Here is a 57,671-nt window from a genome sequence, read left to right as displayed (position 1 = left end):
TCGTCCTTCTGGGCGGCGTACGCGTCGTCGAGCCGGGCCTGGACGGTGGCCGCGGGCGTCGACGGGTCGAAGACCGTGACGTTGGGGCCGAAGTCCGGCGCGGCCGCGTCGGCGCTCCGGGCGGGGAGGACGGTGAGGGCGCCGGTGAGGAGGGCCACCGCGGTGAGCGTGCCTGTCAGCCGCAGGGCGTGGCGGCGGTGGCCGCCGGGTGGCCGGAGCGGGTGTCTCCGGGCGTCGATGGACATGATGCGATCTCCGATCTCGGGGGGTGTGGGCATGGCGGACGGAACGCCGATCGGGGAGGGGAACGCGTGCGCGGGAGCCGCCGGGCCGCGGTGCGGCGGTGCGGGTCCAGGGTCGGGGAGGGGGGCGGGAGGTGGGAGCCGTCCCGGTGGGAACGGCGGGGCCGGGCCCGGCGTGCGGCGGGGAGCGTCCACGACGCCGCCCCGGAATGTTAAATCGTTTTAGAAGATCCCGGGTTCCGTTAACGTACGTGTAATGCGGAAGACCGTCAAGACTCGTTCCGGTCAACGATGCCCGACCCGGTCCGAGGTCCAGGAGGGTGTTCGCGTGCTTCGGTGGGCCGAAGTGGGGAACGTTGCCCACGAGGGTCCCGCCTGTACGATTCGGGTGTGACGTCGTCCGGAGGGGGAGACATGGATTCGGGCGCCCGGCGGCGGCGGGTGACGATCGTCGACGTGGCCAGCCGCGCCGAGGTCTCCACCACGGCGGTGTCGAAGGTCCTTCGCAACGCCTACGGGGTCAGCCCCGCGATGCGCGAGCGCGTCAGGGCGGCGATCGACGAGCTCGACTACCGGCCCCAGGCCGCGGCGCGCGCCATGCGGGGCCGGACGTTCACCATCGGCGTCCTGCTGCCCCACATCAGGAACCCCTTCTTCGCCGACATCCTCGACGGGCTCCAGGAGCAGGCCGGCAAGGCCGACTACCAGGCGATCATGATCCAGGGCGGGGAGAACCCGCAGGCCGAGGAGCGGGCGATCAACGCGCTGGTCGACCGGCAGGTGGACGGGATCCTCATGGTCGTCCCCCTCACCTCCCGGCCGCGCCTGGAGGAGATCGCCAAGGACGTGCCGACCGTCGTGCTGGGCCGCCACGAGCGGTCCCCGGTCTTCGACTCGGTCTTCGACGACGACGAGCTCGGCGCCGAGCTGGCGGTGGAGCACCTGATCGCCCTGGGGCACCGCAGGATCGCGCACATAGGGCAGAAGGACAAGAGCCGCGCCCGGCCGGTGGACCTGCTGCACACGATCAGGGCGGAGACCTACCGGCGCGTCATGCGCGACCACGGGCTCGACGGCGAGATCGACGTCGTCGCCACCTCGTACACCGAGGAGGGCGGCTACGTGGGCGCCCGTGAGCTGCTGGGCCGTCCGGAGCGGCCCACGGCCATCTTCGCCGGCGCCGACCTGGCCGCCCTGGGCGCGATGGCGGCGGCGCACGAGGCCGGGCTGTCGGTGCCCGGGGACATCTCCATCGCCGGCTACGACAACACCAGGATGGCGGCCCTTCCCAACATCTCCCTGACCACCGTCGAGCAGGACGGCGTGGTCATGGGACGGACCTCCGGGCGCCTCCTGCTGGAGCGGATCGAGGGGCGGACGTCGTCGGTGCGCTTCTCGGTGACGCCGTCGCTGGTGGTCCGCGACTCCACCGGCGCCCCGCCCCGGCCCTGAGCCGCCGGGACCGGGTAGGACGATCGAGATGGGACGGGCCGATGAGCTGGGAAAACAGTGGGTAACGTTATCCGTAATGACGCGATATCGTGTGCGTGTGCAGGATGATCTCCCAGCGTTTCAGCGGGTAACGGTTGAGAATCGTTGCCCGCTGGCGACCTTGACGGGCTGTCGTGTGACGCCTACGTTAACTCGCAATCGGGCCTTAAAACGATTTCATAGGACCTTGGAGAGCGTCATGAACACCTCTCACCGCGCGCTGGGAGCGGCCCTCGCCGTCCTCACCATGGCGGCCCTGACCTCCTGCGGCTCTGACCCCGGACCGGCGGCCGAGGGCGGGGGCCCCGTGACCCTGACGTTCCTGGTGGACAACAGCCAGGCCACCATGGACACGGCCAAGGCCCTCGCGGCCGCGTTCACGCGGGCCAACCCCACCGTCAAGGTCGAGACGGAGACCCGCCCCGGCGGGACCGAGGGCGACAACATCGTCAAGACGCGTCTGTCCACCGGCGACATGGCCGACGTGTTCTGGTACAACTCCGGCTCGCTGCTCCAGGCGCTCAACCCGGCCCAGACCATGGTCGACCTCACCGGGGACCCGGTGCTCGCCAAGGTGCAGAAGGACTACCTGCCCGTCGTCACCCAGGGCGGCAAGGTGTACGGCATCCCGGCCGGCACCGCCATGGGCGGCGGCATCCTCTACAACCGCAAGGTCTACGAGAAGCTCTCCCTGAAGGTGCCCACGACCTGGGCCGACTTCATGGCCAACAACGAGAAGATCAAGGCCGGCGGCCTCACCCCGGTGATCTCCACGTTCAAGGACACCTGGACCTCCCAGCTCCTCGTGCTGGGCGACTACTACAACGTCCAGGCCGCGGTGCCGACGTTCGCGCAGGACTTCACCGCCAACAAGGCCAAGTTCGCGACCACGCCGGCCGCGGTGGCGGGATTCCAGCACCTGGCCGACCTGCACGCCAAGGACATGCTCAACTCCGGCTTCGGCTCGGCCACCAACGAGCAGGGCATGAAGATGCTGGTCGAGGGCAAGGGTGCGCACTACCCCATGCTCAGCGCCCAGCTCCCGCCGCTGGTCGCCACCACCCCGGCCGCGGCCACCGACATCGGCTTCTTCGCCATCCCGGGCGACGACCCGGCCGTCAACGGCGCCACCATCTGGGAGCCGCCGGGCATCTACCTCGCCAAGACCGGCGAGCACCAGGCCGAGGCCAAGAGGTTCCTGGCCTTCATCGCCTCCCCGGAGGGCGCCGACGCCGCCAACAAGGCCGTCCAGCCGGCCGGTCCCTACCGCATCGAGGGCGCCGAGCTCCCCGACGACGCCATCCAGGTGGCCAAGGACCTCCAGGTCTACATCGACAGGAAGGCCACCGCGCCCGCCCTGGAGTTCGTCTCCCCGGTCAAGGGCCCGGCCCTGGAGCAGATCACCTCCGCGGTCGGCTCGGGCCTGACGCCTCCGGCCGAGGGTGCCGCCCAGTACGACAAGGATGTGGAGAAGCAGGCCAAGCAGCTGGGCCTGGCGGGGTGGTGACCATCCCCCAGCGCACCACCGGACCCCGCGCGGGCGCGGGGTCCGGCACCCGCCGCCGGCCGGCCCGCCGCGCCGCGAAGAGCCCGTACCCCTACGCCCTCTACATCCCGGCGGCCGTGGTCTACGTCGTGATCTTCCTGATCCCGACCGTGATGGCCTTCTACTTCTCGCTGACCCGCTGGACGCTCTTCGACAGCACGTTCGTCGGGTTCGAGAACTTCGTCGACTTCTTCTCCGAGCAGAACCTGCGCATCGGATTCCAGAACACCATCGTCTACGCGGTGCTGACCAGCGGGCTCAAGGTCGTGCTGGGCATGGCGCTGGGAGTCCTGCTGACCTCGAAGCTGCGGCTCCGCGGATTCCTGCGCTCGGTGGTGTTCTTCCCGGTGCTGGTGTCCACCGTCGCGGTCGGCATCACGTTCAGCGCGCTGCTGCGGCCCGACACCGGCCTGGTCAACAAGGCACTGGCCCTGGTGGGCGTCTCGGGACCCGACTGGCTGGGCGACGCGAGCACCGCCCTGCTGTCGGTGGTGATCGTCGACGTCTGGAAGGGCGTCGGCCTGGCGGTCGTCATCTACATCGCGGGCATCCTGTCCATCCCGCAGGACTACTACCAGGCGGTCGCCGCCGACGGCGGGACGGCCTGGCACAGATTCCGTCACGTCACGCTCCCGCTGAGCTGGCCCGCGACGTACTCGGTGATCATTCTGTCGTTCATCGGGGGCCTGCGGTCGTTCGACCTGATCTGGACGATGACGCGCGGCGGGCCCGGGTTCACCAGCGACGTCATCGCCTCGATCATCTACAAGCAGTACCAGGCCGGGTTCTTCGGCCTGTCCACGGCGGGCAACGTCATCCTCTTCGTGGTGGTCACGGCCATCGTCGTGCCGCTCTCGTACGTCCTCGGAAAGCGGGAGGTCTACTCATGAGGACGCTGCGCAGGTCCGCGGGCGAGATCGCCGTCCTGCTCGTCGCGACCGTCGTCTTCCTCGTCCCGTTCTCCTTCATGGTGCTGACCGCGGTCAAGGACGAGGCCGAGTCGGCCGACCTGAGCTTCGCGCTCCCGACGAACTGGCCCGTCGTCGAGAACCTCGTCGCGGTGATCTCCGCACGGGACCACGTGCTGCTGCGGGCCTACCTGAACAGCACGATCATCACCGTCGCGTCGGTGGCGCTGGTCGTCGTCTTCGCGGCCATGGCCGCCTTCGTCCTGCAGCGCCGGGGCGGCGTCGTCGCCACCGTCGCGAACGTCCTCGTGCTCTCCGGGCTGATCATCCCACCGGCGATCGTGCCGACGATCTGGCTGCTGCAGGCCATCGGCCTGTTCAAGACCCTGCCGGGCATCATCCTGGTCGAGGTCGCCTTCCAGGTGTCGTACGCGATGCTGCTGTTCCGGGCGTTCATCGCCGCGATCCCGCGCGAGCTCGACGAGGCCGCGCAGCTCGACGGGTGCAGCGGGCTCCGGCTGTTCTTCAAGGTGATCTTCCCGCTGCTGCGGCCGGTGACGATCACGGTCATCCTCACCAGCTCGGTGACGATCTTCAACGACTTCGTCAACCCGCTGTACTTCCTGCCGGGCGACGAGAACGCCACCGTGCAGGTCACCCTCTACAACTTCCAGAGCCAGTACAGCACCCAGTGGAACCTGCTGTTCATGGACATCGTGCTGATCACGATCCCGCCGCTGCTGGCATTCGTCTTCTTCAACCGCAAGATCGTCGCCGGCATGACCGCCGGGGCCGTCAAGGGTTGACCCCGAAGGAGCATCACGTCCCGTGACCACCGAACCCGTCCTCCGCGTCGAACCGCCCGTCTTCGAGCACCACCGGGAACCGCTCGGCATCGGCCAGGAGGCTCCCCGGCTGTCCTGGAGGACCGTCACCGAACTGCCGGACTGGCTGCAGCGCGCGTACGAGATCGAGATCCGCGACGCCGACGCCGATTCCGGCACCGAGGGCGACGGCGCGTCCGTCCACACCACCGGGATCGTCGAGAGCGACGCCTGCGTGCTGGTGCCCTGGCCCGGCGAGCCCCTCGTCTCCCGCGGGAGCCGGCGGGTGCGGGTCCGCGTCCACGGCCGCGACGGGTCGGCGAGCGACTGGAGCCCGTGGGCCCGGGTCGAGGCCGGGCTGCTGGAGCCGGGGGACTGGCACGCCCGCGCGGCCGCCCCGCCGGTGGAGCTGCTCGGGGAGCCCGACGGGCCCGCCGTCCACCTGCGCCGGGAGTTCACCGTGCGCTCGCCCGTCGTGCGGGCGCGGCTGTACGTCACCGCCCACGGGCTCCACGAGGTCGAGATCAACGGCTCCGTCGTCGGTGACGACGTCCTGGCCCCCGGATGGACCAGCTACTCCCACCGGCTGCGCTACCGCACGCACGACGTGACCGCCCTGCTGCGCCAGGGGGACAACGCCGTCGGCGCCACCCTGGCGGACGGCTGGTTCCGGGGACGGGTGGGGTTCGAGGGCGGGCGCACCGGCGTCTACGGCGACCGGACCGCGCTGGTGGCCCAGCTGGAGGTCGTCCACGAGGACGGCACCGTCTCGCGGGTGGTCACCGGCGAGGGGTGGCGGTGCGCGCGGGGCGCCGTCACGGCCGCCTCGCTCTACGACGGCGAGCGCTTCGACGCCCGCCTGGTCCCGGACGGCTGGTCGCGGCCGGGGTTCGACGACACCGGATGGGTCCCCGCGGACGTCGTGCCGTTCGACCACGCCCGGCTGGTCGCGCCGACGGGCGCCGCCGTGCGCCGCGTCGAGACGCTCGCCCCGGTGGCGGTGCTGACCGGCCCGTCCGGCGAGACCGTCCTGGACTTCGGCCAGAACATCTCCGGCCGCCTGCGCATCCGCGTCCAGGGCCCCGCCGGTCACACCGTCACGCTGCGGCACGCCGAGGTGCTGGAGAACGGGGCCTTGTCCCTGCGTCCCCTGCGGCACGCCGCCGCGCGCGACGAGTACACGCTGCGCGGGGACGGGGGCGCCGAGGAGTGGGAGCCCACGTTCACCGTGCACGGCTTCCGGTACGCGCAGGTGGACGGCTGGCCCGGCGCGTTCGACCCGGAGGCGGTACGGGCGGTGGTCTGCCACACCGACATGCGCCGGACCGGGCACTTCACCTGCTCCGACGCCGAGCTGACCAGGCTGCACGAGAACACCCTGTGGAGCATGCGGGGCAACTTCGTCGACATCCCCACCGACTGCCCGCAGCGCGACGAGCGCCTCGGCTGGACGGGCGACATCCAGGTGTTCGCGCCCACCGCGTCCTTCCTGTACGACTGCGCGGGCCCGCTGACGTCCTGGCTGGAGGACCTCGCGGCCGAGCAGGAGGAGTACGGCACCGTCCCGCACTACGTGCCCTGGATCCCCCTGGTGTTCGAGGTCGGCCCGGCCGCGGCCTGGGGCGACGCCGCGGTGATCGTGCCCTGGACGCTGTACCGGCGCTTCGGCGACCTCGGCCTGCTGGCCGCCCGCTACCCGAGCATGACCGCCTGGGTCGACCAGGTCGCGGGACTGGCCGGGGACCGTCACCTGTGGGACACCGGCTTCCAGTTCGGCGACTGGCTCGACCCGGCGGCGCCCCCGGACCGGCCCGAGAAGGCCAGGACCGACAGCGCTCTGGTGGCCACGGCCTACCACGCGTGGACCGCGCACCTGGTGGCCGAGACCGCGGCGCTGCTCGGGCACGAGGAGGACGCGGCCCGCTACGCCGCGCTCGCCTCGGCGGTCCGCGAGGCGTTCCGCGGCGAGTACGTCACCCCGGCGGGCCGCCTGAGCAGCGACAGCCAGACGGCGTACGCCCTCGCGCTGAGCATGGACCTGCTGGACAAGCCCGAGCAGCGGGAGCGGGCGGGCCGCAGGCTGGCCGAGCTGGTCGCCTTCGACGACCACCGGATCGCGACGGGCTTCGTGGGAACGCCCCTGGTCTGCGACGCGCTGGCCGACGCCGGGCAGCTGGAGACGGCCTACCGGCTGCTGCTGCAGCGCGAGTGCCCGTCCTGGCTGTACCCGGTGACGATGGGGGCCACCACCATCTGGGAGCGGTGGGACAGCATGCTGCCCGACGGGACCGTCAACCCGGGCGAGATGACCTCGTTCAACCACTACGCCCTGGGCGCGGTGGCCGACTTCCTGCACCGGGTGGTCGCCGGCCTGGCACCGGCCGAGCCCGGCTACCGGCGGATGCGCATCGCCCCGCGCCCCGGCGGAGGCCTCACCTCGGCCTCGGCCGGCCTCGACACCCCCTACGGGCACGCCGCGGTCTCCTGGCGGCTGGCCGGCGGCACCCTCACGGTGACGGCCGTCGTCCCGCCCAACACGGTCGCCGAGGTGGACCTGCCCGGATCGGCCCCCGCCGAGGTCGGCTCGGGGACGCACACGTTCACCCTCCCGCTCTGACGAGGAGGGCTCGCGGGCATACTGGGGACGTGTCCCGACGTGATCCGCGGCCCCGAGGCCGTTCCGTGCCCGCCGCCCCGTGCCCGTGCGGGCTGCCCGCCTCGTACGCGGACTGCTGCGGGCGGCTGCACGGCGGGGAGACGTCCGCGGCCACGGCCGAGGCGCTGATGCGGTCGAGGTTCAGCGCCTTCGGCGTCGGCGACGGCGCGTACCTGCTGAGCACCTGGCATCCGTCGACGCGCCCGCCGGGCGTCGACCTCGACGACCGGATCCGGTGGACGCGTCTGGAGGTGCTGGAGACGACCGGCGGCAGCGCCGTGCACACCGAGGGCACCGTCCGGTTCCGCGCCCACTACGTCGAGGGCGGCCGGGCGGGACACCTGGACGAGCACAGCCGTTTCACCCGGCACGCGGGCCGATGGGTGTACGTCGGGGCGATCTAGGAACCGCGTTCCTCCGCCCCGTCCCGCGGTCTCGCGACGCGGAAGCCGTGCCGATCCGTGATCGCACGGCGTCCTGCCCCGCGGTCTCGTGGCCCGGGAGCCGTGCCGGTCCGTGATCGGCACGGAGCCGTCCGGCGGGCGCGCGAGGCCCGTGGCGTCCCGCACGGCGGACCCGGTCCGGGACGTGCCTCCCGGACCGGGTCCGCGCGTGCGGCCCGCGCCTACCGGTAGACGCCGAACTCCCAGAGCGAGTAGCCGTAGGCCGTGCCGCGCCTGGCCAGGTTCACCCGCACGTACCGGGCCGACGCGGTGACGTCGATCCCGTCGAACCCGCCGTCACCGGAGGTGGTCGAGTAGACGTCGGCCCAGGTGGAGCCGTCGACCGAGGTCTGAATCCGGTACTCCCTGCCGTACGCGCCCTCCCAACCGAGCTGGACGTGCCGGATCGGGGTGGTCGCGCCGAGGTCCACCTGGATCCACTGCGGGTCGGCCCACTCGCTGGCCCAGCGGGAGGTGAAGCTGCCGTCGGTGGCCCGGCCCGGGGTGAACGGGCCGCCGTCACCGGTCGCCTGGTGGCTGGACGCGGTGGTCGGCTTTCCGAGCGCCACGTTGGTCCCGGAGACCGTCGGCGGAACCACGCGGAACGAGCGCTGCTCGATGCCGGCGTTGCCGTGCCCGTCGAAGGCGTACACGTACACCTTCCAGACGCCCATCTGCTCCGGCGCGGTCGCGGTGAACCTGCCGGGGCCGGTCTGGGTGAACCTGACGTGCTTGAAGCCGCGGTCGCCGGTGACGTGCTTGTCGCTGTACATCAGGTTGTAGCGGATCGGGTCGCCGTTCGGGTCGGACGCGGCGACCTCGACGGTGAAGGGCTTCCCGGCCTGGACGGCGGTCTGCGAGCCGACCGTCATCGAGGTGATCTCCGGCGGGGTGTTCGCCGAGGGCCGCCCGGTGTAGGCCTCCTTGAGCGCGTGGTAGCCGTGCCGCCGCCAGCCGCCGGTGGTGGTGTTCAGCCACACGCCGCCGAAGTCGTTCTCCAGGCCGTAGTGGAACATGGTCGCGCCGAGCGCGACGCCCGTGTGGCCCTTGATCGCGTTCCAGCTCGCGGTGTACTGCGCCCGCTTCTCCAGGTCGGTCGGCTCGTCCGGGACGCCGTTGACGTCGCTGCGCACCTCCCACTCCCCGTCGGGGCCGGCCTCGGTGACGATGTAGGGCTTGGTGTAGCCGCCGCTGACCCAGTCCTGGCGCACGGTGCCGATCGCGCCGTAGGAGTTGACCGCGAGCAGGTCGAGGGCGGGGGAGTGGGCCCGGTAGTAGGTCCAGGCGTGGGTGTAGGCGTCGGTGGAGGTGACCGGGTGGTTCGGGTCGGCGGCGTGGATCGCCTCCGCCACCTCGTTGACGAACTTCGCGTACGCCACCCGGCGCTGCTCGACCACGTCGACGGGCAGGCCGTGGTCCTGCATGGTCAGCACGACCTCGTTGCCGACGTCCCACATGAGCACGCCCTGACGGTTCTTCAGAGCGTTGACCCGGGCGACGATCTCGTTCTTCACGCTGGTCTTGTACGCGGTGTCGTTGACGTAGTCGGCGCCCTGGTTGAGCCAGTGCCCGACGATGACCTTGATCCCGTGCCGGGCGGCCACGTCGAGCAGGGCCGGGGTCTGGGCGTCGTCGACGCCCCAGGTGCGGATCGTGTTGACGCCCATGGCCGCCAGGTCGCGCATGTAGCCGTCGGCCGCGGCCTGCGGCGGGCCGTAGGTGATCCCCTTGATCTGGTACGGGGAGCCGTTGACCTGGAGCTGCCAGTTGCCCTGCGTGCCGGTCACCCGGACCGTGCTCGGCCCGGCCGGGACCGGCGGGTCGGTCATGGCGGCGGGGACGGTGCCGCTCTGGCGGGAGACCGTGACCCGGTCGACGCTCAGCACGCCCCCGGAGGTGGTGGCGGGGGTCGGTGTGGTGACGCCCGCGAGCGCGTTGGGCAGCGAGCCGCCGACGGCGAGGTCGAGGCGGAGGTAGAAGCCGTGGTGCACGGCGGCCTTCCAGGCGGCGACGCCGACCTGGCTCTCGCGCACGACCCAGGTCTGCCGGCCGTCGAGGTAGAAGCGGATCTCCTCGTCGGTCCTGGTGCGGTCGATGACCTGGGTGTACTCGTGGTAGCCGCTCTGGCAGCCCTCGCAGGTGGCGAAGCCGCTGGTGCGGCCGTCGTACTCGTTGCACACCCCGCCGGGGGCGGTGCCGCAGTGCAGGGTGTTGGCCAGCTGGTCGCGGCCGTTGACGCCGGTCATGATGTCGGTCTCGCCGACCGAGGGCCAGTTGGTGTGGTTGCCCCGATAGGCCGCGCCGGTCGCGCGGAAGCCGGGCCAGTAGCCCAGCGCGTTGGCCACGCTCGGCTGCTTGAGCCGGGCGCTGAACCTGAGCATCTCGCCGGGCCGCGGCTCGAAGTCGGTGCGCTGGGTCTCGATCCGGCCGGAGGTCCAGTTGCCGGCGCCGTCCCTGATCGCCTTGATGCTCAGGTTCCCGGTGCCGTCGAGGGAGACGTTGGCGGTCGAGGCGCTCATCGTCTCGACCTCGCCGGTGCCCCAGTTGGCGGCGCCGCCGGGGTAGGAGGTGCCGGTGCGCAGGATCCAGTTCGTCCCCGAGGGGGAGCTGCCGGCCGCGCCGTCGAAGTCGTCCTTCCACACCTCGGTCCAGGTGCCGGGCTCCTCGGGCTCCTGGGGGCCGCCGGTGCTGCCGTAGACCTGGAACTCCCACAGGGAGTAGCCGTAGCCGGTGGCGCGACCGGTGCCGTGCATGCGGACGTAGCGGCCGGTGCCGGTGAGGGTGTGGGTCTGGGTGCCGCCGGTGGCGTTGGTGGTGGAGTACAGGTCGGTCCAGGTGGTGCCGTTGGTGGAGGCCTGGATCGTGTAGGCCTTGGCGTAGGCGCCTTCCCATCTCAGGACGACCTGGGAGAGGGTGGCGGTGGCGCCCAGGTCCACCTGGATCCACTGCGGGTCGCTGAACGCGCTGGACCAGCGCGTGCCCGTCAGGTCTCCGTCGACCGCCGCGGACGCGCCCCAGGCGGCGCCCTCGGTCGACGAGGCCGTCGCGGGCCTGCCCTGGGAGAGCAGGACGTCGGCGGCCGCCCGGCCGGAGACCGTCCCGGCCGCCGATGTCCCGGCTGCCGAAGCCCCGGAGGCCGACGTCCCGGCGGCCGACGCGGACGCCCCGGCCGGCGGCGCGACGAGGGCCAGGCCGGAAACGACCAGTCCCACCAGGGCGGCGATGACCGGGCCTGCCCGGAATCGGCCCGAACCACGAGCTGGATACACGATCTCTCCTCGAGAAGGGGGGTGCCCGCCGCGAACGACGGGGAGGGAGAGCGCTCTCCGACATCGAGAGTGCTCCCGGGAATCGGGCGTGTCAAGGCTCTTCCCGGTGCGGTCCCGAAACGCGCTGCTCACACCGTGGAAACTTCTGGGCCTTCCGGGGGACGGACATACGCCTCAGACGTCACTTTTCCCATGGTCGGCGCCGCCCCTCCGGCCATGGTGACGCGACCGCGCGTCCACGCGGACGTGGCGGAGGGGTGAACGGTGGATCTCGGATCGGATGGACCGGCGTCTTGACAATCCGCGACGGAGCCCGTCAATCTCGTAGGAGAGCGCTCTCCAACCGCCGTCCCCGCGGCCACCCCCCTTCGAAGGAGAGTCGATGCAACCATCCCGACGTACGGTCAGGTTCCACCTGGGACTGGTCGCAGCCACGATCACCGCGCTGGTCGCGGCCGGCTTGACGATCATCACGCCCGCCCTCGCGGCGGACACCCCGCTCTCCCAGAACAGGCCCGCGACCGCGTCCTCCAGCCAGGGCGCCGGCTACGGCGCGGGAGCCGCCTTCGACGGCGACAACGGGACCCGGTGGTCCAGTGCCGCCGCCGACCCGCAGTGGATCCAGGTGGACCTGGGCGCCACCGCCACCCTCTCCCAGGTCGTCCTGAGATGGGAAGGCGCCTACGCCAAGGCCTATAAGATCCAGGCCTCCACCAACGGCACCACCTGGACCGACCTGTACTCCACCACCAACGCCACCGGCGGCACCCAGACCCACACCCTCACCGGCACCGGCCGCTACATCCGCATGCACGGCACCGGTCGCGCCACCGGCTACGGCTACTCCCTGTGGGAGTTCCAGGTCTACGGAACCGGTGGCGCCACGACCACCCCGCGGCCGAAGCCGACGTTCACCGACGAGGTGACGCACCACGAGTTCCAGGCCAACTGCTCCTGGACGGCGAACCGGCCCGACGACCCGATCGTCTACCCCGGCCTGCCCGGCGCCTCGCACATGCACACCTTCGTCGGCAACAGGACCACCAACGCGAACAGCACGGCCTCCTCGCTCCTGGGCGGCGGCACCTCGTGCACCAACCCGCACGACAGGTCGGCCTACTGGTTCCCGAGCTTCTACAAGGGCGACCAGCTCGTCCAGCCGACCGGCGACCAGGTCATCTACTACAAGTCCGGCATCCTCAACTACTGGCAGGTGCAGCCCTTCCCGCAGGGCCTGCGCTTCGTCGTCGGCAGCCCGACCGCGACGCTGGCGGAGTTCCGGGACTCTCCCGGCGCCGTCGAGGGCTTCGAGTGCGGCGACCTCTCCCGCAGCTGGGACATCCCGGCCTCCTGCGTGCCGGGCAGCCAGGTGAACGTCCGCTACCAGGCGCCGAGCTGCTGGGACGGCGTCAACCTGGACAGCCCCAACCACAAGAGCCACATGTCCTACCCCGAGAACGGCTACTGCCCGCCCTCCCACCCGGTGGCGGTGCCGATGCTGGAGTTCAAGATCGCCTTCCCGGCGAGCGGTGACCTGTCGCAGGCGCGGCTGGCCAGCGGCCGCGGCTACACCTGGCACTACGACTTCTTCAACGCCTGGGACAACCCCGCCATCCTGGACGCCCTGGTGACCCACTGCATCAACGGTGGCCTCCAGTGCAACCCGCGTGGCTACGACCTGTACAAGCCGCACCGCGGCGCCGCCCTCACGGAGAACTTCGAACTGCCCTGACCCCCGGCCCGGACACCCGCCCCGGAGACCCGCCCGACCTCCCGCGCCGGGGACCGCGTCATCGGTCCCCGGGCGGGAGGCCCCGCCGGGGCACTCGGGCTCTCGCCCGGCCTCTCCCCGGTCCCCGAAGGGGGGCCGGGGAGAGGCCGGGACCCGATCTTTCCGCGTATCCATCCCGGCCCCGTCCGGTACGGACCGGGCGGGATCCGCGATGTTTCGGAGAGCGCTCTCCGACAGTGAAGGGGACCATGTGAGCATCGACGGGCTCGACCGGCTGGTGGAGAAACTGGACCTGGAACGGAAGGTGCGGCTGCTCACCGGGGCGAGCGTGTGGTCCACCCACGCCGAACCGGACATCGGGCTGCGGGCCATGGCCCTCTCGGACGGCCCCGTCGGGGTGCGCGGCGACGGCTGGGACGAGCGGAACACCTCGCTGACCCTGCCGTCGGCGACCGCGCTGGCCGCGACCTGGGACGAGGAGCTGGTCGGCCTGCTCGGCGGGCTGCTCGCGAGCGAGGCGCGGCGCAAGGGCGTGCACGTGCTGCTCGCGCCCGCGCTCAACCTGCACCGCTCCCCGCTCGGCGGGCGCCACTTCGAGTGCTACTCCGAGGACCCCCTGCTGACCGGGCGGATCGGCGCCGCCTACATCCGGGGCGTCCAGGCGGGAGGGGTGGCCGCCACCGCCAAGCACTACGTCGCCAACGACTCCGAGACCGAACGGCTCACCCTCGACGCCCGCGTCGGCGAGCAGACCCTGCGCGAGCTGTACCTGGCGCCGTTCGAGGCGGCGGTCCAGGCGGGTGTCTGGGTCGTCATGTCCGCCTACAACGGGGTGAACGGGACCACCATGTCGGAGAGCCCCCTGCTCGCCGACCCGCTCAAGGGGACGTGGGGGTTCGACGGGGTGGTGGTGTCGGACTGGGGAGGCGTCCGCTCCACCGTCGGCACCGCCCGCGCCGCACAGGACCTCGCGATGCCGGGGCCGCGAGGCGCGTGGGGGGAGGCCCTGGTGGCCGCGGTGCGTGCGGGCGAGGTGCCCGAGGCCGCGATCGACGACAAGGTCCGGCGCCTGCTCCTGCTGGCCGCCCGGGTCGGCGCGCTGGATCCCGGCCTCCCGGGCCCCGCCGGCCCGTCCCCCTCCGCGATCCCGGCCGCCCTCCCGGACCCGTCCGTCCCCGCGTTCCCCGCCGTCCTCCCGGACGCCGCCACCTTCCCGGTCCCGTCCGTCTTCGCGGAGCAGGACGTCGTCCCGGAGCAGGGCACCCTCCCGGACGCCTTCCGGGACACGGACGCCCTTGTGGACCCGGCTGTCCTCCCGGGCGCGTCGGGGGTGCAGGCCCGGGACCACGGGCACGCCCGGACCCTGCTGCGCCGGGCCGTGGCGGCCAGCGCCGTCCTGCTGCGCAACGAGGGCCCGCTGCTCCCCCTGGACCCCGCGCGCCTGCGCAGGGTCGCCGTGCTCGGGCCGAACGCCGCCGCGGCCCGGATCCAGGGCGGCGGGAGCGGGGGCGTGTACCCGCCGTCCGTGGTCTCCCCGCTGGAGGGCGTCCGCGAGGCGCTCTCCGGCACGGCGGAGGTGCTCCACGCGCCCGGCCCGTCCCTCGGCGACCGTCCCACCCCGCTGGGCACGGGCAACGCCCGTGACCCCCGTACCGGCGAACCCGGTGTCCTGGTCCGGCTGCTGGACGCGGCGGGCGCGGAGCTGCACGCCGAGCACCGGCTGACCGGCCGCATCCTGGAGCCCGCGCGGATCGACGCCGCCGTCACCGTCGAGATCCGCGCCCTGCTGACCCCCGATGCGGACGGCGTGTGGGACCTGGCCGTCGCCGGGTGGGGCCACGTCCTGCTGGAGGCGGACGGCCGCGTCCTGGTCGACGAGGAGGTGGAGCGGGACACCGATGACCCCGCCACCGTGCACCTGTCCCCGCCGTACCGGCGCGCCCGGCTCGCCCTGACCGCGGGCCGGACGGTGGAGCTCGTCTCCCGCAGGCGCCTGGATCCCGGCAGCGGTATCGCCTCGTCCCTGGCCGCGGACCCGCCCCGGCGGGCCGACGAGGTGGAGCTGGCCGCCGCGGTGGAGCTCGCCGGGGACTGCGACGCGGTCATCGTCGTGGTCGGCACCACCGAGGAGATCGAGAGCGAGGGTGCCGACCGCACGCACTTGCGCCTGCCGGGACGCCAGGACGAACTCGTCCGCGCGGTCGCCGCGGCCAACCCGGCCACCGTCGTGATCGTCAACTCCGGCGGCCCGGTGGACCTGCCCTGGCGCGAGGAGGTACCGGCCGTGCTGCTGAGCTGGTTCCCCGGGCAGGAGGCCGGGCACGGCCTCGCCGACGTCCTGTTCGGCCACGCCGAACCGGGGGGCCGGCTGCCCACCACCTGGGCGGACCGCGCGCTGGTCTCCACGGTCCCCCGCGACGGGACGCTTCCCTACACCGAGGGCCTGGACATCGGTCATCGGGCCTGGCTGCGGCGGTCTGCGCCTCCCGCGTACTGGTTCGGGCACGGGCTCGGCTACACGTCCTGGTCCTACGAGGGGCTCTCGGTGCCCTGGAACGCGCTCCCGGGCGCCCCGGTGCCGGTGCGGGTCCGGCTGCGCAACACCGGCCGTCGCGCCGGGCGGGAGGTCGTGCAGGTCTACCTCTCCCGGCCGGACACGAGCGTGGTCCGCCCGGTCCGCTGGCTGGCCGGGTACGCCCTGGCCGACGCCGGGCCGGGCGAGGTCGCCGAGGTCGTCGTGGACCTGTCGGCGCGGGCCTTCCGGCACTGGTCGGCCGGGCATCACGCCTGGCGGGTCGAGGAGGGCGCCTTCACGGTGCTGGCCGGCCGTTCGGCCGCCGATCTGCCGCTCAGCGGAGCGACGTGGCTCGCGGGGACGGACCGGCCGGTGGGCCCGTGGACGCCCGAGGCGGCCGCGGTGACGCGGGAGCCCGCCTGACGGCCGTCCCGCGCGGGCACCGCCCGTGAGGGCGGCCTACCGGTCGGCGAACGGGAGACCGGCCCGGAGGGGCGGGACGTCCTGGGCGCCGCCCGGCGGGGGGTCGGCGGACGCGGAGCGGGAGACCACGGTGAAGGACGCGTCCAGGTTGGTGAGCTTGAGCAGTTTGAGGACCGCGGGCGGGGCCCCGGCCAGCAGGAGGGGCGTGCCGCGTTCCCTGGCGTGCCGTCTGATCGCGATCAGCGCGCTCAGGCCGCAGGCGTCGATGAAGGCGACCCCGGACAGGTCGACGACGACCGTCCCCGGGGAGGTGTCGATGATGTCCTGCGCGAAGGCGAGCAGGTACGGCCGCGTGGCCAGGTCGAGCTCACCGGCCACCGTGATGACCACGAAGTCACTCGCGTGTTCGCTCGTGAGTTGAAGTGCGTTCATCGCCCACTTCCCTGCAGGCTCACGTGAATGTACGTATCCGGCCAGGGGGTGTCGTGCGGACGCCCGGCCTCAGCTCACCGTTCCGGGCCTCGTCGTGCGGGCGTGGCGGGGAACGGACGATCTGAAGCCACGATACTCCCTAACGGTGCGAATCATCGCTTTCCGTGATCGTATAGCTTCGAAGCGAAGTGTAGATGCCAACCCGCACATGTGCCAGCTATTCCAGGAAAGAGCGTGCCGATCATGCCGGGCGGTCGTCCTCACCTGCCCTTTCGTCCCCTTACGGTACCTGTGCGGCACCGGAGGAACGGTGGGCGTGGCGGGACACGGCAGGAGGGGGGGCAGCCGGTGGAGTGGCTCGGGGCCATGGCGTCCAGGGCCTCGCGCAGGTCGCCGCGCACCTCGAAGTGCCGGTCGAGATTGGTGATCGTCAGCAGATGGGTGATCATGCCGGGGCTCACCACCAGCATGAGACGGCCGCCCGCCTCCTTGGTCCGGGTGAGGGTGCCCACCAGGACACCCAGCCCGACGGAGTCGCAGAACGGCACGCCGGTCATGTCGAGGACCAGGTTCGGGGCGCCCAGCGCCTCCAGGGCGCGGTCGATCTCCGCGCGCAGCCGGGGAGCGACGGACATGTCGAGCTCGCCCGTCGCCCGTACGACCGCGCAGGGACCACTGCGCCATGTCTGAACATCGAATGTCGAGATCACGATCATCACCTCCGTGCCTTTTTCCTGCCCGGATGAACGCTTGTTAAGCGTTTAACTCACTTTTTGCAGATATTGTCCGTTGCTGTTCTGGCGGACGGTGTCGCCGAGGGGGACGGCGTCGCGGTCGCGGGCGCGGCCGGCTCCTTGACCGTGATCTTCTTCGCGACCGGGTGCCTGCGACCGGCCACCACCTCGATGGCGTCGCCGAGGCTCGCCAGCGGCCGCAGCTCCGCCCCGGACAGCGCCGCCGCGACGGTACGGGCCGAGTCCTCGCGGCCGGGGCCGTACCGCACGACGGTCCGGTCGAAGTCCTTCTGCGGGGTGTTGCCCGCGATCTCGGGGACCAGGAACCCGGCCTTCTGCAGCTCGGCCCTGGTCCTGGCGCCCAGGCCGGTGATCGTGGTGCCGTTGAGCACCCTGAGGGTGATCCGCGACGGCGGCACGGTCAGCGCGGGCGCGGAGGGGGAGGCCGAGGGGGTGGGCTTCGGGGTCTTGGCCCGCGGGGTGGGCGCGACGAGCGTCTCGTCGGCGTCGATCCGGCGGAACAGCTCCTTGGCGCCCGCCTGGTCCCAGAGCACGGCCGACTCGCCGGTCGGCGTCTTGTAGTCGACGTCGGCGAGCGGGACCGTGGCGAAGGCCACGTCGTCGGTGGAGACGTTCTTGAGCTGGTCGGCCAGGCCGAGCAGGTCCTTGCGGAGCGCGTCGTCCACCCGGATCGTCTTCAGCGAGGTGTCGATGAAACCGGCCAGCCTGAGCGGGTTGGTGAGCGTGTCACCGCTGAGGGCCTGGTTCAGCAGGGCGGACATCACCTGCTGCTGGCGGTCGATGCGGTCCAGGTCGGAGCGGGCGGTGGCCCGCGTCCGGGCGTAGGCGAGGGCGTCGACGCCACCGAGGGGGTAGGTGCCCGGCTTGAGGTAGAGCGCGGTCTTCGGGTCGTTGATCGGGACCGGGGTGCACACCGAGATGCCGCCGAGCGCGTCGACCACGTCGATGAAGCCGAGCACGTTGACCTCGACGTAGTGGTGCATGGTCAGGCCCGTGACGGCCTGCACCGCGCGCGTCGCGAGCTTGGGGCCGCCGAGCTGGTAGGCGGCGTTGATCTTGTGCTCGCCCTTGCCGGGGATCGTCGTCCAGGTGTCGCGCGGGAGGCTGACCACGGTGACCTTGCGGTGGTCCTCGGACAGGTGGACGACCATCATGGTGTCGGTCCGCTCACCGCTCTCACGGCCCAGCTTGAGCCGGTTCTGCTGTTTCCGGGTGAGGTCGTCGCGCCTGTCGACGCCGACCACCAGGATGTTCATCGCGCCGGTGCTCGCGTGCGTCCCCGACACCCCCGCGTCGACCGGCCTGATCTTCGCCGTCGCGTAGTTCGTCAGCCCCCAGGTCACCCCGGAGCTGCCCAGCACCAGGCAGGACAGCGCGCCGGCGATCACCAGGCCGCGGCTGCGGGCGCGTGCCCCCCTCGCCGACCTGCGGTCACGCCGTGGACTCACCCTGACGCTGCCGTAGGCGTCGCCGCCCACGTGCACACCCGAATCCTCCTCCGGGTCGCGCATGCATGGCCCCCTAGCCTCCAGCCGGGTCGATCAGGTACCCGTTCGTACAGTAGCGTGAGCGACGCCATGAAGCAGTTCCCCGACTCGCCCGCGCCGGCGTCGTCTTCCGAGACACGCGTCTGGCCCCCGATCTCCATCGTCATCCCGGTGCTGAACGAGGAGCGCCATCTGCGGGAGGCGGTGCGCCAGGTCCTGTCGCAGCGGTACGCCGGTCCGATCGAGGTGGTCCTCGCCATCGGCCCCTCGCGCGACCGCACCCAGGAGGTGGCCGACGAGATCGCCGCCGACGACCCCCGTGTGGTGGTGGTACCCAATCCGACCGGGCGCACCCCCAACGCGCTCAACGCCGCCATCGCCGCCTCCAGCAACGAGATCGTCGCCAGGGTCGACGGCCACGCGATGCTGCCCGACGACTACCTCCAGATCGCCGTGGAGACGCTCGAGGAGACCGGCGCCGACAACGTGGGCGGCGTCATGGCGGCCGAGGGCGTCACGCCGTTCGAGCAGGCCGTGGCCCGCGCGATGACCTCCAAGATCGGTGTCGGCGGTGCCCGCTTCCACACCGGGGGCACGGCCGGTCCGGCCGACACGGTCTACCTCGGGGTGTTCCGCCGCTCCGCGCTGGAGCGGGTCGGCGGCTACGACGAGCACTTCCAGCGGGCCCAGGACTGGGAGATGAACCACCGCATCCGCGAGTCGGGCGGCCTGGTCTGGTTCCAGCCGCGGATGCGCGTCTCCTACCGGCCCAGGCCCGACCTGAGAGCCCTGGCCAGGCAGTACTTCCACTACGGGCGCTGGCGCCGGGTGGTCGCCCGCACCCACGAGGGCACGATCAACCTGCGCTACCTGGCGCCGCCGCTGGCCGTGCTGGCCATCCTGGTGGGGCTGCTGGTCTCGCCGTTCTTCTGGCCCGGCCTGCTGATCCCCGGCGGGTACGTCGCGGCGATCCTGGCGGGGTCGGCGGTGACCGGCAGCGGCCTGCCCACTCCCGCGCTCGCCCGGCTGCCGCTGGTCTACATGACCATGCACATGTCGTGGGGCTGGGGCTTCCTGACGAGCCCGCGAAGGCTCGGCAAGCCGGAGCGCGGCTGACCCCCGTGTCCGGACGGCCCGTACCCGGAAGGTCTCAGTCACCGGCCGCGGCGGCCCGCAGCAGGGTCTCGGCGATCAGCAGGTCGACCGGGTGGGTCACCTTCATGTTCCGCTCGCTGCCCGGCACGACGTGGATCGGCACCCCGGGCAGGTAGCGCAGCAGCACGCCGCAGTCGTCGGTGGGCGGCCGGTCCCCGAACCCGGGGTCGGCGAACGCGCGCTCGTACGCCTCGCGGATCACCGACAGGCGGAAGCACTGCGGGGTCTGCACGCGGCGCAGGGTGGAGCGGTCGGGGACGTCGAGGACGAACTCCCCGTCCGGCCCGGAGGAGGTCACCACGATCGTGTCGGAGCTGGGGATCGCGACCTCGACGGCCCGGTGGGTCCTCAGCGCCTCGACGCAGTCGGCGATGATCCGGGGCTCGGTCAGCGGGCGCACGGCGTCGTGCAGCAGGACGTCGCACTCGCGCGCTCCCAGGGCCCGCAGCGCCCGCCAGGTGGTCTCCGGACGGGTCTCGCCGCCCTCCAGCACCGCGGTGACCTTGGTGAGGCCGCCGCGCTCCACGATCCGCTCCACCTCCCCGGTGAAGCCGGGCGCCATCAGCACCATGATCTCGTCGATCTCCGGCACCCCCTGGAACAGGGCGATCGTGTGCTCCAGGATCGTCCTGCCGGCTATCTCCAGCAGCTGCTTGGGGGTGCCGCGGCCGACGCGCCGGCCGACACCCCCCGCCAGGACCACCGCGACGGTTCGGGGACGGGGTGCGCGTTCGGCCACGTTCGCCTTCCTTCGGCAAGTTCGGATATGGCGAGCGTAACGGGTGCGTACCCGATCGTCCGGCGCGCTCCCGTGCTATCCCGTCAAGATCTGGCTACGCTGAGTGCGCACTCCCCGATTCGTACGGTGACCCCGTCGGATACGAAGGAGCCCGTATGCCCGACCCTCGCGCCACCGCCTCGCCCGGCACGCCCCGGACGGTCGCGGTCGTGCTCGCCACCACCGAGGCGTCCCACCTGCGCTGCCCGGACGGGACGCTGCTCGAACGGCTGACCGCGCAGCTGTCCACCCTGCCGGTACGGGACGTGCACGTGGTGGCCCGCTCCAGCGACATCATCCACGCGCCCGGCGGCACCTACATGATCGGGACCGAGGGCTCCCGGGGGCTCGCCGACGACCTGCGCAGGGTCGCCAAGGCGGCCGGGTCGTCCACCGGCCCGGTGCTGGTGGCCGCCGGTGACCTCCTCGCGCACACCGAGGCGCTGGCCCTGCTGGCCGAGCACCCCTCGCACGGCACCGCGGCGCTGGTGGGCGACGAGGGGGACGGGCCGGGCCCGTCGCGCCCGCCGGTCAGGACCGAGGGCGGGGCGGTGACCGCCGCCGGCACCTCCTTCCACCGGGTCGGCGCGGCCAACGGCACCTTCCGCGGGGCGTTGCAGATCGGCGTCGCCGACCTGGCGCTCCTCGCCGAGGTCGCCGAGGCGCTCGCCGAGCTGGCCGAGACCGGCCGCCTCGGCCCGATGGACGGCGCCGAGGCGCCGGGCCTGCTGCTGACCGGACTGGTCCGCTCGGGCGTCCGGGTGCGCGCGGCCAGGCTCGGCCGCCTGCACGGCGACCGGATGGACGGGCAGGCGGACACCGACGCGGCCGTACGGCGGATGGAGAAGGTCGACGAGGCCGAGGCCCGGCTGGACGACGCGGTCAAGGGCAACGACGGCTTCTTCGCCACCTACGCGGTGAGCTCCTGGTCGCGGCATCTGGTGAGGCTCGCGGCCGAGCTCCGGCTGACGCCCAACGCCGTCACCGGCATGTCCGTCGGTCTCGCCGCGCTCGCCGCGGTCTGGTTCTCCACCGGCACCCGGCCGGCCATGATCGCCGGAGGGGTGCTGCTCTACCTGTCGTTCGTGCTCGACTGCGTGGACGGACAGCTGGCCCGCTACACCCGAGCCTTCTCGCCGCTCGGGGCGTGGCTGGACGCCACCTTCGACCGCGTCAAGGAGTACGTCGTCTACGTGGGCCTCGCCTTCGGGTACGCGGCCGGGCTGGAGACCACCGGGGGCGGCCCGGACGGCATCTGGGCGCTGGCGGTGGCCGCGCTGATCCTGCAGATGCTCCGCCACATGATCGATTTCTCGTACGGCGGGGCGCGTGCCGACGCCGCCCGGGCGAGGGCGGCCCGGTCCGCGCCGGAGGGTTCCGGAGTCCCGCGTTACCGCGGGAGGGACTCCGGCACCGGTCCGCAGGACGCGTGGGAGACCCCCGAGCCCGGGACGACGGTCTCGCGGGCCGTCCTGGCCGACCCGGCCGATCCCGCCGACCCCGCCCGCCCGGAGGGCCTGACCGGGTGGCCGGTGCCGGTGCCGCTCCTGGAGCCGAAGTGGCGGGCCGCGTTCGCCCCGGCCGAGGCGGAGCAGGTGCCGGCGACGGGCGACCACGGGGACGGCCCGCCCGTCCGGGACGACCGGGCGGGCACCGGCAGCCTCCTGGACGAGTGGACGGGCACCGGAGGATCCGCCGGCGAGCGGGCGGGGGCCACGGACGTCGCCGTGGACGCCGGCGGGGCGGTGCCCGGGAGCAGCGCGGACTCCACCGCGGACTCCACCGGGAACGACGCGCGGGACCGGCGCGGGACCACCGGGACCACCGGCGGCCCCGGGATCCCCTCGCGCGCGATCGAGCCGGACCGGGACAACGCGGTCGTACGGCTCTCCGAGACCATGGAGAAGGTCTCCCTCGCCCGCTGGCTCAAGAAGATCGTCGTCCTGCCCATCGGGGAACGGATGGCGCTGATCGCGCTGACCGCGGCGTTCTTCAACGCCCGGGTGACCTTCCTCGCCCTGCTGGCCTGGGGCGGGGTCGCGATGGTCTACATCCTCGCGGGCCGGATCGGCAGGTCGCTCAACCGATGACCGGTAACGGACACGACGCCGGGCGCCGCGGGCGCCGCGGGCATGGCGGGCACGGCGGGCGGCCCGCGCCTCCGCCCGGGTCCCTCCCGGGAGGGACACCGTGGGGGACACCGACACGAACAGGGGAACGGATGTGATCGCGATGTCCGTGCACATGACGCCGGTGCCGCGCAGCGCCGTGGTCGCGTACCGGGACGACGGGGTGCTGTCGCGGGGCATGGGCGCGCTGGTGGCCGGGCAGCTCCCGCCGCTGCCGCCGGCGATCGTCGGGATGTTCGTGACCGGGGTGCTGCTGCTGGTCGGCGTGGCCGGTACCGACGGCCCGGCGGTGTTCGCCCCGGCGGTGGTGCTGCTGCTGACCGGCCCGGGCAGCTCCCACCCGCACGACGGCAGGCTCGACTGGCTGGTGCCGCCGATCCTGCGCCTCACCGAGTACGGCTTCGTGGCCTCGGTGGGCTTCGCGCACGACGTGCCGCCGGTGCTGATCTTCGCGCTGCTCGGCGCGATGGCGTTCCATCACTACGATCTGGTCTACCGGTTGCGGCAGCGGGTCTACCCGCCGTCCTGGCTGGCCTCGGCCGGTCTCGGCTGGGACGGCCGGATGCTGCTGGTCGCGCTGGGCGGCCTCGCCGGGCAGGTCACCGCCGTCTTCGCGCTGCTCGCGCTGTACCTGTGGTGCCTGTTCTCCTGGGAGAGCGTCACCTGCTGGCTGGCCGCCCCCCGGGTCGGGGTGGACGCGGCCGACCTCGGCGCGCACGACTGAGGACCCCCGTGACGCGCGATCGGGAACATCCGGCAAACTCCGGATTACACGATCAGGCCCCGAAGGCAACTAACCTTTGGGGCCTAGGAGTGCCCGCCGGGAGGCTCTCACCCGAATGAGGAGTGCACGTTGCTGGGAATGGTGCTGGCCGCCGGGGCCGGACGACGCCTGCGGCCGTACACGGACACGCTGCCCAAGGCTCTCGTGCCGGTCGACGGCGACACCACGATCATGGACATCTCGCTGCGGAACCTCGCGGCCGCCGATCTCCGTGACGTCGTGGTCATCGTCGGCTACCAGGCGCAGGCCGTACACGAGCGCAAGGCCGAGCTGGAACGGCGGCACGGCGTGAAGCTCATCCTCGTGCACAACGACAAGGCCGAGGAGTGGAACAACGCCTACTCGCTCTGGTGCGCGCGCGAGTACTTCGACCAGGGAGTGCTCCTGGTCAACGGCGACACGGTGCACCCGGTCTCGGTGGAGGAGACGCTGCTGTCGGCGCCGGCGACCAGCGACATCCTGCTCGCGGTGGACGACGTCAAGAAGCTCGCCGACGAGGAGATGAAGGTGACCCTCGACGAGGACCGTCACCTGCGGCGCATCACCAAGCTGATGGACCCGTCCGAGGCCGCCGGTGAGTACATCGGCGCCACGCTGATCCGTTCGGGCATCGGCGAGCGCCTCGCGGACGCGCTGAAGGCGACCTTCGAGCGCGACCCGCAGCTGTACTACGAGGACGGCTACCAGGAGCTCGTCGCCCGCGGCGAGAAGATCGCGATCGCCCCCATCGGGGACGTCCCCTGGGTCGAGGTCGACAACCACGACGACCTCGCCAAGGCGCGGGAGATCGCGTGCCGATACTAGCCAGGATGTTGCCGGCCCCCCTGTCGATGGAGGTCCGGCGCGGTGCGGTCGCCCAGCTCGGCTCGCTGCTGGCCGACAGCAGGGTGGCGACCTCCGGCCGGGTGGCGGTGGCGGTGGGCGCGGGCCAGGGGGACCGGATCGCCTCGGTGATCGCCCCCTCGCTCGGCGAGGCCCGGGTCTTCCGGGTCCCGGACGGTTCGGTGGACGCGGCCGTCTCGCTCGGCGCGGACCTGCGCAAGGGCGCCTACGAGGCGGTCGTGGGCATCGGCGGCGGCAAGACCATCGACGTGACCAAGTACGCCGCGTCGCTGGCCGGGATCCCGATGGTCGCGGTGGCCACCAACCTGTCGCACGACGGGATCTGCTCGCCGGTGGCCTCGCTCACGCACGACGGCGGCAAGGGCTCGTTCGGCGTGCCCATGCCGCTGGCCATCATGGTCGATCTCGACTTCGTGCACGACGCGCCCGCCTCGCTGGTCCGCTCCGGCGTCGGCGACGTGGTCAGCAACCTGTCGGCGATCGAGGACTGGCAGCTCGGCGCGGCCGAGCGCGGCGAGCCGATCGACGGCCTGGCCTGCGCGATGGCCCGTACCGCGGCGGAGGCGGTGATCGGCCGGGGCGACTCGATCGAGTCCGACGCGTTCCTGACCGTGCTGGCCGAGGCGCTCATCCTGTCGGGCATGTCGATGGTGGTCGCCGGGTCGTCCCGTCCCTCCAGTGGCGGAGATCATGAGATCCTGCATGCCGTGGATCAGCTCTTTCCCGGTACCTCCAATCACGGCGAGCTCGCCGGGATAGGTGCCGCGTTCTGTTTCTTCCTCCGCGAGGACTCGCGCAGGCTCACCCAGGTCGTCGACTGCCTGCGCGGGCACGAGCTGCCGGTCACTCCCGCCGACGTGGGGCTGTCCGCCGGGCAGTTCACCGAGGCGGTCGTGCTGGCGCCGTCCACCCGCCCGGGCCGCTACACGATCCTTGAGCACCTGCGCCTGTCGGAACCGGAGATTCGCGAGCGGGTGGAGGATTATGTCCGGGCCGTCGGTCGCTGAGCTCCGTGCGGTGGCCCAGCCGCAGTCGACCATGGGCCGCAACAGCGGCGAGCACTGGGCCGGCTCGCTGTACATGCGCAAGGTGTCGATCTACGTCACCTGGGTGCTGGCCAAGACGCCGATCACGCCCAACCAGACCACCTGGCTGATGATCTTCACCGGGGTGCTGGCCGGGGTGGTGCTCGCGCTGCCCGGTCTGTGGACGGCCGTGCTGGCGGCCCTGCTGGTCCAGCTCTACCTGCTGCTCGACTGCTCCGACGGGGAGCTGGCGCGCTGGACCCGGCGCACCTCGATCACCGGTGTCTACCTCGACCGGGTCGGTCACTACTTCGCCGAGGCCGCCCTGCTGATCGGGCTGGGGTTCCGGGCCTCGCAGGTGCTGCCCGACTGGTACACGGTGGCGGGCTTCGCCGCCGCGCTCGGCGCCATCCTGATCAAGGCGGAGACCGACCTGGTGGACGTGGCCCGTGCCCGGTCGGGCCTGGTCGCGGCCACCGAGTCCTCGGCCGAGCAGTTCGGCTCGCGCGGGCTGGGCATGGCGCGCAAGGCCGCCGCGGCGCTGCGCTTCCACCGGATCGTGCAGGCGGTCGAGCTCTCGCTGCTCGTCGTGGTCGCCGCGATCTGGGACGCGATCGACGGGGGCCTGGCCGCGACGAGGGTGCTGGTGGTGGCCTGCGTGGTGGTGGCGGTGCTGCAGATGGTCCTGCACCTGATCAGCATTCTGGCCTCCAGGCGGCTTTCGTGAGGAACCGGATGGCGGCCGGGCGCGTCGTAGGAGCGGGCACCCCGTTGTTTGGTGGGTGTTCGTCGGCGGTTCCGATACGCTTGTTCCCCAATAAACGCAGCATCCCAGGCCCGGCCAGATGTGCCCGATCCAGCAGACTCGGTGATCATGAAAGTATGCTCCGCACGTGCTCTCGACGCGTCAAGGCGATGACCCGTTGAAGATCTCGTGCGTCATCCTCACCATGGGCAACCGGGTCCCCGAGCTGGACCGGGCGGTGGAGTCCGCGCTGAACCAGGTCGACGGCGACGTCGAGGTGGTGATCGTCGGTAACGGCGCCGACGTCCCCGAGCTGTCGGTCTCGGTGCCCGCCGGTTCCTCGGCCTCGGTCAGGAGCGTGCGGCTGAGCCACAACGCGGGCATCCCCGCGGGCCGCAACCGGGGCGTCGAGGAGTGCTCGGGCGACGTCGTCCTCTTCCTCGACGACGACGGCTGGTACGCCGACACCGGCCTGGTGGCCCACCTGCGGGAGCGCTTCTCCACCGAGCACGACCTCGCGGTCGTCTCCTTCCGGGTGAAGGACCCCGACGGGGGCGTCGGGCAGCGCCGGCACGTCCCCCGGCTGCGCGCGGGCGACCCCGAGCGCTCCTCCCCGGTGACCACCTTCCTGGGCGGCGCGTGCGCGATCCGTCGTTCGGCGTTCCTCCAGGTCGGGGGGCTTCCCGAGCGGTTCTTCTACGCGCACGAGGAGACCGACCTGGCCTGGCGGCTCCTCGGCGAGGGCTACCGCATCGAGTACGACGCCAAGACCGTCATGTACCACCCGCAGGTCCCCCCCACCCGGCACGCCGACTTCTACCGGCTCAACGCCCGCAACCGGGTCTGGCTGGCCCGCCGCAACCTCCCCTGGGTCCTGGCGGCGCTGTACCTGCTCAACTGGATCGTCCTGACGCTGATCCGCGAGCGCTCCGGCCCCGCCCTGCGCGCCTGGTTCACCGGCTTCGTCGAGGGGCTGCGCGAGCCCGCCGGAGAGCGCCGTCCGATGGGCTGGAACACCGCCTGGCGGATGCTCCGCCTCGGCCGCCCCCCGATCGTCTGATCCCCCTGCACCGTGGACGTGTACACCCTGGGTGAGGCGTTCGGCGTCGTCACCAGCGGCCGGATCCGTCACGAGCACGAGGCCAGGCTGGACGTCACCGGCGCGGAGTTCACCGTCGCGGTCGGGCTGGCCCGGCTCGGGCACGGGGTCGGCTGGCTGGGCAAGGTCGGCGACGACGAGCTGGGCGCTCGGATCCTCACGGCGCTGCGCGGCGAGGGCGTGGACGTCTCCGACGTCAGGGTGGACGAGGCGGCGCCGACCGGTCTGCTCCTGCGGGAGTCCAGGCTCGGCCAGCCCCCCTGGGTCACCTACTACCGCACCGGGGTCAGGCTCGCCCAGGGCAACGTCCCGATCGACCGGATCGCGGCCTCCCGCCTGCTGCACGTCAGCGGGATCACGGCCGCGCTGAGCGCGCGCGACGCCATGAACGCCGCGATACGGGCGGCGCGGACCGCCGGGGTCGCGGTCTCGGTGACGATCGACTACAACGACCGGCTCTGGCCGGACCTGCGCGAGGCCGAGGAGATCCTCAGCGTGCTGGCGTGCTCGGCCGACGTGCTCTTCGTCCGGCAGAGCGAGCTGGACCTGGTCAAACCCGCGCTCACCGGGGACCGTGAGGTCATCGTGATCCGCGGCACCCGGGGGGCGAGCGTCCGGGTGGACGGCGTCCGCCACGACGCGCCCGGCCTGTCCGCGCCCGTGGTGGACCGCAACGGGTCGGGCGACGCCTTCGTGGCGGGCTACCTCAGCGCGCTGCTGGAGGGGCTCCACCCCGCCGACCGGCTGCGCCGCGGCTTCCTGCTCGGGGCCTTCGCCTCGTCGGGCCCCAGCGACTGGCAGGGCCTGCCGACCAGGGCCGAGCTGCCGCTGCTGGACCTCGACGCCTGATCCCCCGCCTGACCCCCGCCCGGCCCCGCGGGTGCGACCGGCCCGCGAGCGCCTACCATCGCCTTCGTGTCGAACCGAGAACTCGTCGTCCTGGGCACCTCCAGCGCGGTGCCCACCCGTCACCGCAACCACAACGGCCATCTGCTGCGCTGGGACGGGTACGGCCTGCTGTTCGATCCCGGCGAGGGCACGCAGCGGCAGATGATCCACGCGGGCGTGGGCGTGCACGACGTCGGCTGGATCTGCCTGACCCATTTCCACGGCGACCACTGCCTGGGGGTGCCGGGGATCGTCCAGCGGATGTCGCGGGACGGGGTGACCGAGGCGGACGCGGCCTTCCCGGCGAGCGGTGAACGGTACTGGGAGCGGTTGCGGCACGCGACGGTCTTCCACGACGTCGTACGGATCCGCGAGCACCCGCTCTCGGGGCCCGTGGCCGAGCTCGACACCGGTGGCGCACCCTTCGCGCTGACGGCCCGCAGGCTCGACCATCCGGTGGAGGCGTACGGCTACCGGCTGACCGAGCCCGACGGCGTCACCATGCTCCCGGACGAGCTCGCCGCCCGCGGCGTGCGCGGCCCCGACATCGGGCGGCTCCAGCGGGACGGCCGGGTCACCGCTCCGGACGGCCGGACGGTGACGCTGGCCGAGTGCGGTGTGCGCCGTCCCGGCCAGAAGATGGCCTTCGTCATGGACACCCGGCTCTGCGACCCGGTCTTCGAGCTGGCCGACGGCACGGACCTGCTGGTCATCGAGTCGACCTACCTGGACGAGGACGCCGGCCTGGCCCGGGACCACGGGCATCTCACGGCGGGGCAGGCGGGCCGGGTGGCCTCCGAGGGCGGGGTCGCGCGGCTGGTCCTGACCCACTTCTCCGAGCGGTACCGCGCCGAGGACGAGGAACGCTTCGCCGCCCAGGCGGCCGCCGTGTTCGGCGGGGACGTGGTCGTCGCCCGCGACCTCTGCCGCGTCCCGGTCCCGCCGCGCAGGGCCCTTCCCGCCCGCTGACCGGCGTGGACGGGCCGGATCGGCGCGGACGGGCCGGGGCCGGCGTTCGGCCGGAGGGACCCGTCGCGCGGGGCCCTTCCCCGCCCGCCGACCGGCCGGTCCCGTGGCCGGTCAGGGCTCCTTGGCCTCGCCGAAGGACATGGCCATGTGGGCGACCGTGGTTGTCATCAGGGCGCGCCTGGGCAGGCCGAGCTCGCTCAGCTCCTTGGCGATCGAGTGGTTGCCCAGCCGGATCAGCGCGCCTCCGGGACGTGCCCGGACGCCCCGGGGGGTCATCGACCACGGGATGCGCCGGGTGACGCCCTCCAGGTGGCTGTAGGCGTCCATGGCGGTCATCATCCCGGTGCCCGGCACCGGGACGCCGGGTTTGATCAGCAGGTCCAGCACCATGCGGCCGTCCTTGCGCAGGATGCACCGCTTGTAGGGGGTGGACAGGCGAAGGTCGATGTCGGCGAGCTCCTTGGGGAAACCCCAGATCGAGCGGCCGGCCTCCAGGGTGAAGCCCTGGTCGACGGGGAGCCAGTGGACGAACGCCCCCGCGCCCGCCGCGCGCAGCTCGGCCAGGTTCGCGCGCAGCCCGCCGCCCGGGGCGTGGCCGGCCCCGGGGGGCCGGACCAGGAAGGCGATGCCGAACTCGTGGTACGGGTCCAGGTCGCCGTCGACGTAGTCGGCGAACATCAGCGTGCACAGCGCCTTACGGGGCAGCACCTCGGCGACGTCCAGGTTCGAGTAGGCGATCACGGCTCGCGCGGCGTCCGCCCGGACCAGGTAGGAGGCGGCGCAGACCGCGACGTCGCGGATGCGCACCGGCATGGCGACCTCGCGCCCCTGGATCAGATGACGTGCCATGCCTCCAGTACACCAATCTCCAGCCGTGACGTCACTGTTTTACCTGCCCATTCCTCAAGCATTCCTATGAATTCACCGGCTTTGTCCGGCCAGTTGTGATGGGCCAGTGCCTCGGCGTGACCGCGTACCCCCATCTCCGCGGCCCCCGCCGGGTCGTCCCGCAGGGCCAGCACCGCGCGTACGGCCGCGTCCGCGTCCCCGTAGGGGACGACGGTCCCGCACCCGGTCCGCTCGACCAGCGCGGTCACGGCGGGCAGCGGCGTGGTGACCACCGGGATCCCGCGCGACATGTAGTCGATGACCTTGGCCGGCAGCGGGGGCCGCCCCGGCGCACGGCGGGGGAGCGACAGGCCGGCGATCGCGCCCTCGGCCATCCGCAGCGCGTGCCGGTTGGGCACGTGGCCGTACCAGTCGAGCAGGCCCTGCCGCTGCGCGTCCCGCAGCATCGGCCTGACCCGGGCGTCGGCCGAGCCGATCAGGTCGAGCCTGATCCCGTACGGGAGCAGCGCGCGGGCCACGCCGATCAGCTCGTCCACGCCACCGGCCTCGGACAGGTGGCCGATGTGGACCACCCGGTTGCGGCCGGGCGGCGCGGGCGGGAGGGCCGGCACGTAGGCGGCGTCGGGCACCACCGGGTGGGGCCGGTCGAACCGCTCGCGCAGGGACTCCTCGGACAGGATGAGGCGCAGGTCGCGTTCGGCGCGGGCCTCGACGCGGCGTACCAGCGCGGACAGGGCCCGGCGCGGGTGCCAGGCGGGGCTGTAGCCCGCGTCCCGCACGTCGGCGGCGCGTACGTCCCAGACCGTGGCGGGGCGGCGTCCGGGCAGCCGGAACAGCAGCTCCAGGTCGTGCACGATCAGCAGGTCGGCCCCCTCCACCCCGCGGGCGAGAGCCTTGCGGGCGGCCTTGAGCGAGCGCCCGCGGCGGTTGCCGATCGCCCGCGGCACGTCGATCGCGCGGATCGGCGGATCCGGGGTGACGTTGCAGTCGGTGAAGGGGGCGACGTAGGTGATCTCGTGGCCGGCGTCCAGAAGCGCCCGGATCTGCCGGTGCATGATCCGGGCGTCTTCCGGGTGATGAACGATCGTGGCGACACATACCCGCATACGCCGATGGTGGGCGTTTGTTCCGTCCTCCCCGGAGGGGTTGGGTTAACTACCGGGGAACCGCCGCTGAACTCTCCTGGGCGGGCCCGGCGGGTGCGGCGGGTCCCTCCGGTCCGGCGGGCCGGCCGGACGTCCCCGCGGGGCCGGCGGGCGCCGGGGACGGGCGGCGGTAGAGCCAGACCAGGCGGGGTTCGAGCAGCCACTTGAAGAGCCTGCGGGTCTCGGGCAGGCAGAGCACGATGGCCAGGGCCAGCGAGCTCGACGCGATCGCGGCCACGCCCAGCGGGCCGTACAGCCAGGGGAAGCTCAGCCAGCCCTGGTCCTTGGCGATGACCACGACGACGCCGTGCAGCAGGTAGGCGTACAGGGTGCGGGTCCCCAGGTCGGAGAACCAGGTCTCGCGCCTGGGCACCAGCGCGAGCACCGCGAACGTCATGACCAGCGCCGCGACCAGCACCGCGGCGCGCACCCCGAACCCCAGCCACCAGGTCATGTCCATGGCCTTGAAGCTGTAACGGAAGTAGATCGGGTCGAGCGGCACGCGGGGCGCGATGACGATCGCCACCCCGGCTGCGCCGGCCAGGACGACCGCCGAGGTGATCCTGACCCACAGGGGCTTGAGCAGGTCGAAGTGCTCGGGCTTGAGCAGCAGGCCGAAGACGTAGAACGGGAGCAGGCCGAAGAAGCGGTCGATGCTGAAGTCGCCGGAGATCTCCGAGAAGCCCGCGGCCATGTAGATGACCACGGCGACCAGCAGCGGCTGCCGCATCCGGGTCCAGATGGGCGTGGAGATCCGCCACAGGACCAGGGCGAGCAGGTACCAGTTCAGCCAGGCCGGGTCGATGATCGTGAGCGTCCACTTCTGGCCCAGCGCGAAGCGCAGCAGCGCGTACCCGATCTCCACCACCACGTACGGGATCAGCAGGGTGTCGACCAGCTTGTTGATCTTCGCGTTGGAGTTCCAGAAGTTGCGTCCCAGGTAGCCGCTGATCAGCACGAACGCCGGCATGTGGAACATGTAGATGAACAGGTACGCGGCCTCGGCCGAGTGCGCCTTCAGGGTGGGCACCAGCGCGTGGCCCGTCACCACCAGGGCGATCAGGACGAACTTCACGTTGTCCAGGTAGGGCTCGCGCTTCTTCTTGGCCTGGGGAGCGGGCTCCTGGGCGGCCGGTTCGCGCTCGCGCTCGGCCCGCCGCTCCTGCTCGGCCGCGGGACCCTGGTTCCAGAACGAGGGCTCGGCCTGGCCACCGGCGTTCTCCCAGTAGGAGAACGGGCGCTCCTCCGGAGCCGGGGCCGGGACGGGACCCGGCACGGGGGTGGCCCGGGGCAGGGACCGCCCGGTCTGCGGCGCTGACTGCGGCGCTGAGTGTGGTGCGGACTGCGGCGCGGTGTGGGGGTGTCCGGCGCCGGGGAACGGCTCGGGGAACGACGGGTGCCCCGGACCGGCCGGCCGGCCGGGCCCCTGGGGCCGGGCCGCCCCGCCGGGCGGGGGCACGGCGTACGGGTGCGCGCCCGGCTGCGGGTGGGCGGAGGGGTGAGCCTGCGGGTGGGCGGACGGCGGGGTGCCGGGAGGTACCCCGCGGTCCGGCCGGGGGGCGGGGACCGGGGAGGCGGCGTACGGGTCCGAGCCGTGCGAGGTGGGACCGTGCGACGCCGGGCCGTACGGGTCGGAGCCGTGCGAGGGGGTGCGCGGGGCGGGGGGGACGCTCCTGGGCCCAGGACGCGTCCCGCATCCAGGCCCGGTCGTCGCGCGCCCCGGTGCGGTCCTCGGGCGTCCGCGGGGGAGCGGCTCCCGGCGGAGCGGGTGTTCCCAGGGGAGCGGGTGTCCCCAGGGGAGGTGTCCCCGGGAGGTCCTCGCGAGCCCAGGCCGGGCCTTCCTGCGCCCAGGCGAGGCTCTCCTGCCCCCAGGACTGGTCGTCGCGCGCCCAGAACGACCCCTCCTGGGACCAGGCCGGGTCGTCGGGGCTCCAGGAGGCGCCCCGGGGCACCGGCTCGGGCTCCAACGGCTTGGACAGGTCGAGCGGATCACGGGAGTCGTACGGCTCGCCGGGGTGGGCCTCCCGGTACACCGGGTAGGCCCCCCACTCGGTGGCCTCACCGGGGCGGTCGTCGCGCGTGTCGTCGCGTACGTCGTCGCGCGGGCCACCGTGCCGGGGCGATCGGCCGAAGGTGGTCGCGCCGTGGCCGGGCGGCTCCGGCCACGCGGGCCGGGAGGGCACAGAAGGCCGAGAAGGCCCGGAGGGTTCGGAGGATCGGGAGTGCCGGGAGTCGCCGGGCTCCGGGTCGGGAAGGCGGTGTCCGCCGGACTCCGGCCACGGGGAGCGGGACGGCTCGAATCCCAGGGGCGGGGTCCGGGACGCGTCCGGTCCCGGGTCGGACCTCCGGCCCTGGCCGCCGGTGGACCGGCCGGGGCCGGCGCCGGAACCGCCGTCGTCCTGGGGGGCCGGCACCTGGGAGGATCGGATGTCGCTCACGGGGGGATGGCTCAGCTATCTCTCGGAGGCCGGGGAGTGGTCGGGCAGACCGACGGGGGCGCCCGGAGCGGGCCGGATGCGCGGGGGTTCGCCGTGCCGCCGTCACCACCCTAAACCGACCGTGCGCCCTGTGTCGCACACCCGCTTCGATTCCGGAGGTTCCCGGGTAATCGTGACCGTCCGCGCCGTCAGACCGTGACGACGACCTTCCCCGGCGCGTGCCCCCGCTCCTGGTACCCGACGGCCGCCGGGATCTCCTCGAACGGGTAACGGCGGTCGATGAGCGGGGTGAGCCTCCCGTCCTCGATGAACTCGGTCAGCGTCACCAGGTTCCTCCCGATCCCCGTGCTCCGGACCAGGTCCACCATGACGATCCTCTGCGACACGAACGGCGACGTCGCGAGCGTCGAGAGGATGCGGCCGACGGGCCGCACCCACCGCCCGCCCGGCCCGCCGACCAGCGCGCAGGTCCCGTCGGGGGTCAGCACGCGCCGGTACGCCCGCCACGGGTGGCTTCCCGCGATGTCCAGGAGCAGGTCGTGGCGCCGCCCGTCGCGGGTGAAGTCCCGCTCGGTGTAGTCGACGACCTCGTCCGCGCCGAGCGAGCGGACCAGCTCGACGTTCCGCGTGCCGCACACGGCGGTGACCCTCGCACCGAACGCCTTCGCGAGTTGTACGGCGAACGTGCCCACGCCTCCCGACGCCCCGTTGACGAGGACGCTCTGCCCCGGCCGGATCCGCCCGGCGTCCCGAAGGGCCAGCAGGGCGGTGATGCCCGCCAGCGGCACCGCGGCCGCCTGCTCGAACGACAGGTTCCCCGGTTTCGGCGCGAGCTCGTCCCGGCGGACGCACGCGTACTCGGCGAAACCGCCCTGCTTCGGCATCCCGAAGACCTCGTCACCGGGACGGAACTCCGTCACCTTCCGGCCCACCGCCTCGACCCGGCCCGCGATGTCGGCGCCCAGCACGCGGATCTTCGGCGCGCGCAGGCCGGGACCGCCGCCCATCAGGCGCGCGATGTACGGCTCCCCTCGCATGAGGTGCCAGTCGTAGGGCTGGACGGAGGTGGCGCGCACCCGGACCAGCACCTCGTCGTCGGCGGGCACGGGCGTGTCGATCTCGGTGAGATCCAGGACGTCGGGTGAACCGTACGAACGCAGGACGAACGCCTTCATGAGATTCCTCATTCCTCGTGGGCGCGGGACGGGACACCGGCCCGCCGGAGGCCGTCACCCTCATGGAGCGGCCGGATCGACGCGTCGCCCGCGCCGGTGGACCGGCGGTGCCGTCGGTTGTCGTCGGTGCCGCCGGCCGGACGGTGACGAGCGCGTCCCGGGCCACGCAGGGTCAGCGTAGGAGTCCCGCGCGGAGGGTCCATCGGCCGAAAGTACGCCTGATCAGTGGATGATCGGCCAGTGCGGAGCGGGCCTTTCCGGCGATGACCGCCGCCGTGCCGGCGGTCACGATCGGGGCATGACCGATGAGGGCCCGACGGGCCGCACCCTGTCCGAGCAGCCGCCGCGACGCCGACCCGCGGACGGACGGGACACGCGGGGAACCTCCACCGCGGCCCCCTCCACCGGGCCGGACGCGAGACCGGACGGCGGGACGAACGGCGCGACGGACGCCAGGACGGAGGCCTGGACGAACGGTGGAACGGGCGCCAAGGTGAAAGGCCGAACGAGAGGCAGGACGAAAGGTGGAAAGGGCGGCGGGACGAACCGGCTCGCGCTCGCCGGGCTGATCGCGCTCGGCGTCGTTCCCCTGGTCGCCGGAGCCGCCCGCCTGACCGAGCTGACCGCCGGCGCGCAGATCACGCCGGAGAACGCGCGGTTCTTCGCGGCGCCCCTGCCCGTGGTGCTGCACATCGTGGGCGTCGGCCTGTACACCCTTCTGGGGGCGTTCCAGTTCGCCACCGGTCTCCGTCTGCGCAGACCCGGCCTGCACCGCGCCGCCGGGCGGGTCCTGGTCCCGGCCGGGCTCGTCGCGGCGCTCACGGGGTTGTGGATGACGGTGTTCTATCCCCCCGCCCCCGAGGGGAGCGATCTGCTCTCCGCCGTCCGGCTCGTGTTCGGCACGGCCATGGTGGTGGCCATCGTCCTGGGCGTCGCCGCGATCCGGCGGAGGGACTTCGCCCGGCACCGTGCCTGGATGATCCGCGGGTACGCGATCGGCCTGGGCGCGGGCACGCAGGTGCTGACCCTCATGCCGTGGTTCCTGATCGTCGGGACGCCGGGCAAGGTCACCACCGCGCTGCTCATGGCCGTCGGCTGGGTGATCAACGTCGTGGTGGCCGAACGGATCATCCGCGGGCGGCCGCGTCCCCGACGTGATCGTCCGTGAGCGGCCACCGGTCCGGCCTGGGTCGTCCGTGAGCGGTCACCGTTCCGGCCCGAGCCCGGTGTGGGCCGTTCATAAGGGGCCGCGGTCCGGGCTCAGCTTCCGGCGCGGCCGGTCTCGTAGGCCCATATCGCGATCTCGACGCGATTGCGGGCGCCGAGCTTGGCCATCAGGCTGGCGATGTGGGACTTGACGGTGCTGAGGGAGATGTACAGCTCGGCGGCGATCTCGTTGTTGGTCCGCCCGCGCGCCACGGCGGCCAGGATCTGCTCCTCCCGGTCGGTGAGCGCCTCGACGGGCCGTACCGGGGTCGAACCCGCGGTGCGGGTGAAGGCCCCGAGCAGGCGCGCGGTGACGCTCGGGGCGATGAGCGCGTCACCGTCGGCGGCGGCGTGGACGGCCTGGGAGAGCAGGACCGCACCGGCGTTCTTGAGCAGGAACCCCCGGGCACCGGCCCTGAGCGCGGCGTAGACGTACTCGTCCAGGTCGAAGGTGGTGATGACGACGACGGCGAGGGGGTCGGGGACGTCCGGCCCGGCGAGGACACGGGTGGCCTCGATGCCGTCGATGCCGGGCATGCGGATGTCGAACAGGCACACGTCGGGACGCAGCCGCCGCGCGAGCTCGACGGCCCGCCGCCCGTCGCCGGCCTCGCCGACGACCTCGATGCCCGGCTGGGCGTTGAGGATCATGGTGAGCCCGGTGCGGACGATCTCCTGGTCGTCGGCGACGAGCACCCGTACGCTCACGTCGCCGCTCCGGTCCGGGGCAGCACGGCGCTCACGGTCCAGCCCCGGTCGGGGTCCGGGCCGGCCACGCAGGTGCCGCGGAGCAGGTGGGCGCGCTCGATCATGCCGATGAGCCCGTACCCCGGTGACGCGACCGGGCGTATGAGGCCGCCGTCGCCGTCGTCGTTCACGCGCAGGCGCACCGACGCGTCGTCGGCGGTGACGCGGACCTCGATGCGGGTGGCGTGCCGCGCGTGCCGTCTGGCGTTGGTGATGGACTCCTGCGCGAGGCGGTAGATCGCGGCCTCCACCGACGGGGGGAGATCGCCGAGATCGCCCGAGATCTTCACGTCGACGGACGGGCCGGAGGGGCCGTGGTCCGCCAGGTGCTCGATGTCGGCGATGCGCCTGCCGGGCGCCAGGTCCATCGGACGGTCCGTGCGCAGGACGCGGACCATGGCCTGCATCTCGGCCAGCGCGCGTCCCGCCTCGGCCTCGATCACCCGCAGCGCGTCGGTCGCGGCCTCCGGTCGTGAGCCCGACGTGGCCAGGCCCGCCTGGGCGCGTATCGCCATCGCCGAGACGTGGTGGGCGACGGTGTCGTGCAGGTCGCGGGCGAGCTGTTCGCGTTCGAGCAGCTTGGCCTGGTCGAGCTCGCGTGCCCTGGCGCGGGCCCGGTAGCGCAGCGCCCCGCCCAGGGTGACGGTCGAGGACAGGAAGGCGAACGCGCCGACCGCGTCGGCGACGGTGGTGTGCACGCTGAGCACGGTGAGGAAGGCCGAGGCGAGCATGATCACGAGCCCGGTCACGGCCTCGCGCCCCGACCCCCACCGGAACAGCGCGTACGGGAGGATGAGCTGGTAGATCATCGTGTACAGCTCCGACAGGGACTCGCCCACCAGCAGGGAGGGCAGCCCGCCGACGGCGAAGCAGATCACGACCATCAGCAGCGGCCTGGTGCGGCGCCACAGCAGGGTGGGCGCCAGCGCGACGGCGACGCCCACCGAGACGGCCCGCCACGGAAGGTCCGGGCGCAGGACCCCTTCGAGCACCGCGACCGGAACGATCACCCCCACGAGCACCCAGTCCCGCCACACGCGCCGCGGGGCGTCCGGGGGGCGGGGTTCGTCCCAGAGGGAGCGAAGGACGGCGAGCACACCATCATCGTACGGATCCGCCGGACGACCCGGAGCGGGCCGCGGGCCCGGCCCCGGGAGCCGGGCCGGAGGCGTCAGGTGCAGGGGTTGGTCTTGCTGTCCACGACCTTGTCGGTGAGGGCGTCGGGGATCTTGGGAAGGGCGCGGACGCCCGGCCAGTCGGCGCCGATGACCAGCTGGATGACCGGCCCGTCCGGGGTCTTGCCGTCGGCGGTGGGCGGGGGCGCCACCGTCGGCACGTACTTCTCCGTGGTGAGGGGCTTGACCTTGCCCCCGACCGGGGCGCGCTTGTCGCCCGAGAGCCTCGCGGCCACGGCGTCACCGTAGGAGACGCCGTCGGCGGCGTCCTTCTTGGCGTAGCGCACCGTGGTGGTCGGCACGTTGCCGGTCGCCGGGCGGGCGTTGCCGACGTGGGTGACCACGAACCCCTGGTCCGCCAGCTCGTCGGCGACCTGCTTGGCCCGGCCCGGCGTGTCGGTGCCGTTGAACACCTGGAGCCTGACCTGCTCGCGCTTGACCGCGGGTTTGGCCTTGGGGTCCGGGGGCGGGGTGACCTCGGTGTCGTTCTTGATCGCGGCGAAGAGCTGGTTGGCGTACGGCTGCACCCAGGCGACCCGGTTCGGGTCGTCGGGGTGGGGGCCCCACGGGACGGTGATCAGCTTGACGCCGCTGGCGGTCAGCTTCTGGGCGCTCTGCCCGATCTGGAGCAGGGTGCCGGTGTCCTCGGCCAGGGCCTTGTCCATCCGGACGGACTGGGCGGCGGTCTTGACGAAGTTCAGCATCTTGGCGGGGTCGCTCAGCAACTCGGTGCTGGTGGCCTTCTTCACCACCTGGCTGAGGAAGACCTGCTGGCGCTTGATGCGGCCGATGTCGCTGCCGTCGCCGTAGTTGCGCAGCCGGACGTAGCCCAGCGCCTTCTCACCGGCCAGCAGGTGCCAGCCGGCCGCCAGGGTGAGCTTCGCCTTCTTGTCGTCGACCGGCTTGGTCAGGCAGACCCGGACGCCGCCGAGGGCGTTCACGATGTTCTTGAAGCCGGTGAAGTCGACCTCGACGAAGTGGTCGATGTGGATGTCGGTGAGCGCTTCGAGCGTGGTGATCGTGCAGGTGATGCCGCCCTCGTTGTAGGCGGCGTTGATCATCTCGGTCCGGGCCGGGACCTGCTGGCCCGTCTCCGACTTGCAGGGGGGCATGTCGACCACGGAGTCGCGGGGGAAGCTGATGAACGTCGCCTTGTCGCGGTTGGGGGCGATGTGCATGAGGATGATCGTGTCGGTGCGCTTGCCGTCGGAGGCCGTCCACTCCTTGCCGTACTTGAGGTTGTCGCCCTCACGGGTGTCGGAGCCCACGATGAGCACGTTGAGCGCTCCCGTGGCGTTCACCGGCCGGTTGTTGCCGAGCTTGCCGGACAGGTCGACGGTCTCGAACTCGCCCAGCGTGTCCCGGTAGACCTTGTAGCCGCCCAGGGTGCCGATCACCAGCAGCCCGGTCGCCGCGATGCTCGCCCAGGCGCCGATGCCGAGGCGTCGCGGCCTGCGGCCCCTGCCCTTGGGCGAGGCCTGCCCGGGGGGCGGCGGATTCGCGGGCGGGCTCGGCTCGGTGGGTGCCTGCGCTCCCGCTCGCCGCGTCGCCCGGCGGCCGGGGGAGGTCGTCTCGGCCCGGCGGTCTCTGACGGTGGCCTGCCGGTGGTCGCTCATGCGGTCCTCCCGCTCGGCGGCGTCTTCCGGTGGTGATGCGGCTCGATCATCGCGCCCAAAGAGTAGATCATGGGGTGCGCACCAGGAGCCGTGATGATGCGAACTTGGCCAAGACCGCCCCCTGAGGCCGCTGTGGGATCCGGCGGCCAGCATACTCAGATACGGACATTTAGTGGAATGTTACGGAATTTAGGTTTACTTATGATCAGTGCTGCTGCCAGGCAGGCGGCGGGCACCGCGGGCAGCACGTAGCGGTAGTCGAACTCGGCCACCGCCGGGGGCATCACCAGCAGCACCGCCGCCACCGACCAGGGCAGCGCCCACGCCGTGGTGTCCGGGCGGAACCGCCGGACGCACGCCGCCGTGGGCGGCAGCAGCAGGATCACCAGCACCGCCGCGCCCGGCAGTCCGGCGACTCCCTGGTAGGTACGCATCCAGCCCGCGTACGGTTCGACGATCCGGGTGGAGATCGGACCCCGCTGGTAGCGTTCCGCGGCCTGGGCCCCCACCGTCGCCGGATAGCGCCCCGGGGGCGCGGGCGGCGTCGCCGGGAAAAGGTAGTAGTCGTAGATCTCCTGATCCGGGTAGACCGGCCGGCCCACGGTGAACGACCGGGCCAGCTCCGAGGCGACCGAGCCCAGGTAGGCCAGCGGCTGGCTGCGGATCGCCAGCGAGGCGAACCGCCCGGCCAGCGCGTCGTTCTCCCGGGTGAAGGTGATGCCGGGCAGCCTCACCAGCGGCGAGTCCTGCGCCCAGACGTACTCCTGTGCGGGAGGGCGCAGGGCGGCCGGACGCGGGTCGCAGAGCACGGCCAGGTCCGGCGGCGGCCGCATCACCCCGCAGTCGGCGAAGGTCATCGTCTTGGCGTACAGGAAGACGCCGTTCGCGCCCACGATGCCGATCCGCTGGTACGTCGCGTGGAACCAGGCCCCGTAGGCGAGGATCGGCACCGCCGCGGCGGCCAGCATGATCCCCGCCGCGAGCACCCGGCCGCGCTCCCGGAAGATCAGCCAGGCCGCGAAGAGCGCCACCAGCGGCAGCCCGACGGTCCTGGTCAGCGTCGCCGCCGCGAGCAGCAGGCCGATCCCGGCCGCGGTACGCCGCCCGATCCGGCCCCCGGACCTCGTGTGGCCGCGTACGGCCAGGCAGGTCGCCGCGACGACCAGGAGCGTGAAGAGGGTGTCGGAGACCAGCAGGTGTTCCAGCTCGATCTGGTAGGCGTCCAGCAGGGAGGGGGCGGAGGCGAGGGCCGCCGCCCAGCCGGGCGCGCCCAGCCGCCGCGCGGTGAGGTAGACCAGCAGGCCCACCAGCAGGCCCAGCAGGTGCTGGGTCACCGCGACCACGGCGAAGTCGTGGAACGGCTCCAGCAGCCGCAGGAGCATCGGGTACCCGGCGGGCCGGACCAGGTCCGGGCGGGGCTTCAACGCGGTGACGACGTAGGTGTAGGAGTCGGGGAACCAGAGCGCGGGACGGTAGCCGAGCACGGTGACCAGCCGCAGCACGACCCCCGCGCCCAGCAGTCCCAGGAACCACCGATGCCCCCGCAGCCCGCGCCCGTGCTCCCGCAGCCCGCGCCTGGCGGAGGAGCCCTGCTCCCCGGAAGGATCCTGCTCCCCGGCGGAGTCGTGCCCGCCGGGGGGAACGCGTCCGCCCGGGAGCCCGCGGACGCCCGGGAACCGCCGACGCAGCCGCGCCCACCCGACCACTCTTCCCCCTCCTCGCACGCTGCGCGTACGCTACCGGCTTCCCCGCGACGCCGCGCCCGCGGCCGGGTACGGGCACGGCGCGCCCGTCGCGGCCCGGGGTTGGCACTACGCTCTGGTCGCATCATGACCACCGGCCCGCTGGATCGCGCGCGCACGCCCTCGGCGGGCAGGGTGCTCGCCGTACTCTCGGTCGTGCCCGCGCTGGCGGTGTCGGGCTGGCTGCTGGCCGGTCTGCCGCTGCTGCTGCTCGGAGCCTTCCGGCCGCTCGCCGCGGTCCCGCTCGGGCTGGTGACCGTCGCGCTGCTGTGCCGGTACGGCCTGCGGCGCGTGCCGGAGATCGGCGGGACCACCGCCCGGCAGGTCGCCTCGGTGGTCGCGGTCGCCCTGGGGTCGGGGATCTTCAACGGCCTGCTGCACGGCGAGCAGCTGATCGTCCGCCGCGACCCCGGCACCTACGCGCAGTACGCCCTCTGGCTGGCCGGGCACGGCTCCCTTCCGGTGCCCCGCCGGGAGTGGGCCTTCGGCGGAGCCGACCCGGGGCTGCGCTTCGACAGCGTGGGCTTCTACGACTTCGGGGGGGCGGTCGTGCCCCAGTTCATGCCCGGGGCGCCGATGCTGCACGCGGTGGGCGCCTGGGCGGGCGACATCGCCGGGATGCTGCTGGTGCCCCCCGTGCTGGGGGCGGCGGCCGTGCTCGTCGTCGCGGGGGCTGCCGCCCGGCTGATCGGGCCCCGCTGGGCCTGGCTCGCCGCGCTGCTCTTCGCCGTCTGCCTGCCGATCCTCTACACCTCGCGGACCACCTTCAGCGAGATCCCCTCCCTGATCCTGATCTTCGGGGGCCTCGTCCTGCTGCACGACGTCACCCGCCCGCACGACGTCACCCGCCCGCACGACGCCACTCACCCGCACGACGCCGGAGCCGGGTCCCGCGCGGTCACCGGGTCCCCGCCCGGCCCCGGTGCCGGATCCGGGCCGGTGGACCCCGGGGGAGCGGACCTCGGGGGGGGCCCTCGGGGGGGCGGACCTCGGAAAAGCCGCGGGCACGAGGGGGCTCGCGGGCCTGGCCGGGCTGGTGATCGGGCTGGCGGTCATGGTCAGGATCGACGGGCTGCGCGACCTGCTCCCGGTGCTCGCCTACGCCGGGCTGCTGATCGCCCGTGGCCGGGCCGGTGAGCGGGAGGCGGGCCGGGCGGGTGTGCCGCTGCTCGGCGGGCTGGTGGCCGGGGCCGGGCTGGGGCTGGCCGCCGCCTACCTGCTGTCGCGGCCGTACCTGAGGTACCTGTCGGGCTCGCTGGTGCCGCTGCTGGTCATCTGCGGGGCGGTCGTGCTCCTCATCGCGGTGGCGGCGGCGCTCGCCCCGCGTCTCGCGGGCCCGGTGCGGCGGGCCGCCCGCATCCGGTGGCTGCCCGGGGCCGCCTTCGGACTGGTCGTCCTGGCCGCCGCGGCCTTCGCGGCGCGGCCGTGGCTGCAGACCGTGACCCGCCGGCCCACCACGCCGGAGGACCGGACGACCTCCCTCTTCATCGTCGCGGTCCAGAAGGCCAACGGCCTGCCGACCGAGGCGTACCGGCTCTACTACGAGAACTCGGCGCACTGGGTGGCCTGGTACATCGGGATCCCGGCGGCGCTGCTGGCCGTGCTCGCCGCGGCGGTGCTCGCCCGCAGGCTGGTGCGGGGGACGGCCGCGGGATGGGCGCTCCCGCTGGCCGTCGTCGTCTGGACCACCGTGGGCACCCTCTACCGTCCGGCCATCACCCCCGACCACCCGTGGGCCGCCCGCAGGCTGGTCCCCGTGATCATCCCGGGCCTGGTCCTGCTGGCCGTCTGGGGCCTTCACTGGCTGCGCGACAGGGCCCGCCGGTCCGGGTACGGCCCGGCCGCGCGGCGCCGGATCACGGCGGGCGGCGCCGTCCTGCTGCTGGCCTTCCCCGTGATCACCTCCGCGGGGACGGCCTTCACCCCGGTCGAGCGCGGCGAGCGCGTCGCGGTCGAGGCGCTGTGCGCGGCCCTGCCCGCCCGCGCCTCGGTGCTCGTCGCCGAGCGCGTCACCGCCGACCGCTTCACCCAGGTCGTCCGGGGCACCTGCGACGTCCCCACCGCCCGGATCGTCCTGGCCCCCCGCTCGGACGTACCCGCCCCGGCCGACGTCACCCGGCTGGCCGCCCGGGTCCGCGCCGCCGGGCGCGTCCCGGTGCTGCTCGCCGCCAAGGACACGCAGCTGTCCGCGTACGGGATGCCCGTGCAGGTCATGAACCTCCGCGTCCGCCAGGACGAGCGCTCCCTGGTCGACGCGCCGAACGCCACCTGGTCCCTGTCCGCCGACGTCTGGATGGCGGTCCCGGGCGCGGGTACATAACGGGTACATGGAAGGGGGGACCCGCCCGCGAGCGAGGCGTCACCGCCGCCGGGAGAGGCGTAGTGCGCTCGGTTCCCGGCCGGGCAGAGTATTCTCGCCCGTCGAGAAGCATGCCGAGAGCCCGAGAGTGGATCAGCCGTGGACGCAACACCGTACGTGACCATCGTCCTGCCGTGCTACAACGAGCAGGACCACGTCATCGCCGAGGTCGAGCGGATCTGCGAGGCGATGGACCACAGCGGGTACACCTACGAGCTGGTGGCCGTCGACGACTGCTCCACCGACCAGACCCTGGCCAGGCTGCAGGAGGCCGCGCCCCGGTTCCCGAACATGCGCATCCGGGCCTTCCACCGCAACGGCGGCTCGGGCACGGTGCGCAGGATCGGCACGCAGGAGGCGCGCGGCGAGATCGTCGTGTGGACCGACGCCGACATGACCTACCCGAACGAGCGCATCCCCGAGCTCGTCCAGATCCTGGAGAAGGACCCGGCCATCGACCAGGTGGTGGGCGCGCGGACCAGCGAGGAGGGCTCGCACAAGTTCCTGCGGGTCCCGGCCAAGTGGTTCATCCGCAAGGTGGCCGAGCGGCTGGCCGGGCAGAAGATCCCCGACCTCAACAGCGGGCTGCGGGCGTTCCGCAAGTCGGTCGCCAAGCCCTACCTGCGCCTGCTGCCGCCCGGCTTCTCCTGTGTCACCACGATCACGCTGTCGTTCCTGTCGAACCAGCACGACGTCTACTACCTGCCGATCGGCTACAGCAAGCGGGCCGGGAAGTCGAAGTTCAGCTTCGTCTCCGACGCCTACCGCTACATCCTGCAGGTACTGCGGATGGTCATGTACTTCAACCCGCTCAAGGTGCTCATGCCGCCCGCGCTCTGGCTGATCGGCGTCGGGCTGGCCAAGGGGATCTACGACAACGTCAGGACGCCGTTCTACCTGGCCAGCAACACCACCCTGATCTTCATCTCCGGCCTGCTCATCGGCTCGCTGGCGCTGCTGGCCGACCTCATCGTGCGCTCCCGGAGCGAGTAGGTGCGCGTCGTCCTGGTCGGGCCGACGTACCCCTACAAGGGCGGCGGCGCCGCGCACACCACCGAGCTGGCCCACCGGCTGGCCGCCGCCGGGCACGACGTGGTGATCGAGTCCTGGCGGGCGCAGTACCCCTCCTTCCTGTATCCGGGCAGGCAGACCGCGGACACGCCCGACGGTGAGCCCTTCGGGAACGTGCGGCGCGAGCTGGACTGGCGCCGCCCGGACGGCTGGGTCCGCGCCGGGCGGAGGCTCCGCGACGCCGACCTGGTCGTCCTGACCGTCCTCAGCCCGGTGCAGGTCCCGCCCTACCTGGGCGTCCTGGCCGGGCTGGGCCGCAGGACCCGGGTGGTGGCGCTCTGCCACAACGTGCTCCCGCACGAGCCCAAGCCGTACGACAGGCCGCTGATGAGGGCGCTGCTGCGCCGGGTGGACGCGGTGCTGGTCCACTCCGAGGGGCAGGCGGCCAAGGCGCGGGAGCTGGGCGCCCGGTCGGTGCGGACGGCCGAGATGGCGCCGCACCTGCCCGCGCGGGCCCCCGGTGACGCCGGGCGCGCCGCGACGACCGGGGGCGTGCACCGGCGGCTGCTCTTCTTCGGCCTGGTCCGGCCGTACAAGGGGCTGGACCTGCTGGTGCGCGCGCTGCCGGAGGGCGTGTCGCTGCGGGTGGCCGGGGAGTTCTGGGGCGGCCTGGAGGAGCGGACCAGGGAGCTGGCCGCCGAGCTGGGGGTGTCGGAGCGGGTGGAGCTGCGGCCGGGGTACGTGGCCGCGGCGGACGTGCCGGCGCTGTTCGCGGACGTGGACGCGCTGGTGCTGCCCTACCGGAGCGGGACGGCCAGCCAGCAGGTCTGGATGGGCCACGAGCACGGGGTGCCGGTGATCGCGACCCGGGCGGGGACGCTGGGCGAGCACGTCACCGACGGGGTGGACGGGCTGCTGGCCGAGCCCGGCTCGGTGGAGGACCTGCGTGCCGTGCTGGCCGCGTTCTACCGTCCCGGCGAGCCCGAGCGGCTGCGCGCCGGGGTCAGGCCCGTCGACCCCGGGCCGTACTGGGCCGCCTACGTCGAGGCGCTGCTGTCGCGCTGAGCGGCTTGGTCGGGGGTGCTGTCCGCGGAGGGGCCGTCGTCGTGCCGGGCGGTCCCGGTGCGGCCCCCGGCACGGGGGTCGGCACGAGTCCCCGGATCGGTCCCGGCGGGGGGATCGGTGCGGGCCCCGGTGCGGGAGAGGCGTCCCCACAGGAAGCCGATCCCGGCCCAGCTCACGTCGGCCAGGGTGAACATCACCCGCGACACCACCGCCGCCACCAGGGCCCTGGGGGAGTCCAGCACCGGTGCCAGGGCGAGCACCATCGCCCCCTCGCGGACGCCGATCCCGGCGGGGACGATCACCGTGACGATGCCCGTCGCCCAGGCCAGCGCGTAGGCGCCGGTGGCCACCGCGTACAGCGAGCCCGCCTCCCCCAGGGCGCCCAGGTCGGCCAGGGGGAGCAGCAGGTGCGGGCCGTAGGCCAGCCAGCCGGTGATCGTGAGGGCGACCGCGGCCAGCACGGTCCTGCCGCCGAGCAGCCGGCCCTGGCCGAGCGGTTCCTGGCGGGCGACGCGCAGGGCCGTCTCCAGCCCGAACGTGAGCACCCCGGGGTGCAGGCAGACGGCGATGACGGGGATCAGCGCCGTCAGGTACCACGCCTGGGCCATGGTCTCGCGCAGGGTCACCACCGCCACCAGCAGGGCACAGCCCAGGGAGATCAGCAGCGCCAGGGAGATCGATCCGAACATCCGCCGGGGCGGGACGCGGTGGTCGCGGCCCAGCTCGATCATCGCGGCGTACGCCCAGACGCTGCCCGGCACGTACTTGCCGAGCTGGCCGACGAAGAACACCCGCGCGGCGGCCCCGGGCGGCAGCGGCGAGCCCATGCCGGCCAGCACGGTCCGCCAGGCCAGCACCATCACGGCGATCCCGGTCATCACCGACAGGTAGGAGCCCACCAGCGTCCACACCGACAGCTGCGCCACCGCGGCGGCCGTCTGCTCGCGGTTCCGGGCCAGGCCGTACCCGAGGAAACCCAGCGCGACCAGCGCGAGCAGCACGCGGAGCAGGCGGCTTGACCGCAGTCGGCTGAGCATCCGCCCAGGGTACGACGGCGTCGTTACCCGGCGGTAGGGCGGCGGGCCACCGGTACTCTTGTGCGGCGTGGCGCCCCGGCGCCGCACGGAGGGGAGAACGGGAGCGGTGAGGCAGTGATGAGCGCCGAGCGGGTCGCGCAGCTGGAGTACTCCGAGTTCCAGGCGGCGATGCTGGACGAGGAGAAGCGCCGCAGGAAGGCCGCGAAGATCGTCGCGGTGCTCGGCCACTTCCTCGGCCGCGACACCGACGTGCTGGCCGGTCTGACGGTCGCCGACATCGGCTGCTCGGCGGGCTTCATCGCCGACGAGCTGGCCGCGGCGGGCGCCCACCGGACGTTCGGCGTCGACATCGACGTGCCGGGGCTGCGCAAGGCGGCCCGGCGGTTCGGCGAGCGGGTCGAGTTCGTCTGCGCCGACGGCACCGCGCTGCCCTTCCCGGACGGCTCGATCGACGTGCTGGTGTTCAACCACATCTACGAGCACGTGGTCGACCCGGACGCGATCATGGCGGAGATGCGCCGGGTGCTCTCCGACGACGGCGTCCTGTACCTGGGGCTGGGCAACCGGCTCGGGGTGATGGAACCGCACTACAAGCTGCCGTTCCTGTCCTACCTGCCGCCCGCGCTGGCCGACCGCTACGTGCGGCTCTCCGGCCGCGCCGACAGCTACTACGAGCGCTACCGCACCCGGCGCGGCCTGCGCCTGATGGTGCGGGGCCTGAGGGTGTGGGACTACACCTTCCCGGTGCTGGTCACCCCGGCGGCCTTCGCCGGGAACGAGCTCTTCCCCGGCCCGGTGGGAAGGGTGGCCGGGGCCGTGCTCTCGCGGCTGCCCCGGCCGGTGCTGCGGGCGCTGCTGCCGGTGGTGCCCACCTACCTGTGGGTGGCGACCAAGGGGGGACGCCGCCCGGCCGGGCCGTCCCTGCCCCGGCCGCCGGAGCCGGTGCGCCCGCGGTGAGTCCCCTGTCCGTGCCCGCCGCGGCCGGTACGTCCCTCGCGGGGCCCGGATGATCTCCGGTGAGCCCCCGGTGCCGCCCTCCGGAGGGCGGGGCGTCCGCGGGCCGGTGGTGAAGCGGCTGGCCCGCGTCGTCTTCCTGGCCCTCGCGCTGGGATTCGGCGCCTGGGTGGTGGTCAGGCAGTGGGACGAGATCCGCGACGGGTTCGCCCGGCTGTCCTGGCCGTCGCTGGTGCTGTCCCTGGTCGCGGTGGTCGCCGCGCTGTGCGGCGGGATGATGACCTGGCGGGCGCTGCTGGCCGACCTGGGCTCGCCGCTGCCGCTGCGGGCCGGGGCCAGGGTCTTCTTCGTGGGACAGCTCGGCAAGTACATCCCGGGCTCGCTCTGGCCGGTGATCGCCCAGATGGAGATGGGCCGGGAGCTGGGCGTGCCGCGCTCGCGCAGCGCCGCCGCGTTCTTCCTGACCCTGCCGGTACAGCTCGGCAGCGGGCTGGTGGTGGCCGGGGTGACGCTGTCGGCGACCCTGCCGGGCTCGGTCGCGCCGTACGCGTGGGCCTTCCTGCTGATCCCGGTGCTGGCGGTGGCGTTCCAGCCGAGGGTGGTCAACGCCGTCCTGGGGTTCGGGCTGCGCAGGCTGGGACGCGAGCCGTTGGAGCGCCCGCTCACCCGCAGGGGCCTGCTGGTCGCCCTGGGCTGGGCCCTGGCCGGCTGGGTCGCCTACGGGCTGCACCTGGCGGCGATCGTCGCGGACCTCGACCCCGGGGGGTCCCCGGGGTTCTCCGCCCTGTCGGTGGCCGCGTTCTGCGTGGGGGCCTTCGCGCTCTCCTGGTGCCTGGGCATCATGACGTTCGTCGTCCCGGCCGGGGCGGGGGTGCGGGAGGTCGCCATGGTGGCCGTCCTGGCGCCGGTCCTGGACCGGGGACCGGCCATCGCGGTGGCGCTCTGCTCCAGGATCGTGATCATCGCCGGTGATCTTCTCTGTGCCGGTCTGGCCGGTCTGGCCGTGCGCCGCGCCGGGGGTTCCCGGAAGGACCACGCTTCGGGAAAAGCCGTGTGATTTCCCCCACGTTTCCGGAGCGCCGGGCAATAGAGTGAGCAGAAGAAGGGGACGTTCGTCCCGAGTGGATCATGAGGGGAGCGATCCTTCTTGTCGCCCAGAGTGCTCGTCGACGCGGCCGCGGTCCCGGCCGATCGCGGTGCGCTGATCCGGTACGTCGACGGGCTCGTCGCCGCCCTGGACCGGGCGGGCGCCGATCTCGCGGTCGTCTGCCAGCGTGCCGACGCGGCCCGCTACGCCGCGCTGGCGCCCTCGGCCCGGATCGTGCCGGGGGCCTCACGGGATCACCAACCGGGCCGCGCGCCTGACATGGGAGCAGACGGGCCTGCCGTTCCTGGCCCGCCATGCCGGGGCCGAGGTCATCCACGCCCCCTTCTACTCGATCCCGCTGAGCCCGGGGCTGCCGACCGTCGCCACCGTGCACGACCTGACCTCCTTCACCGAGCCCCTGCAGCACGACGCGGTCAAGGCGGCGTTCTTCCGGGCGGCGACCCGCACCGCGGTCCGGCACGCCACCCGGGTGATCGTGCCCTCCAAGGCCACCAGGGACGAGCTGATCCGGCTGCTGTCGGCCGACCCGACCCGCATCGACGTCGCCTACCACGGCGTCGACCCGGCGCTGTTCCACCCGCCGTCCGAGCGCGAGATCGAGCACGCCTCCGACCGGCTCGGCCTGCACGGCGCCCCGTACGTGGCCTTTCTGGGCCCGCTGGAGCCCCGCAAGAACGTGCCGAACCTGATCCGCGGCTTCGTCCGCGCCGTCGAGGACCTCGCCGACCCGCCCGCCCTGGTGCTCGCCGGGGGCGTCCGTGACGCCCAGGTCGACGCCGCGGTGGAGGAGGTACCCTCGACCGTGCGGGTGCTGCGCCCCGGCTTTTTGTCCTTCGCCGACCTGTGCGGCTTCCTCGGCGGGGCGACGGTCGCGGCGTTCCCCTCCCGGGGCGAGGGCTTCGGCCTTCCGGTGCTGGAGGCCATGGCCTGCGGCGCGCCCGTGCTGACCACACACCGCACCTCGCTGCCCGAGGTGGGCGGCGACGCGGTCGCCTACACCGAGCCGGACGCCGAGAGCATCGCGGACGCGCTGCGTACGCTGCTGTCCTCGCCCGAGCGCAGGAAGGCGCTGTCCGCGGCCGGGATCGCCCGTGCCAAGGAGTTCACCTGGGAGGCGTCGGCGGAGGCGCATATGCTCTCCTACCAGCGTGCGGCCGAGCAGTGAGTTAACCTCGCGGAATGACGGAGACCCCTTTGCCGGATCTTGAGGCGATCCTTCTCGTCGGTGGGCAGGGAACGCGCCTGCGTCCCCTGACGCTGGGCACGCCGAAACCGCTCCTGCCCACGGCGGGAGTGCCCTTCCTGGCGCACCAGATCGCCCGTGCCAGGGCGTTCGGCGTCCGGCGCATCGTGTTCGCCACCTCCTACCGGGCGGAGATGTTCTCCGAGGCGTTCGGCGACGGGGAGGCGTTCGGCCTCGCGCTGGAGTACGTGACCGAGGACCTCCCGCTCGGCACCGGCGGCGCGATCCGCAACGCCTCCCGGGCGCTGACCGCGGGCCCGGACGACCCGGTGCTGGTGCTCAACGGCGACGTGCTCTCCGGCCACGACATCGGCGACCAGGTCGCCACGCACGTCGCCCGCGGGGCCGCCGTCACCCTGCACCTGACCGAGGTGGACGACCCCTCACGCTTCGGCTGCGTGCCGACCGACGAGCAGGGACGGGTGACGGCCTTCCTGGAGAAGACCCCCAACCCGGTCACCAACCGGATCAACGCCGGGTGCTACGTCTTCACCCGCTCGGTGATCGACACGATCCCGGTGGGCGAGGTCGTCTCGGTCGAGCGCCAGACGTTCCCGGGGCTGATCGAGGGCGGCGCCCTGGTGCTCGGGTACGCCGACGCGTCCTACTGGCTCGACGTGGGCACGCCCGCCGCCTTCGTGCAGGGTTCCCGCGACCTGGTGCTGGGCCGCCTGGCCTCGCCCGCCCTGCCGGGTCCCACCGGCGACTTCCTGGCCCTGCCCGGAGCCATGATCTCCCCCGAGGCGAAGGTCTCCGGCGGATCGGTGATCGGTGCCCGCGCGCTCGTGGAGTCCGGGGCGCAGGTCAGCGGCAGCGTGCTCGGGGACGACTGCGAGGTGCACTCGGCGGCCGTCGTGGTCGACTCGGTGGTCGGCATCGGCGCGCGGATCGAGTGTGGAGCGGTCCTGAGGGACGTGGTGGTCGGCGACGGGGCCGTGGTCGGCCCGGGGAACGAGCTGCTCGCCGGGAGCCGCGTCTGGCCCGGGGTCGTGCTCCCCGAGTCCGCGATCCGCTTCTCCAGCGACATCTGACGGTCACGGCGCGGACGGCGGGGTTGTCGATGCTCACCTCCGGCCGGGCCGCGGTGCGGGAACGCCGGTGGAGCGCCCCGTGGCCGGTGGATCCGGCGCTGGTGCTGGGCCCGTACCGGCGGGGCCCGGGGGATCCCACGATGAGGGCGGAGCCCGGCGGGGCCTTCTGGCGCACCTCGCGCACCCCGGACGGGCCGGGGACGCTGCGGGTGGCGGGGGTGTCCGGCCGGGTGGCGGCCACGGCGTGGGGGCCGGGGGCGGAGTGGATGCTGGCGACGCTTCCGGCGCTGCTCGGCGCCGACGACGACGTCTCGGGGTTCGTCCCCGGGCACGAGGTGGTGCGGGACGCGGCCAGGCGCTATCCGGGGCTGCGGATCGGGCGGACGTCGCGGGTGCTGGAGGCGCTGGTGCCGGCCGTCCTGGAGCAGAAGGTGGTCGTCGCCGAGGCCAGACGGGCGTGGCGGTGGCTGCTGGGCCGTTACGGGGATCCCGCGCCGGGGCCCGCGCCGGAGGGGATGCGCGTCTTTCCCGGCCCCGAGGTGTGGCGGTCGATCCCGTCGTGGGACTGGCACCGTGCCGGCGCGGAGGCGGTACGGGCCCGGACGATCGTGAACGCGGCCCGGCACGCCGCGAAGCTGGAGGCGGCCGGGGGCAGCGCCGAGCTGGACCGGCTGCTACGGGCGCTGCCCGGGATCGGGGTGTGGACGTCCGCCGAGGTGCGACAGCGTTCGCACGGCGACGCGGACGCCGTCTCGGTGGGCGACTTCCACCTGCCGTCGCTGGTCGGCTGGTCGCTGAGCGGGGAACGGGCGGACGACGAGCGGATGCTCACGCTGCTCGCTCCCTACCGGGGGCACCGGCACCGGGTCAGCCGGTTACTGCGGTTGGGCGGTGCGCGGCCACCCGCCCGCGGGCCGCGGGCACCCGTACGCGATCATCGGTGGTTCTGAGCGTGCCTTCCTCGGCGGAGGGCTCGTGGCTCTGCCAGTCGCGCCCGTCGCGGGTGTCGGCCCCGATCATGGGGGCGAGGACGGCGACGGCGACGAGGGCGAGAACAAACCAGATCATTTTCGGCTCCTGGGTCGTGGTCCGGGGCGGGGTGCCCCGTCTGTCCGGCCGGTTCCCGCAGGTGCGGGGCCGGGGTGATGCCTCTAATCTATGTAGCTGCAAGCATTTATGTCTATCGAGATCTGCTTCCGCGACACTTTAGGGATCCTGAAGTGTCGGCCCGGGTAGCGGGCACCCGCCGCCCCGCGGGTGCTCGTCGCGCCGTACTGTGCGGTCATGAGCTCCAACCCCACCGACACCGCGATGCGCCGGGCTCTGGCCAGGGCCCGCGACGGCAAAGCTCTTGATATGACCGAAGCGACCGTTCTGCTGCACGCGCGGGACGAACATCTGCAGACCCTGCTCGGCCACGCCGGCCGGGTCCGGGACGCCGGGCTGGAGGCGGCCGGCCGCCCGGGGGTCGTCACCTACAGCCGCAAGGTCTTCATCCCGCTGACCCGGCTGTGCCGCGACCGCTGCGGGTACTGCACGTTCGCCACCGCCCCGCACAAACTGGAGAGCATGTTCCTCAGCCCCGACGAGGTGATCGAGATCGCCCGGCAGGGTGCGGCGATGGGGTGCAAGGAGGCGCTGTTCACCCTCGGCGACCGGCCGGAGGACCGCTGGCACCAGGCCCGCGAGTGGCTGGACGCGCACGGCTACGACGACACGCTCTCCTACGTGCGCGCGATGGCCGTGCGGGTGCTGGAGGAGACCGGGCTGCTGCCGCACCTGAACCCGGGCGTGATGACCTGGCAGGACCTGCAGCGCCTCAAGCCGGTGGCTCCCTCGATGGGCATGATGCTGGAGACGACCTCGCGCCGGTTGTTCGAGGAGAAGGGGCAGGCCCACCACGGCTCGCCCGACAAGGACCCCGCCGTGCGGCTGCGCGTGCTGGAGGACGCCGGGCGGACGAACGTGCCGTTCACCAGCGGCATCCTGATCGGCATCGGCGAGACCGTCGCCGAGCGCGCCGACTCGCTGTTCGCGCTGCGCAGGGTGGCACGCGAGTACGGCGGCCTTCAGGAGATCATCGTCCAGAACTTCCGCGCCAAGCCGGACACCGCGATGCGCGGCATGCCCGACGCCGACCTGCAGGAGTTGGCCGCCACCATCGCGGTGACCCGGCTGGTGATGGGGCCGAGGATGCGGGTGCAGGCCCCGCCGAACCTGGTCGACTCCGAGTACGAGCTGATGATCGCCGCGGGCATCGACGACTGGGGCGGCGTCTCGCCGCTGACGCCCGACCACGTCAACCCCGAGCGCCCCTGGCCGCAGATCGACGACCTGGCCGCCCGCACGGCCGCCGCCGGGTTCGCGCTGCGCGAGCGGCTGACCATCTACCCCGAGTACGTGCTGGCCGGGGAGCCCTGGCTGGACCCGAGGCTGAACGCGCACGTGGCCGCGCTGGCCGACCCGCGGACCGGCCTGGCCCGCGAGGACGCGGTCGTGACCGGCCGTCCCTGGCAGGAGCCGGACGGCGGCTTCGTCGCGCTGGGCCGGGTCGACCTGCACACGGCCGTCGACACCGAGGGGCGCAGCGCCGACCGCCGCGCCGACTTCGACGACGTCTACGGCGACTGGGAGGCGATCAGGGAACGGCTGCCCTCGGCGGGCGCCGGGACCGCCGCCGGTGCCATCGGGGCCGCCGGCGCCACCGGCACGGCGGGCCGGGTCGCGGCGGACGTGCGGGAGGCCCTGCGCGCGGCCGAGACCGACCCGGCCGGGCTGAGCGACGCCCAGGCGCTCGTCCTGCTGGGCCTGGCCGGGGACCAGCGCGGCGCGGGCGCCGACGACGCCGCGCTGGACGAGCTGTGCCGGATCGCCGACGGCCTGCGCCGCCAGGCGGCCGGGGACGAGGTCACCTACGTGGTGAACCGGAACATCAACTTCACCAACGTCTGCTACACCGGCTGCCGCTTCTGCGCCTTCGCGCAGCGCCGTACCGACGCCGACGCCTACACGCTCTCGCTGGAGCAGGTCGCCGACCGCGCCTGGGAGGGGTGGCAGGCCGGGGCGACCGAGGTGTGCATGCAGGGCGGCATCCACCCGGACATGCCCGGTACGGCGTACTTCGACATCGCCAGGGCGGTCAAGGCGAGGGTGCCCGGGATGCACGTCCACGCGTTCTCGCCGATGGAGGTCATCAACGGCGCCAGCCGCACCGGCCTGTCCATCGAGGACTGGCTGATCGCCGCCAGGGAGGCGGGCGTGGACTCGCTCCCGGGCACCGCGGCCGAGATCCTCGACGACGACGTGCGCTGGGTGCTGACCAAGGGCAAGCTGCCCACCGCCGAGTGGGTCGAGGTGATCTCGACCGCGCACCGGACCGGCATCCCGACGACCTCCACGATGATGTACGGCCACGTGGACACCCACGCCCACTGGGTGGCGCACATCCGGCTGATCCGCCGCATCCAGGAGGAGACCGGCGGGTTCTCCGAGTTCGTGCTGCTGCCGTTCGTCCACCACAGCGCGCCCATCTACCTGGCCGGGATCGCCCGGCCCGGGCCGACGGCACGGGAGAACCGGGCCGTGCACGCGCTGGCCCGCATCCTGCTGCACGGGGCGATCGCCAACATCCAGTGCTCCTGGGTGAAGCTCCAGGACGACCTCTGCCGCGAGGTGCTGCAGGGCGGGGTCAACGACCTGGGCGGCACGCTGATGGAGGAGACGATCAGCAGGATGGCCGGGTCGGAGAACGGCTCGTTCAAGACGATCAGCGAGCTGGAGGCCATGGTCGCCCACACCGGAAGGCCGGTGCGCCAGCGGACCACCTCCTACGGCGTGCCGGACGCCGAGCGCCTAGCCGCCGCCGCGGCCAGCGACGGCGTCTGCCGCAGCGTGCGCGGGGCCGGTCTCCCGTTGCTCATGCCGGAGCCGTCTGCGAAGTTATAACAAGTTCTATATTTCCTTGCCGCCCGGGCGGGGCCGCTTGGGAGAATCGTCATTCCCCTCTAGCGAGAGGTGTCCGCGTGTCCTCCTCCGGCCGGCACCGTGTGGCCGCCGGCGCCGCCCGGCGCCGGCGGCAGGTCCGTCTGCGCCTGTCCCTGGCGGCGGTCGCGATCACCGTCGCCCTGACCGGGGTCGTCGTGCTGGTGACCGGCCGGACGGGGGGCTCGTGCTCCACCCGCGACCCGGTGCTGGTCGACGTCGCCGCGGCCGTCGACATCGCCCCGGCCGTCATGGAGGCCGCCCTGAGGTTCAACCGGGACCGGACGGGGGTGGTGCAGGGCAGGTGCGTGCTGGTGCAGGTGACCGAGCAGCCGCCCGCCACCGTGCTCCGCACCCTGCTGGGCGGCACCGCGGGGGTGCTCACCGGCCGCCCCGACGGCTGGATCTCCGACTCCTCGGCGTGGATCAGGCTGGCCCGCAAGCAGGGGGCCGCGGACCTGGCCGGCACCGAGACCGTGATGGCGACCTCGCCGCTGGTCTTCGCCACCCGCACCTCCCTCGCCCGGCGCTTCGCCGTCGGCAGGACCGACATGAACTGGCGGATGGTCTTCCCGGCGACCACCCGCGGCCGGATCCGGCCGACCGAGAAGGAACCCGACGTGGTCCGCGTCCCCGATCCGTCGCTCGCCGGGGCCGGGATCGCCACGGTGGCCGCGGCCAGGGACGTGGTGGGCACCGGGGCCGAGGCCGACCGGGCGCTGACCGCGTTCGTCCGATGGGCGCAGGCCGGGTCGGCGCCCGACTACCGCAGCATGCTCGCGGCCGTGGACGACCGGTCCTTCTGGCAGCGGCCGGTCGTGATCGTCCCCGAGCAGTCGGTCTGGCAGCACAACCGCCTCCCGTCCGACGACCCGGTGGTCGCCCTGCATCCCCGCGAGGGAACCGTCAACCTCGACTACCCGTACGTGGTGACCTCCTCCGACGAGGCCAGGGCGAGCGGGTCGCGGGCCTTCGCGGCCTGGCTGCGCTCCCCGCAGATCCAGGAGGCGGTCCGCCGGGCGGGCTTCCGCTCGGCCGACGGCGCCCAGGGCCCGTACACGCCGGGCCCGGGGATCCCGGCCGAGGCGCCCCGCACCCGCCCGAGCATCCTGCCCTCCCGGATCGACGAGGCGCTGGAGGCGTGGAGCAGGCTCGCCCCGCCGACCAACATCCTGGTGCTGGCCGACACCGGCAGGCACATGGCCGAGCCGATCAGCGGCAAGAAGGGGAGGAACCGGCTGACCGTCGCCCTGGAGGCCGCCCGGCTGGGCCTGCAGCTCTTCCCCGACTCCACCCACATGGGCATGTGGGAGTTCTCCTCGGCCGAGGGGCCCGACCAGCGGGAGCGGGTGCGGCTGGGCCCGATCACCGAGCCCGACGGCGGGCGGCTCGTGCGGCGCGGCCTCCTGGAGGAGGTGAGCCGGACCCTGCGCGCCGACGCCCGGCGGCCCAGCGCCCTGCACGACTCGATCCTCGCCGGGTTCCGCGAGCTGACCGGCGCCTACGACGAGAGCATGAACAACACCCTGCTCGTCATCACCGCGGGCAGGGACGACGGCAAGGGCATCTCCGCCGGGGAGCTGGAGAAGGCGCTGCGCGAGGAGTGGGACCCCGAGGCGCCGGTCCAGGTGGTCGTCCTGGCCTTCGGCACCGACCTCGACCGGGACGGCCTGAGCCGGGTCGCCGCCGTCACCAACGGCTCCCTGCACGTCGCCCGGCGTCCCGAGGAGATCATCGACGTCTTCCTGTCGGCGCTCGCCCGGCGGCTGTGCCACCCGACCTGCCGCACCCCGGCCTGACCGGTCCCATCCGACCGGTCCCGCCCGACCGGTCCCGCCCGACCGGTTCCGTCCGGTCCTGTCCGACCGGTCCCGGGTGCGGCGGCTCAGCGTACGGCGATGAAGTCGGCCGCGTGCCGAGGGGCGCGGTCGCGGGGCGGGGCGGCGGCGTGGCCGATCGCGACGGCGCCCATCGGGTCCCAGCCGGACGGCAGGTCGAGGACCTCGCGGACCACGTCGCGGCAGAACATCGTGGACGACACCCAGGCCGAGCCCAGGCCCTCCACCGCGAGCTGGACCAGGAAGTTCTGCACCCCGGCACCGGCCGCGACCACGAACATCTCCCGCTCGGCGGCGTTGCGCCGGTCGTCGCGGTAGGTGTGCGCGCCGTCCGCGACCAGGCACGGCACCGCCAGGTACGGGGCCGCCCGCAGCACGTCGCCCCGCCTGACACGCCTGGCCACCGACTCCTCGGAGAAACCGTCACCGCGCAGGTCGGCGATCCAGGCCTCGCGCATGGCGTCGAGCAGCTTCTCGCGGATCGCGGCCGACTCCAGCAGGACGAACCGCCAGGGGGTCGTGTGGTGCGGGGCGGGCGCGGCGATCGCGGCCTCGACCGCCCGGCGGACCGCGGCGCCGTCCACCGGCGCGGAGGAGAACTCCCGGACCGTCCTGCGGGCGAAGACCACGTCGCGCGAGCCGTACCGGAACATGTCCTCGGCCGACGGGCGGACCAGCTCGCCGACGCCCGGCCCGTCCTCCTCGGTGACGTACTCGGGCAGGCCCCTGATCACCGCGACCGGTGTCTGCGCGACCTTGCCCTTCACCAGGTCCCCGGCCGCGGCGAACTCGTCGGCGACGGCGGTCAGGGTG

The 57,671-nt window shown here is 73.1% G+C and carries 45 protein-coding genes (2 of these 45 cut by a window edge); 29 read left to right on the top strand and 16 right to left on the bottom strand.

The genetic code is table 11. The features are described 5' to 3' along the window. Positions 1-245, bottom strand: partial view of a glycosyl hydrolase gene (locus ABD832_RS05845; protein WP_344889486.1) — the beginning only. Its footprint begins 2,782 nt before the window's first position; only the first 245 of its 3,027 coding nucleotides appear in the window; its start codon is at positions 243-245; its stop codon lies off the left edge, out of view. A 411-nt stretch (positions 246-656) separates the two neighbouring features. Between ABD832_RS05845 and ABD832_RS05840 the strand changes: the two genes are divergently transcribed. From ABD832_RS05840 to ABD832_RS05815, 6 genes are all read left to right on the top strand, one after another. Continuing rightward, positions 657-1,694, top strand: coding sequence for a LacI family DNA-binding transcriptional regulator (locus ABD832_RS05840; protein ID WP_344889483.1), 1,038 nt, complete (start codon positions 657-659; stop codon positions 1,692-1,694). 238 nt (positions 1,695-1,932) lie between these two features. Further along, a complete protein-coding gene (locus ABD832_RS05835) occupies positions 1,933-3,240 on the top strand; it encodes an ABC transporter substrate-binding protein (RefSeq protein WP_344889481.1) in 1,308 nt (435 codons plus the stop codon). Next, on the top strand, positions 3,237-4,169 hold the full coding sequence (locus tag ABD832_RS05830) for a carbohydrate ABC transporter permease (protein ID WP_344889478.1): 933 nt from the start codon (positions 3,237-3,239) through the stop codon (positions 4,167-4,169). Before ABD832_RS05835 ends, ABD832_RS05830 begins: the two co-directional genes overlap by 4 nt. Further along, positions 4,166-4,993, top strand: a complete 828-nt coding sequence (locus tag ABD832_RS05825) for a carbohydrate ABC transporter permease (RefSeq protein WP_344889475.1) — start codon at positions 4,166-4,168, stop codon at positions 4,991-4,993. Before ABD832_RS05830 ends, ABD832_RS05825 begins: the two co-directional genes overlap by 4 nt. 22 nt (positions 4,994-5,015) lie before the next feature. Further along, complete coding sequence (locus ABD832_RS05820; protein ID WP_344889471.1) at positions 5,016-7,628, top strand: glycoside hydrolase family 78 protein; 2,613 nt, start codon at positions 5,016-5,018, stop codon at positions 7,626-7,628. A 65-nt stretch (positions 7,629-7,693) separates the two neighbouring features. After that, positions 7,694-8,071: a YchJ family protein gene (locus tag ABD832_RS05815; RefSeq protein ID WP_344889468.1), complete on the top strand. Its 378-nt coding sequence runs from the start codon at positions 7,694-7,696 to the stop codon at positions 8,069-8,071. 221 nt (positions 8,072-8,292) lie between these two features. On the opposite strand, the gene ABD832_RS05810 is transcribed toward ABD832_RS05815, so the two are convergent. Further along, complete coding sequence (locus ABD832_RS05810) at positions 8,293-11,379, bottom strand: discoidin domain-containing protein (RefSeq protein WP_344889465.1); 3,087 nt, start codon at positions 11,377-11,379, stop codon at positions 8,293-8,295. 382 nt (positions 11,380-11,761) lie between these two features. Between ABD832_RS05810 and ABD832_RS05805 the strand changes: the two genes are divergently transcribed. Both ABD832_RS05805 and ABD832_RS05800 read left to right on the top strand, forming a co-directional pair. Next, the gene (locus tag ABD832_RS05805) at positions 11,762-13,111 is read left to right on the top strand and encodes a DUF1996 domain-containing protein (protein ID WP_344889462.1); all 1,350 of its coding nucleotides are present in this window, start codon (positions 11,762-11,764) and stop codon (positions 13,109-13,111) included. 250 nt (positions 13,112-13,361) lie between these two features. Then, positions 13,362-16,049 carry a glycoside hydrolase family 3 C-terminal domain-containing protein gene (locus ABD832_RS05800; protein ID WP_344889459.1) on the top strand — a complete coding sequence of 896 codons (2,688 nt, stop codon included), beginning with the start codon at positions 13,362-13,364 and terminating at the stop codon, positions 16,047-16,049. A gap of 36 nt (positions 16,050-16,085) precedes the next feature. Here ABD832_RS05800 and ABD832_RS05795 read toward each other — a convergent pair whose 3' ends face one another. From ABD832_RS05795 to ABD832_RS05785, 3 genes are all read right to left on the bottom strand, one after another. After that, positions 16,086-16,481, bottom strand: coding sequence for an STAS domain-containing protein (locus tag ABD832_RS05795; protein WP_344889456.1), 396 nt, complete (start codon positions 16,479-16,481; stop codon positions 16,086-16,088). 260 nt (positions 16,482-16,741) lie between these two features. Beyond that, complete coding sequence (locus tag ABD832_RS05790) at positions 16,742-17,191, bottom strand: STAS domain-containing protein (RefSeq protein ID WP_344889453.1); 450 nt, start codon at positions 17,189-17,191, stop codon at positions 16,742-16,744. A 56-nt stretch (positions 17,192-17,247) separates the two neighbouring features. Continuing rightward, on the bottom strand, positions 17,248-18,747 hold the full coding sequence (locus ABD832_RS05785; protein ID WP_344889450.1) for an LCP family protein: 1,500 nt from the start codon (positions 18,745-18,747) through the stop codon (positions 17,248-17,250). Positions 18,748-18,813: 66 nt separating this feature from the next. Between ABD832_RS05785 and ABD832_RS05780 the strand changes: the two genes are divergently transcribed. Further along, the gene (locus ABD832_RS05780; RefSeq protein WP_344893339.1) at positions 18,814-19,839 is read left to right on the top strand and encodes a glycosyltransferase family 2 protein; all 1,026 of its coding nucleotides are present in this window, start codon (positions 18,814-18,816) and stop codon (positions 19,837-19,839) included. A 34-nt stretch (positions 19,840-19,873) separates the two neighbouring features. Here ABD832_RS05780 and ABD832_RS05775 read toward each other — a convergent pair whose 3' ends face one another. Further along, complete coding sequence (locus ABD832_RS05775; protein WP_344889447.1) at positions 19,874-20,617, bottom strand: IspD/TarI family cytidylyltransferase; 744 nt, start codon at positions 20,615-20,617, stop codon at positions 19,874-19,876. 155 nt (positions 20,618-20,772) lie between these two features. Between ABD832_RS05775 and ABD832_RS05770 the strand changes: the two genes are divergently transcribed. From ABD832_RS05770 to ABD832_RS05735, 8 genes are all read left to right on the top strand, one after another. Next, positions 20,773-22,746: a CDP-alcohol phosphatidyltransferase family protein gene (locus ABD832_RS05770; RefSeq protein WP_344889445.1), complete on the top strand. Its 1,974-nt coding sequence runs from the start codon at positions 20,773-20,775 to the stop codon at positions 22,744-22,746. A gap of 142 nt (positions 22,747-22,888) precedes the next feature. After that, complete coding sequence (locus tag ABD832_RS05765; RefSeq protein WP_344889443.1) at positions 22,889-23,509, top strand: DUF5941 domain-containing protein; 621 nt, start codon at positions 22,889-22,891, stop codon at positions 23,507-23,509. A gap of 129 nt (positions 23,510-23,638) precedes the next feature. Continuing rightward, positions 23,639-24,373, top strand: coding sequence for a phosphocholine cytidylyltransferase family protein (locus tag ABD832_RS05760; RefSeq protein WP_344889441.1), 735 nt, complete (start codon positions 23,639-23,641; stop codon positions 24,371-24,373). A gap of 5 nt (positions 24,374-24,378) precedes the next feature. Then, positions 24,379-25,419: an iron-containing alcohol dehydrogenase family protein gene (locus tag ABD832_RS05755; protein WP_344889439.1), complete on the top strand. Its 1,041-nt coding sequence runs from the start codon at positions 24,379-24,381 to the stop codon at positions 25,417-25,419. Next, a complete protein-coding gene (locus ABD832_RS05750) occupies positions 25,397-26,164 on the top strand; it encodes a CDP-alcohol phosphatidyltransferase family protein (protein ID WP_344889436.1) in 768 nt (255 codons plus the stop codon). The genes ABD832_RS05755 and ABD832_RS05750 overlap by 23 nt, the downstream gene beginning before the upstream one ends. A gap of 196 nt (positions 26,165-26,360) precedes the next feature. Continuing rightward, the gene (locus ABD832_RS05745) at positions 26,361-27,242 is read left to right on the top strand and encodes a glycosyltransferase family 2 protein (protein ID WP_344893336.1); all 882 of its coding nucleotides are present in this window, start codon (positions 26,361-26,363) and stop codon (positions 27,240-27,242) included. A 12-nt stretch (positions 27,243-27,254) separates the two neighbouring features. Then, entirely contained in the window at positions 27,255-28,130 is an 876-nt protein-coding gene (locus ABD832_RS05740) for a sugar kinase (protein ID WP_344889433.1), read from the top strand. 66 nt (positions 28,131-28,196) lie between these two features. After that, positions 28,197-29,138 carry a ribonuclease Z gene (locus tag ABD832_RS05735; protein ID WP_344889430.1) on the top strand — a complete coding sequence of 314 codons (942 nt, stop codon included), beginning with the start codon at positions 28,197-28,199 and terminating at the stop codon, positions 29,136-29,138. Between the two features lie 111 nt (positions 29,139-29,249). On the opposite strand, the gene ABD832_RS05730 is transcribed toward ABD832_RS05735, so the two are convergent. The 4 genes from ABD832_RS05730 to ABD832_RS05715 form a co-directional block, all read right to left on the bottom strand. Further along, complete coding sequence (locus ABD832_RS05730) at positions 29,250-29,987, bottom strand: acetoacetate decarboxylase family protein (RefSeq protein WP_344889427.1); 738 nt, start codon at positions 29,985-29,987, stop codon at positions 29,250-29,252. Continuing rightward, positions 29,972-31,093 carry a glycosyltransferase gene (locus tag ABD832_RS05725; protein ID WP_344889424.1) on the bottom strand — a complete coding sequence of 374 codons (1,122 nt, stop codon included), beginning with the start codon at positions 31,091-31,093 and terminating at the stop codon, positions 29,972-29,974. Before ABD832_RS05725 ends, ABD832_RS05730 begins: the two co-directional genes overlap by 16 nt. A 49-nt stretch (positions 31,094-31,142) precedes the next feature. Then, a complete protein-coding gene (locus ABD832_RS05720; protein WP_344889421.1) occupies positions 31,143-32,408 on the bottom strand; it encodes an acyltransferase family protein in 1,266 nt (421 codons plus the stop codon). 1,350 nt (positions 32,409-33,758) lie between these two features. Beyond that, entirely contained in the window at positions 33,759-34,745 is a 987-nt protein-coding gene (locus tag ABD832_RS05715) for an NAD(P)-dependent alcohol dehydrogenase (protein WP_344889418.1), read from the bottom strand. A 298-nt stretch (positions 34,746-35,043) separates the two neighbouring features. Here ABD832_RS05715 and ABD832_RS05710 point away from each other — a divergent pair, with 298 nt between their 5' ends. Continuing rightward, a complete protein-coding gene (locus tag ABD832_RS05710) occupies positions 35,044-35,913 on the top strand; it encodes a DUF2306 domain-containing protein (RefSeq protein ID WP_344889415.1) in 870 nt (289 codons plus the stop codon). A 92-nt stretch (positions 35,914-36,005) separates the two neighbouring features. On the opposite strand, the gene ABD832_RS05705 is transcribed toward ABD832_RS05710, so the two are convergent. The 4 genes from ABD832_RS05705 to ABD832_RS05690 all read right to left on the bottom strand — a co-directional run bounded on the left by ABD832_RS05705 (position 36,006) and on the right by ABD832_RS05690 (position 41,195). Continuing rightward, a complete protein-coding gene (locus ABD832_RS05705) occupies positions 36,006-36,659 on the bottom strand; it encodes a response regulator (RefSeq protein ID WP_344889412.1) in 654 nt (217 codons plus the stop codon). Continuing rightward, positions 36,656-37,795: a sensor histidine kinase gene (locus ABD832_RS05700; RefSeq protein ID WP_344889409.1), complete on the bottom strand. Its 1,140-nt coding sequence runs from the start codon at positions 37,793-37,795 to the stop codon at positions 36,656-36,658. The genes ABD832_RS05705 and ABD832_RS05700 overlap by 4 nt, the downstream gene beginning before the upstream one ends. Before the next feature lie 74 nt (positions 37,796-37,869). After that, a complete protein-coding gene (locus ABD832_RS05695; protein WP_344889406.1) occupies positions 37,870-39,489 on the bottom strand; it encodes an LCP family protein in 1,620 nt (539 codons plus the stop codon). Between the two features lie 155 nt (positions 39,490-39,644). After that, entirely contained in the window at positions 39,645-41,195 is a 1,551-nt protein-coding gene (locus tag ABD832_RS05690; RefSeq protein ID WP_344889403.1) for a phospholipid carrier-dependent glycosyltransferase, read from the bottom strand. Positions 41,196-41,318: 123 nt separating this feature from the next. On the opposite strand from ABD832_RS05690, the gene ABD832_RS05685 reads away from it, so the two are divergent. The 4 genes from ABD832_RS05685 to ABD832_RS05670 all read left to right on the top strand — a co-directional run bounded on the left by ABD832_RS05685 (position 41,319) and on the right by ABD832_RS05670 (position 45,666). Then, entirely contained in the window at positions 41,319-42,368 is a 1,050-nt protein-coding gene (locus ABD832_RS05685; protein WP_344889400.1) for a hypothetical protein, read from the top strand. Next, complete coding sequence (locus tag ABD832_RS05680) at positions 42,286-43,551, top strand: hypothetical protein (RefSeq protein WP_344889397.1); 1,266 nt, start codon at positions 42,286-42,288, stop codon at positions 43,549-43,551. The genes ABD832_RS05685 and ABD832_RS05680 overlap by 83 nt, the downstream gene beginning before the upstream one ends. A 138-nt stretch (positions 43,552-43,689) precedes the next feature. After that, a complete protein-coding gene (locus ABD832_RS05675; protein ID WP_344889394.1) occupies positions 43,690-44,583 on the top strand; it encodes a glycosyltransferase family 2 protein in 894 nt (297 codons plus the stop codon). After that, a complete protein-coding gene (locus tag ABD832_RS05670) occupies positions 44,584-45,666 on the top strand; it encodes a glycosyltransferase family 4 protein (protein ID WP_344889391.1) in 1,083 nt (360 codons plus the stop codon). It begins immediately after the preceding gene. Here ABD832_RS05670 and ABD832_RS05665 read toward each other — a convergent pair. Beyond that, complete coding sequence (locus tag ABD832_RS05665) at positions 45,639-46,703, bottom strand: lysylphosphatidylglycerol synthase transmembrane domain-containing protein (protein ID WP_344889388.1); 1,065 nt, start codon at positions 46,701-46,703, stop codon at positions 45,639-45,641. The two genes, ABD832_RS05670 and ABD832_RS05665, sit on opposite strands and share 28 nt — an antisense overlap. Before the next feature lie 117 nt (positions 46,704-46,820). On the opposite strand from ABD832_RS05665, the gene ABD832_RS05660 reads away from it, so the two are divergent. The 7 genes from ABD832_RS05660 to ABD832_RS05630 all read left to right on the top strand — a co-directional run bounded on the left by ABD832_RS05660 (position 46,821) and on the right by ABD832_RS05630 (position 56,819). Beyond that, on the top strand, positions 46,821-47,660 hold the full coding sequence (locus ABD832_RS05660; protein ID WP_344889385.1) for a class I SAM-dependent methyltransferase: 840 nt from the start codon (positions 46,821-46,823) through the stop codon (positions 47,658-47,660). 49 nt (positions 47,661-47,709) lie between these two features. Continuing rightward, a complete protein-coding gene (locus ABD832_RS05655) occupies positions 47,710-48,714 on the top strand; it encodes a lysylphosphatidylglycerol synthase domain-containing protein (RefSeq protein ID WP_344889382.1) in 1,005 nt (334 codons plus the stop codon). 217 nt (positions 48,715-48,931) lie between these two features. After that, entirely contained in the window at positions 48,932-49,930 is a 999-nt protein-coding gene (locus ABD832_RS05650; protein WP_344889379.1) for a glycosyltransferase family 4 protein, read from the top strand. 14 nt (positions 49,931-49,944) lie between these two features. Further along, positions 49,945-51,039: a mannose-1-phosphate guanylyltransferase gene (manB, locus tag ABD832_RS05645; RefSeq protein ID WP_344889376.1), complete on the top strand. Its 1,095-nt coding sequence runs from the start codon at positions 49,945-49,947 to the stop codon at positions 51,037-51,039. 29 nt (positions 51,040-51,068) lie between these two features. After that, positions 51,069-51,989: a DNA-3-methyladenine glycosylase family protein gene (locus ABD832_RS05640; RefSeq protein WP_344889372.1), complete on the top strand. Its 921-nt coding sequence runs from the start codon at positions 51,069-51,071 to the stop codon at positions 51,987-51,989. Positions 51,990-52,350: 361 nt separating this feature from the next. Continuing rightward, complete coding sequence (locus tag ABD832_RS05635; protein ID WP_413224139.1) at positions 52,351-54,984, top strand: bifunctional FO biosynthesis protein CofGH; 2,634 nt, start codon at positions 52,351-52,353, stop codon at positions 54,982-54,984. Positions 54,985-55,061: 77 nt separating this feature from the next. Then, complete coding sequence (locus tag ABD832_RS05630; protein WP_344889365.1) at positions 55,062-56,819, top strand: substrate-binding and VWA domain-containing protein; 1,758 nt, start codon at positions 55,062-55,064, stop codon at positions 56,817-56,819. Positions 56,820-56,905: 86 nt separating this feature from the next. Here ABD832_RS05630 and ABD832_RS05625 read toward each other — a convergent pair whose 3' ends face one another. Further along, positions 56,906-57,671, bottom strand: partial view of a coenzyme F420-0:L-glutamate ligase gene (locus tag ABD832_RS05625; protein ID WP_413224128.1) — the 3' portion only. 569 nt of this gene lie beyond the right edge of the window; the window shows 766 of its 1,335 coding nt (coding positions 570-1,335); its start codon lies beyond the right edge, outside the window — the gene reads right to left on this strand; its stop codon occupies positions 56,906-56,908.

It is taken from the genome of Streptosporangium longisporum, from assembly GCF_039534895.1.
GTDB classification, from domain to species: Bacteria; Actinomycetota; Actinomycetes; order Streptosporangiales; family Streptosporangiaceae; genus Streptosporangium; species Streptosporangium longisporum.
This window is presented reverse-complemented; position numbering and strand designations above follow the sequence as displayed.

What these genes read in the sequence shown, in the direction of transcription:
- manB (WP_344889376.1), top strand. Translation starts at nt 49,945, where the DNA reads ATGACGGAGACCCCTTTGCCGGATCTTGAGGCGATCCTTCTCGTCGGT.
- ABD832_RS05765 (WP_344889443.1), top strand. Translation starts at nt 22,889, where the DNA reads ATGTCCGTGCACATGACGCCGGTGCCGCGCAGCGCCGTGGTCGCGTAC.
- ABD832_RS05665 (WP_344889388.1), bottom strand. Translation starts at nt 46,703, where the DNA reads ATGCTCAGCCGACTGCGGTCAAGCCGCCTGCTCCGCGTGCTGCTCGCG.
- ABD832_RS05780 (WP_344893339.1), top strand. Translation starts at nt 18,814, where the DNA reads ATGAAGCAGTTCCCCGACTCGCCCGCGCCGGCGTCGTCTTCCGAGACA.
- ABD832_RS05840 (WP_344889483.1), top strand. Translation starts at nt 657, where the DNA reads ATGGATTCGGGCGCCCGGCGGCGGCGGGTGACGATCGTCGACGTGGCC.
- ABD832_RS05755 (WP_344889439.1), top strand. Translation starts at nt 24,379, where the DNA reads ATGTTGCCGGCCCCCCTGTCGATGGAGGTCCGGCGCGGTGCGGTCGCC.
- ABD832_RS05730 (WP_344889427.1), bottom strand. Translation starts at nt 29,987, where the DNA reads ATGGCACGTCATCTGATCCAGGGGCGCGAGGTCGCCATGCCGGTGCGC.
- ABD832_RS05710 (WP_344889415.1), top strand. Translation starts at nt 35,044, where the DNA reads ATGACCGATGAGGGCCCGACGGGCCGCACCCTGTCCGAGCAGCCGCCG.
- ABD832_RS05685 (WP_344889400.1), top strand. Translation starts at nt 41,319, where the DNA reads ATGACCACCGGCCCGCTGGATCGCGCGCGCACGCCCTCGGCGGGCAGG.
- ABD832_RS05785 (WP_344889450.1), bottom strand. Translation starts at nt 18,747, where the DNA reads ATGCGCGACCCGGAGGAGGATTCGGGTGTGCACGTGGGCGGCGACGCC.
- ABD832_RS05805 (WP_344889462.1), top strand. Translation starts at nt 11,762, where the DNA reads ATGCAACCATCCCGACGTACGGTCAGGTTCCACCTGGGACTGGTCGCA.
- ABD832_RS05770 (WP_344889445.1), top strand. Translation starts at nt 20,773, where the DNA reads ATGCCCGACCCTCGCGCCACCGCCTCGCCCGGCACGCCCCGGACGGTC.
- ABD832_RS05640 (WP_344889372.1), top strand. Translation starts at nt 51,069, where the DNA reads ATGCTCACCTCCGGCCGGGCCGCGGTGCGGGAACGCCGGTGGAGCGCC.
- ABD832_RS05750 (WP_344889436.1), top strand. Translation starts at nt 25,397, where the DNA reads ATGTCCGGGCCGTCGGTCGCTGAGCTCCGTGCGGTGGCCCAGCCGCAG.
- ABD832_RS05635 (WP_413224139.1), top strand. Translation starts at nt 52,351, where the DNA reads ATGCGCCGGGCTCTGGCCAGGGCCCGCGACGGCAAAGCTCTTGATATG.
- ABD832_RS05825 (WP_344889475.1), top strand. Translation starts at nt 4,166, where the DNA reads ATGAGGACGCTGCGCAGGTCCGCGGGCGAGATCGCCGTCCTGCTCGTC.
- ABD832_RS05715 (WP_344889418.1), bottom strand. Translation starts at nt 34,745, where the DNA reads ATGAAGGCGTTCGTCCTGCGTTCGTACGGTTCACCCGACGTCCTGGAT.
- ABD832_RS05835 (WP_344889481.1), top strand. Translation starts at nt 1,933, where the DNA reads ATGAACACCTCTCACCGCGCGCTGGGAGCGGCCCTCGCCGTCCTCACC.
- ABD832_RS05695 (WP_344889406.1), bottom strand. Translation starts at nt 39,489, where the DNA reads ATGAGCGACCACCGGCAGGCCACCGTCAGAGACCGCCGGGCCGAGACG.
- ABD832_RS05680 (WP_344889397.1), top strand. Translation starts at nt 42,286, where the DNA reads ATGGTCAGGATCGACGGGCTGCGCGACCTGCTCCCGGTGCTCGCCTAC.
- ABD832_RS05655 (WP_344889382.1), top strand. Translation starts at nt 47,710, where the DNA reads ATGATCTCCGGTGAGCCCCCGGTGCCGCCCTCCGGAGGGCGGGGCGTC.
- ABD832_RS05725 (WP_344889424.1), bottom strand. Translation starts at nt 31,093, where the DNA reads ATGCGGGTATGTGTCGCCACGATCGTTCATCACCCGGAAGACGCCCGG.
- ABD832_RS05660 (WP_344889385.1), top strand. Translation starts at nt 46,821, where the DNA reads ATGAGCGCCGAGCGGGTCGCGCAGCTGGAGTACTCCGAGTTCCAGGCG.
- ABD832_RS05795 (WP_344889456.1), bottom strand. Translation starts at nt 16,481, where the DNA reads ATGAACGCACTTCAACTCACGAGCGAACACGCGAGTGACTTCGTGGTC.